The following is a 56806-nucleotide window of genomic DNA, read 5'->3' as shown; positions in this document are numbered from 1 at the left end:
AAGGTAAGAAGTTTTTATTCTATTTTCCAAAATTATTTTTGAAAATTTTTTGACTTATTTTTTGACGCGAACTTGCAAGATAACATACCCGGCTTTTGTTGTCAATACTCCCTTTCACTTTGCCTGTTATTATGTGTCGATAAACGAGCTAAATCCCTTATCAACCGTGCCTTTCAGATGAACCGTTGTTCTCAAAAGCGGGTGCAAAATAAGGGAGTTTTTTCCGCATCTCCAAATGTAAAATCACATTTTTTCAAAAGAATCTTTCCCGGTCGGCGCTTAAGAGTTGATTTGATGGTGATTATCGGGGGAATATTTTTTTAAGAAATTTGAGGGTGCTTGATGGAGCCTTCTTCAGTCAGCTTATCAATGCTGTTTTTAAGAGCTAGTCGCCTGTTAGTTCTTTCCAATTAAACTCAAATTAAACTCAGACCAAACTCAGACTAAACTCAGACTAAATTCGACTCAGGCTGAATTTAATCTGTATTTGGTATGTGTTTATTGTGTGTTTAAACTGGGTTTAGTATCAAAGTGTATTGGAAGTGATAAATAGTGGGTATAAAAAAAGGGCGCCTTGCGGAGCCCTTGTGATACATATATTATTAAGTAGTGTTGATACTATTTACTGCATCCACTACAGCATTTCTTCTTTGCGCTTGCGCACTCCCCTTCCTTTTGTTCCTCCACTTCAAAATCTAACTTTTGGAAAGCTTTAACCAGGTTTTCTTTATTTGTTTTATCCTCGCGATATTTTACTGTCACTGTTTGCCCTTCGAAATCTACGTTTAAATCTTTTACTCCTTTTTCGAAAGGAATATTCTTGGTAATTTTATTTACACAGCTTTGGCAATCCATTTCAACCTTGTATGTTACTTCGCTTACTTTCTTCTTTTTTTCAGCATAAGTGTTACCAACAAACAATGCCATTACCATTAATACTATTAGCTTCTTCATGATTTAAATATTTAATTACTGATTATTACTCTCTGTCAATTGAAAAACGTATTCCCATATAAATTCGACGCCCCATTACTGGTCCCCATATTAATGAGCTATCGAAGTTATCGCCGAAAGGATCATCTCCGGCTATTATCGGATCATTTTGTTTAAAGTCTCCTAAATTCTCAACGCCCACATAAACATTCCACTTTCTGAAATATTTAGTAATTTGAGAATTAACTATCTGATAAGCATCAAAAGAATCTGGTCGCTGATATTCTGGAGGGTTTGACGCTGTTGATGGAACACGCCCTTCTCCGTTAAACTGTGTTGTAAAATCAAACTGCCATTTTTTAAGTGGTGTTGAATATGACAAGTTAAACAGACCTTTAGTGCGACTTATTAAAGGTCGCGTCATTAAATCGCCGTTGTAAGTTGCTTTAACATCATTCAAACGCCATGCTGCGACGACATCAAGACCACGAAACAATTCGTATTTTCCTTCAATCTGGAAGTTATTGGCATATGAATCGCCATTTAAATTATAAAAATATACGGCATCTGTGCTCTGATCAGCATCAACGATCAACTGATTTTTGAAATCTGTCCGATAATATTCTGCATTTAAAGTCAACTCCCTTCCTGCGATATTTATATACTGTGTGATGTTAGCTCCATAATTCCATGCTTCTTCCTGATCTAAATTATCTGCAATAATAATTTGCCTTGAGCTTGCCAATAAGTAGCTATTTTCAGCCAACACATTCGGCGTTCTATATCCTTTACCGGCAGAAGCACGCAGAATGGTATTGGGAGTAATATTGTACTTTGCATGGAGGCGAGGCGTGAACAGGGTTCCAAAATCATTATGGAAGTCAACGCGTCCTCCTGCTATTATGGTTAATCGATCTGGTATATTGTATGTATATTGGAAGAAAGCACCAGGAACAATTTCCTCTCTTTTTAAGATTTGTACCTCATCGGGTGATTGAAAATCCATCAGCAACACCTCATCAAATTCATCGGACTGAAAACTTAAACCTGTACTATACTTACTATTCTCATCTCCTATAATTGATTGAAAAATAAGGTTTGCGTAGAACGAACGCTGTTCTGCATCGTATTGCTTTCGCCCATAGAAAGAATTTTGCTCATGAAAAGAATAGTTGGCTACAAGCGCAACACTGGTGTACTCATCATCAAAAAGATATCCGGCTTTATAAAATCCTTCATAGCGTCTCGTATCAATGTTGATACCATATAGCGTATCATTACTGTTACCATGGAGCTGATCAGAAGGCTTACTTCCGTTAAAACCCATTTGTCCACCCAGTCGGTTCTCATCCAAAACCTTAATGCCTATCTGAGATGTAAAACCATTTTTATTATTGAAGTCCCAACGGTTCATAAAGTTTAATTGCTTCAACAATGGCTCGTCCCTGAAACCGTCATCATTATCATCAGTCGACTTCTGGTCCTCTGAATAATGAGCCAGGATAGCAGTCGTCCATTTATCATTTAAATGAATAGAACCATTGACATTACTTTCCCAGCGCCCTGTATTATTAGCATACATGTTCAAGAAGAACTTCTCCGAGTTAACCGGCTTTTTGTACTCCACATTTATTTGCCCGGTCAATGCTTCGTATCCGTTAATAACGGTTGCTGTTCCTTTGGATATCTGAATAGACTCCATCCATGCTCCGGGTATATAGTTTAAACCGTACAAAGTAGCTAAACCTCTGAAGTTGGGAATATTCTCAGTCATCATTTGCACATAATTGCCCGACAATCCTAACAACTGAATTTGTTTGGCGCCTGTTGCCGCATCTGAATAAGACACATCAACAGAGGCATTGGTTTCAAAACTTTCACTCAGGTTACAGCAAGCGGCTTTACAAAGCTCAGCCCCCGTAATATTAACTTTTGTCATCGGATCGAGGCGCGACATATGTGATCCTGCTTTTTTACCGGCCACCAGCACTTCATCCAACTGATCACTCTGCAGAATCACTTCAAAATGTTGTTGATTCCTTACTTTTATAGTGTCTGGTTTATAACCAATGTAACTTACAACGAGTAACACACTCCCTTTGGGTTGGTCAATTGCAAACTGTCCGTTGTAATCAGTAACTGTTCCCGCTTGAGTATTGGCCCAATATACGTTAGCCCCAACTAACTCTGTAACCTTGTTTTTATCGTTGGCTTTAACAACTCCGGTTATTTCCTTGTTTGCCTGTGCAAATAATGAAATACCAGCACAAAACACTAGTATTGTAACTATAATAAATCGATTCATTCTTGTGAGATTAGCGACATTAGAAGCATTAAGTAATGCTCCAATATCAACTTTAGGTTATTATTGAAGTCAGGTTCTTTGGTTAATTATCTTACAATCACCTTTTGAATAAGCAATTGCAACAAGAAAGAATCATAAAAGAAATACGCAATTCATTTCTGGCGAAGGCTCGTCAGGTATATTTTGAATCACGTCAAATTGAAGTTGTTTTGGTGTTTTAATATCAGAAACAAGCTCTGCAACGATTGTTGATTGAAGAAACAAATCGATAGAAGCAGCCTTTATCTTGAATTTACCGGAAGTAATCTTCGCTTCAAGGGAAGCCTTTTTGAACTCATGCTTACAGGCCCCATCAGTTTCTTGATGATGACTATGATTATCGTTAGCCTCACTGCACGAATGGCAAGCTTTCTCGCATGAACAGTCAGCGCAGGCGTGATGATGATCGTGCGAGGTTGTTATAATCCTGGTGATTGTTTCATCCTCATCACAACCATAGCAATGATGTTGAAATATATGTACACCAAGAATGGATGGCAAAACTGCCATTATCAGCGCAAAGCTTATTGCTCTATATTTCAACTTAAAAGACTTCATCACTTGCAAAAGAAATAAATCTCTTGCAACCTGGCAAAATTTTAACAACTGATTTACATCACTCCTTATTCGGTATATTCTCCATCCCAGCCACTTAACCGGGCTAAGATCCACCACATAGCATAGGCTTTTCGATTAGAAGTGATATATTGAGTTGTATGTGATCCTAATTTAACCTCACCACCCGGCTTGTTTTTACTTTCAAAGTAGGCTATACCCAATTCATTTTCACTTTGCCAATCTTCATAGAAATTCCCCCCATAATTGCCCGAATCACCATTATCTCCTGCATCCTCCCAATAATTATCGTTCATGCAATGGGTGTCGATGCTATAATAATCGAGACACAACAAGCCGTTGGCATTACAATAATCATTGATAAGACGAGCTTGTTCTTTTGGATTACCCACACCTGTATTGGTACTTCTGTTAGCATGACCCGTCATAAAAATAAATGCCACAGCATTTTTACGCTGCCCTTTTTCATTGCCAAGCTTAGAACCACCAACTCCATATTCATCAATTAATATTTTCATTCCCGGCAGATAATTACCGCTAACATCATGCCCCGCTATGTTGCACCATGACCACATCACAACGTTAATATCAGCATTGTCTTCGTCATCGAGATAATTGCGCGTTGCTTGTATAAAAGCTGTTTCATCTCTACTCAAATCAACCCCATTTCTTCCTGGTTCAGCATACTCCTGCAATGCATAATCTCTAAAATCCAATTTCCCTTCCTGCGGGTTATGGTTAGTTATGCCGAATAAAACATCGTCGCCCTCTTTGTAATCCTGCAAGCCATACAAGCCCCGACTAACATGCGTTCCGTGTGAGGTATGCTGATAGGCTACATGAAGATTCTGACGTGCCAGATCAATATACTTTTTAGGAATAGAACGAAGGACGCCTTCTTTTGCTACGGTATAATCAGCAATAAACTGATCTCCGCTAAGTTCACCAATAGAGAAAACCTTAGCTGCAGATTCTTCCTTTTGCTGACTTTCGGTTTCTTCCTTATTATCGCTAGTGCAAGCACTTAATAACACAGCTATGTTTATAAGTACAACTCCAAACATTATTACCTTCATAACTTAACTTGTTTTGATGGAATATATTTAAGAATCGCATAATAGTCAAGTGGGCTAAAAACATTCATTAATTCCAGTTACATTTGCGCTCATGGCAAATTTGTTCATATATAATCCCACATGCGATATGGCAGTAGAAAATGGCACCAATAGCTTTATGCCATCCAAACTATTATCCACATTTGAGAATGACATCAGTCCACTCATGGCATTTCTTGGTAACGCATCTGATTATATTCTTTATGAAAAGCCCATTTCTGAAAGCTTTCATTCATTCTGGCATAAAGCAGGAACAACTCTTCCCGCCTTTATTAAGGGAAGTCAACTAAAAAATCTTACAGTGGATAATGTCATACCATGGGGATGGAGCCAGATTATTAATGCTAAATATGCTGATACCGGTCATCAACCTCCCATTTTTTCGTCCAAGGGTGATTATCGACGTTTCTTTAGTCGTGAAACAAGTCTTCATCTTTGTCATGAATTAAAAAAACGAAGTCTACACCCATTTGCTGCAATACCCGCTTTACCCGTGAATGTTTGCGATATTTCAGATATTTCATTATTACTTGATAAATATACCAATGGTGTCTTATTAAAAACCCTCTGGAGCTCTTCAGGGCGAGGATTGCAGTTTATCAGAAACATTAAGCAACTTCAGAATGCCGGCAACTGGATCAATGCCCAAATAAAAAAACATGGTTCTTTGATCGCTGAACCCATTTACAACAAACTCCAGGATGCCTCTTTACAATTTATGGTAACACCCTCTGGTGATTATGAATTTTTAGGCCTTAATTATTTTGATGCAGATGATCAGGGACATTTCAACAAAGAGTATTTTCATACTCCCGAGAATTTAATCACCAGGATACCTTCAGATAAAGCCTGGGTCAAACATACTGCCGATGTTATAACAGAAAGCATGAAATCCTTAAAGCTTCATGAAAAGTATTATGGCCCAATCGGTATTGATGCCATGTTTATAGCAGATGAGCATGGAGATATTAAATTCTACCCCCTGGTTGAAGCCAACTTACGATGTAATATGGGCTTAATTAATTTACATCTCAAAAAAAGAATCTTATCTGATGCCTCCGGCACTTGGCAGATCAGCCAGTTCAATAAAGGAGAAGCCCCCTTGTTTTATCAGGAAAACATTAAAATGCACCCAATAATCATTGAGAACGGACACATTGCCAAAGGTTTTTTCCCTTTAACACCATTTGAAAATGACACACGATTTGCAGCCTGGGGCATGGTTTATTAATCAGGGCTTAACACTAACTTTGCATAGGGCATCTACATTTGTCTCATGTTTAAACGTGAGCAATTTGGCGATAATTTCAAATGGGGTGTAACGATAAGTGCTTTTCAGAATGAAGGCGCCCCCAAATCAGATGGTAAAGGCCCTTCAATTTGGGATACTTTTACCGCAAACACCAATAATATCAATAATGGTGATGCCATTGGTGATGCCTGTGATTTTTACAACAGGTATGAAGAGGACATAGCCCTGGTCAGAACTCTGGGCCTGGACGTTTTTCGGTTTTCAATAAGCTGGGCACGCATACTGCCTTATGGCAGAGGGAAAGTGAACCAGGCAGGTATCGATTTCTACAAACGGGTTATTGACTGCTGCATAAGTAATGACTTAACTCCCTATGTCACAATCTATCATTGGGATCTACCGCAGGCCCTTGATGATAAAGGCGGCTGGACCAATCGGGAAATAGTTGACTGGTTTATCGCGTACCTTGAAATTTGTGTAAAAGCCTTTGGTGATAAAGTAAGCAACTGGGTAGTAATGAACGAGCCCATGAGTTTTACCGGACTCGGCTACTTTATGGGCTATCATGCTCCTTCACGCAAAGGGATCAATCATTTTTTAAAGGCAGCCCATCATACCGTTTTATGTATGGCACAAGGTGGTGCTAAAATAAGGGAGTTGCAACCGCATGCAAACATTGGCGTAGCATTATCGTGCTCCTATATTAAACCTGTGAATCAATTGCCCAAACACCGTCGGGCAGCCAAAAGAATGCAAGCCATGCTTAATCGTTTTTACCTTGAACCTCTGCTTGGTTTAGGTTACCCCACCGATGTCATGCCTGCACTAAAGATCATTAAGACCTTCTTTAGAAAAGGAGATGAAGAGCGAATGGTATTTGATTTTGATTTCATTGGCATCCAGTATTATTTCAGGGTAGTTGCCAGGCACAGCTATACGCCTCCCGTTCTTTTCGCTGACGAAATACCACCCAGGGCCCGAAAAGCCAATCTGAACACCATGAATCTGGATGTTTACCCTAAAGGCATTTATAAGTTACTGAAGTTTTACAGTTCTTATCCTCAAATAAAAGAGCTTATTGTTACTGAGAGTGGGGTGTGCTATCCCGATTTTCTTGTCAAAGATCATGTTTACGATGTTCGACGCATGAAGTACCATCAAAAAATGCTTAAATACATTCGTAAAGCCCAACAAAAAGGCATTAATGCAGGCGGCTATTTTGTTTGGACACTTGTTGACAATTTTGAGTGGAAAGAAGGATTCGAACCTCGCTTTGGATTAGTGCATGTTGACTTTGAAACCCAACAACGCACCATTAAATACTCTGGCAAATGGTTTCAGAGCTTTTTAAGCAAAACGGCCTCCACTAATTAATGGAGGCCGCTATCTCTAGATTTATTCTATTTAGTTTTTATACAGCAGAAGGGCTGAATATGTTGCCACTCCCTGATCTGAATGACCACTGAATTTGACATCGATTAAATTCTCAGAAGTGATGCCTTCCTTATCAATGAATTGGTTTATCTGATCATCTAACGACTGGTCAAAATCATCAGTCCCTGTATATTGAAAATGCTTTGTTAAAATTTTACTCATAACACCTAGTTTTAAATTCTACATCAATTTCCTTCTCCTACGTCATAGTGCTATTTAAGATACAAAAACATTTCCATTTTTTGACGAAAGGCCAAAATACTTACTGCTGTATCTCCATCCAGTTTATAAAAGCATTAAATCTACCCTGATGATCCCCTACCCACAACAATACATCAGGACTGTATTTTGCACTGCATATGTAATAGGCAAATGCTTCGGTATGACCAGCCTGGTTGAGTTGTGTGAAAAAATCCACATAGTTGATATCAAAGAAATCCATTTCACCGGTTTGTTCTTCGCTTAACATGGCAAACAATGCCAGGGTTTGATTGACCAGCCTGTTTGGTTCCTCAGGGTTATTGACTGAAGCTTCACGTGCAATGGCATTTAACTTAGACTCTGCCACCTGTAGTCCCGATACGATAGAATGCTTACTAACAGGTTTTGGTTGCTTGGCTTTCTGAACAAGTGCAACATGCCATCTTACCTGCAAATCTTCCAGTAACTCTTCTTTTTTCAATTCATCCGGTTCGATTAACAGACAATAATACAGGGGTAACATACTTTTAAGCACCTCATCCTGCTTCTTTTTAATGGATGACAACATCAGGTGACTTGGAATATGGTTTCTGTTCATACGAAGACACTTCACCAATGCGTCTTCAGCCAGTTCGTTCTCCTTTATAAGCAAATAGCTTTCAGCCAGGTTATAGTACAACAAGTACTCATCCGGATATTTCTTTAAAGCCTTTTTATATTCGCGAATAGCCTGTTTCGTATTCCCTTTTTCATTTAATACTGCGCCATAGATCAGTAATGCATCCAGCCAAAAATCATTTTCTTCAGCAAGAACATTTCGACTGTAATGCAATGCTTCATCATAATCTTTAATGGCCAGGTAGGTATAAGCCAATTCATAATGCGCTTCCATACATTTCTTATCAAACGCGATAGCTTGCTTGAATTTACTAATCGCATCTTTGTACAAGTCATGACTATACAAGGTTTGCCCTTGTTTAATTAACTTCTCAACTTCTGTTCTTTCCTGGGCCTTAATACTAAAAAAGCCCACCATTAACAACACTGCTAAATATCTCATGCTGTAATGATAGACTTTTATTATTTATCCGTCAAACATTTTCAATAAGCGGCTAAGGTTTAACGGTTATTAACACTATGAACTCGATAAATCATCGGGAAACAACTTTCGATTCACTTTCTTTCAACAATTGTTGAACCGCCTTATCAATAATATTTTCTGTTTCTATTAACGTGTAACCTGGAATGATATTGCTTATCATTTTGTACTTATTTAGGATAATAAACGTTGGAAGCAGTTGTATGTTAAACGCCCTGAAAGCATCTGGTTTTACAGTGACAGTTTGAAAATCATAAACATTAGTATAACTTTTATTCTCCAAGCATTTATCTTCTTTACAGTTATATATGGCTATAAACTTCACATTTCTATTCAGATATTTTTTTTGCAATGTATCTAAAGTTGCCCTGGAGTTTATACAGGGGCCACAAAAATGACTTGTAAATTGTAAAACGATCACTTCACCACCGAACTGATATAAATCGCTATAACTATTTTCTCCTTTAAAAAACTCTATATTGGCAGCTTTAGACTGGAGCAAATTGACAGAGCTGTTACTGTGTTTTATCTGTAACGAAAAATCATTCGGCAAGTAATTTACTATTATAAACTGATCTTGCTTTTGCTGATTGATTCTAACTTCAGCTATTTCTTCAACAATAGTATTAGAGCTGAGTGTTCGACTGATCTTAAAAGGTAAAAATGTATTCGAATCAACCCATAACTCATAAACTGAACTATTATCAGAAGACTCTTTGCTAATGTCATCACTTATTTTACCAACAAACTCAATCTCTTTGTTTAAAATAGTAATCAAATACTTCAAGGCACTTCCTTCGGTGCTTATTTCAAGTACCACTTCATTATCAGGATGCAAAGCATAATTAACGATTGCCAGAGACCGGGTAAAGAATGGAGCCATTAGTGCTCGTTTATTCCAGGGTTCTCCTCTATAGTCAAACATATTATAAATCTGCCGATCCCAATTGAGCTTCACCTTCATATCGCCATCATAAGCAAAAAGCAATTCATCCTTTCTTTTTATATTGAAATGAAAGAACCGGGCTCCAATAATTGTATCCGTAACATTAATTTGCTCCCTGATAAAAATTCGGTTGACGTCACCATCATCAGGTGTCAATTGCCCGGGAAAAAGAAAATAATCAGAATAGCTGTATTCAGCCGTTGACACTTCTTCAAGCGCATTTTTAATCAATTCCAAGCCCTGTATTTTATTGATTACACTTTGAGAAACAATATTAACACAGAATAACAAATAAGAAATACAAAGAAGTACATGTTTCATATCTGCATGTTCACTAATTTAGTTCCAGGGTTTTCAGCACAGCCTCTACCTCGCGCATATAGATAGCCTTATTAGGTTTAGCAGGAGCGTATACATAGCCACTGACCATCAGTAAACGATTATTCTCCTTATCCTGATAAAAGTAATCAACAAAAGGTCCTCCCATAAAGTCACCTTGTACTTTCCAAAGGCCACGTAATTCGGTCCATTGCCTGTTGGCAAATTTTGCTTTTCTAACAGAAACAGGAAACTGCTCTTCTGTTGCCATAAACGATCCCTTAGCTTCTCCGGGCACTTGCTGACGAAGCAAATTATTTCGAAACATCATCAAGGTTTGTGTATTGATATCTCCCAGTGAATCAAGCGGACATTGATAAACAAATATTCCCAACTGACTACCTGAGCGCTGAAAATCCAACCATGAGAACTGCCCTTTGAATTTCTTCAAATGGTATCCTTTAGGAAAATACATTTTAAATGGATAGTTAGCTTCAACATGCCTGACAGCCTCAGGCTCATATACAACATGATAAGACTCAGCCATGGCATTAATGTCGCCATTATGAAAAAAACCTTTAATGGTCGACCATTTTTGTTCGAGCAAGCCATTTAATTCATCGGGAGAGCGGGCTATCACCTTCGCGACATACTGATCCCGTGCCCACTCCTGCTTACGGTATTCAACCCTGTTTGAACTCTCATTTTCCCTAATAGAGATCATTAAAACATTGCGATAGGTTCTGAAGTGGCGTTCAAACTGCTCGTAAGCAATTCTTGTTTTCTTAAACAATGTTTCCGCTTGTGGCAAAGAAGGAAATTCATCATCCAACAGAACTTTAAGCACTTTACCGGTGGCCGCATTCCAATACTGGTCTTCAATTACTACCAGCAATTCCCCCGGAGAGCCAATGGCACGGGGTTTAAAGTTGGTAGGTTTATCAGCACATGCCGCCAGGGCTATGACTATTAAAACTACTGCAATGGCTAATAACCACATTCGGTTGCTAATGGTATTTATATAATTTTTCATCTCTTTAAAGTTTAAGTTTTGAAGGTATTCAATGGGTACAATAGCTATTGTGTTCGCTATTTTGGTTCAACGGTCTAAGAAGCTCTTGCTCTTTTTTTTTATGAGAACATTATTGAGCCTTAAAAATCAACAGGTAAAACGACACCGGATGTAGCTCTTATAATCGCTTGATCTTTAGGCACGGATGAAACAATACATTACGAGCACATCCGATGTCGATTCTATATATAGATTGGTTTGAAGAGTTACTGCAACACAAAGTTGACTGGTATTGTATAAGCTACCCTTACCGCTTTGTCTCTTTGAAAACCGGGTGTCCATTTAGGCATATTATTGACTACCCTTAAAGCTTCGGCCGATAATTTTTTATCGGGGCTTCTAACCACTTTGGCTTCCACTACATCACCTTGTTCATTAATTACAAATGATATATATACCCTTCCTGTAATGCCTGATTCTGCGCAAATAACCGGATACTTTACATTACCGGCGATATACTTCAATAAGGCAGCTTGTCCGCCGGGAAATTCAGGCATATGCTCAACGTGTATAAACGTTACCGGAGCTTCATCTTCTTCCACTGGCATATCAGGTATCTCATAGACGTGATCTTCAATATCGCTGCTGAAATTATCAAGATCGACTGGCGTGTCTTCGGTATTATCAACAACCTCTATCTGTTCAATTGCGATTGGTTTCGGCAATTCCTTCTTTGGTTCTTCTGGTTGGGTGATCGGCATCATATCCTCTATTTCCACAAACTGATCATCTATAACTACCTGCTTCATTCCTTTGGCCGGCGATCCCCATTCAAAAGCTGCCAATGAAGCTCCCAGTGCAACTATTAAACCTATCTGAAAAAAGATGCTTCTTTTACGTTCTAAATCGGCGTGTCTGTATTTTTTAGCTTTCATGACGATATATTTTATGAGGTTATTAATGTTAGTTGCCTTGTATATCCCAAGCGACGTTCCACAATTCATATTTTGTAATAAAAAATTCACCAAAACACACGCATCTATCTGATATTCTACACCTTATAATTACTAATTATTTTCCTTTACTATTTTCCAGTCAGTCAGGACACAGATATTATTAGCCCACCTGGGCGAAAATGCGCCGGTAATTCAGATAAAAACGCACAACAAAGCCGATGTTCCAGCTGCTTGTTTTAGTTCGAAGTTTTGCAGGGTCATGCTGGACGCATCGGCTTTTATTCTGAAAAAATTCAGAGAACGTTTTCTCTGTTTAAAGGACTTTTAAACTATTTTATTATCATACGCTAATACTTAAATTAAACATGGCTGCTACTGCAGCTTAAACCTAACAGGGACAACAAAGGACACTTTAACAGGCCTGCCTCTTTGTTTTCCTGGTTTCCATTTGGGTAATGTTTTAACCACCCGAACAGCTTCACGTTCAAGATTTGGGTCAGTTCCCTGGTACGCTTTTACATTGATCACTTCTCCTTTCTCATTAATTACAAACGAAACATTTACCCTCCCCTCAATGCCATTTTCCTGACAGATAACCGGATACTTCACATTTTTATTGATATAGTTCAGTAAAGCTGCAGTTCCGCCTGGGAATTCAGGCATATCCTCAACAACCATAAAAATCTGATCTTCTGAGTCTTCTTCTTGCATTTCAAAATCAGACAAATCAATATCCATGTCTACATCCATATCGACATCTTCTATTTCCAGTTCCTCATCCAGGTCCACATCATCGTCAACAATTGTCAGGATATCTGCTGCCCTGGGTGGAGGCGGAGGCGGAGGTGGTTGAATTTCTTCCTGCCTGGTGATCGGTGGAGCTTCTTCTTCAAGCACCTCCTCATCAACCATAGCAAGAGTATCGTATCGAGCTTCCTTATTAGTCCATTCAAAAGCAACTAATACAACACCCAGCGTAACGATCATTCCTATTTGGAAAAACATACCACGCTTACGTTCCAAATCGGCTTTTTTGCTCTTCTTTACTTCCATAGGCTTTAATTTTGAGGTTTAAAGAATTAATTGTTTCCCATCTAATCCCAATGAGCGTACCAGAATGCCAAATCTTTGCATTCCTCATTTTAATTTTCCTCACAAACAACTACAACAGTGCCTGTTAAGCCACGACAAAACCTTGTCAAGTCATAATTTACCTTTCATACAACACAGATTTATTCGCGCCCAACTGGGCGAAAACAGCAATATATTCACTACATCTATTCTCCTTAAAAAGATTAATTTTGTACACGGATAATTCATACGACAATCAGAATGCAAACAAACATCCTACATACTGCACATGGTCTTGCTTTGACAAATGCATTGAGTCAATTTGTCAAAAACATGGATAGTGCCTGCTTTAAACTGATCGTAGTTGATGAACGAGGACTTATCACTCATTTATATGGCAATCTGGATTTTTCGAAGAAGTTTCGTTTAAAAATAGCTCAGAACTGGCAACCTGTGGCCGAACGGATAGAGTGGGAAAAACACAATTTGCGTGGTATGATTACCTTGGGTACTTCTGTTTATAACCTTGTTAAATACCATAACAGAAGCAAGGAACAGGCGTATCAGATCTTCCTTATTTCTTCTATTGATATTGATTATCCCTGGTTACAGATGGCAGTTGCGGCTATCGATACCAGTATCAATGCCGAGATCAAGGATGTAAGCATGCAAAAGCAAATGGATGACACGCATCAGTTTACTTTTGCCATGATGAATGCCTTGAAAGTAGGGGTTATTTCTGTTAGCACGGCCGGAGAAATAAAGTACGCCAATAACCAGGCCTGCCAGTGGATAAACATTAGAAGGCGGGAGCTTTTAAAAATACCGGTCAAGAACCTGATCCCAAACTGGAACAATATATACCAACTGGTAAGCTCCGGCGAAAAATTTCTGAATGAAGAGATTGCCATTAACACTTCAGACCGTAAATCTAAATTTAACGTTACCGTTACCCCTATACTTGATCAGGAAAATGTAAAACTGATCGGACTAGTAATAGCAATTCGTGAATTGGAGAATGTCTACCACCTTGTTAATAAATATACAGGTATGCAGGCTCGCTTTACGTTTAAAGATATTATAGCCAAGAGTCAGCAAATGCGCAAGCTTGTTGATTATGCGAAAAACATTTCAGACAGCCCATCTACCATTTTAATTGAAGCTGAAAGTGGTACGGGCAAAGAAGTGTTTGCACAAAGTATTCATAATGCCAGTAGCCGATCTGACAAGGGTTTTGTCGCTATTAACTGCGCTGCCATAAGTGACAACCTGATAGAAAGTGAGCTTTTTGGGTACGATGATGGCGCTTTTACCGGCGCAAAAAAAGGAGGTCATCCCGGCAAATTTGAATTGGCGAATGGTGGCACTCTCTTCCTTGATGAAGTGGGTGACATGAAACCGGAAGTACAGGTTAAACTACTCAGAGCCATCCAGGAAAGTGCAATAACAAGGGTTGGTGGTGAAAAAACCATTCCTGTTGATGTAAGAATTATTGCTGCGACCAACAAAAACTTAAAAACCGAAGTCGACAATGGCAGTTTCAGACTAGACTTATATTATCGCTTAAGTGTTATTCCACTGAAAATTCCGGCTTTGCGCGAGCGGATGGAAGATTTACCATCGCTAATCCGTTTCTTTTTAAATAAAAAATCACTCCGACTGCAAAAAGAAGTACCGCAAATCCGCTACTCAACTCTTCAGCAGTTTCTGGATTACGATTGGCCGGGAAATATAAGGGAACTGGAAAATGCCATTGAACAATACGTTATACTGGATGGGGAAATATCTTTTGAAAGCCTAAAAAAAGAAGCCAGAACCATTTCTACAGAACACGATAAGGTCATTGACGGCGTAACTGATGGTACAAATGATACACTATGCTCTGTTAAAGAAATGGAACGCGATTTAATCATCAGAACACTTCGCCATTATAATAACAATATGACCCATACTGCACAATCTTTAGGCCTGAGCAGAAACACACTTTACTTAAAGCTCAAAAAATACAATATTGAAGTAATAAACTAAGTAAAACATCAGGTATTCGACCATTGGCATTACTCATGTCATGCGTCCTACTATAGGACAGTGTATTATTTTATGACACTCAAACGACTGTAGTGTACTAATTTATGACACCGGCATTTTCACTCCGTTTTTTCATTAAAGAAATAAATCCTTAAATAGTAGAATCACAGCACTTAAGCATTTTTGGCAAGCCCCTTGACATGCATCAGTCAAAATGCGTAAGTATGAAATCAACAAACAATCATAAAATACTTATCTGCCTGGGCAGTTCTTGTCATTCCAGGGGTAATGCTGAAAACCTGAAAGCAATTCAGGAATTTCTTAAAGAACAAAAGATTGATTCTCAAATTGATTTCAGGGGCCATTTATGCAATGAAATGTGTAAAAGAGGACCGGTGATTGAAATTGATGATATAGAATACGAGGGCGTGACACAAAGCAACCTTCCTTCTATTTTAACCAATCATTTCAATTAATATCTATGCCACTTAAGCCGATATATACAGAAACGAACGATTGCAAAGATTGCTATAAGTGCATTCGAGAATGCCCTACAAAAGCGATAAAAGTCAGTGACAACCGGGCATCTGTCGTTGATGAGCTTTGCATTTACTGCGGACACTGCGTGGCCATTTGTCCATCCGGAGCAAAAAAGGTTCGTGATGGTATTTCAAGGGCCAGACAGCTAATTAAGGATAAAAAAGAGGTTTATGTTTCGTTAGCCCCTTCTTTCGTTGCTGAATATGGAACTGATGCAGCGCCACTTTTAAGTGCACTAAAGCAACTTGGTTTTAAAGGAACGTCAGAAACAGCCATTGGCGCGCAGGAGGTATCCAAGCAAATCAGCCAATACCTGAAAGTCCGACAAAACGGCACCTACATCTCATCAGCCTGCCCCGTGGTGGTTGAATTGATTCGCAAGTATTACCCAGAGCATACCATGGCCATAACCCCCTATATGTCGCCAATGCTGACACATGCACGGATGCTGAAACATTGGTTTGGTGATGATATCGGCGTTGTATTTATCGGTCCGTGCATTGGCAAAAAATCTGAAGCTGACGATTCAGAACTGGTTGATGTTTCTTTAACATTTAAGGAGTTGAGTGACTGGCTCAAAACAGAAAATATACACATTAAAAATACACAAACAGGTAGCGAACCAGCTTTTGTGCCCTACCAGGCTCGTGAAGGTGTTATTTATCCGCTTGATGGTGGCATGGTAGAAACCATTAAGCGAGAGAATAATAGCGGAGAAAGCACTTTCATGAGTTTCACAGGGCAAAAGATGGTTCGTAATGTTCTGGACAACCTGAATGAATACGGTAAAGACTCACCACTTTTTCTCGAGTTGCTGGCCTGTGAAACCGGCTGTCTGAATGGTCCCGGAATGAGCTGCCAGGAAAATATAGCCGGAAAACACTTAAACATCCGCAATAGCTATGTATGCAGAACCCAGACTACAGACAGTTGTATAAAAGAAGAACAAGTCTTTAACATTGAACGTGACTTCTTTAATATAGACACTGTTGAATCGGCGCACTTTAAGGGTGAAGATATAAAAGAAGCTCTCCATAGCATTGGTAAGACAAATGTTGCCGACGAGCTAAACTGCAGTGGATGTGGTTATGATACCTGTCGTGATTTTGCGCAGGCACTGTTGACCGGTAACGCTGAAACAGCCATGTGTGTCTCATACATGCGAATGGTTGCTCATCACAAAGCCACCATATTACTACAGAAAATACCATCGGGTGTTGTTATCATTGATGACGCTTATAAGGTTGTTGAAATGAATGCCAGCTTTGCACGCCTGATGGGCTCTGAAACAGAGTTGTGTTTTGAAGCCAACCCGGGCATGCGAGGTGCCGAACTTGACAAATTAGGCTCGTTTGCAAAACTATTTAAAACCGCCCTTATAACAGGCAAGGAGTATTACGACCTACCTTTTACTGAAAATGAACAAAGCCTGCAGCTATCCATCTTCAATATTCAGAAACATAAGCTGGTAACCGGCATTATTCAAAGCGCACAACAACCTGAATTCAGAAAGGATATTGTGGAGAAACGCACACGAGAGGTGATCAAGAAGAACATGGAAACAGTTCAGAAAATTGCCTTCTTACTTGGCGAAAATGCCTCTTACACCGATTCATTGTTGAATTCTATTCTTGACGCTCAAAACCAGGAGAATGCATAACAGGCGTTTTTACATAGAAGCAGAACTATGCCAGGAGCGTAAGGCACTGGAAAATGTATGTGGTGACTCTTGCGAATCGCGCAAGCTAAAGGAAGAAGATCGCTTAATCACCGTACTATCAGATGGTTTAGGCTCTGGCGTTAAGGCTAATATACTGGCTACAATGACTACCAGTATGGCTTTGCAGTTTACAGCTAAAAACGATCCGCTTGAACATACATCTGACTTTATTATGAAGACTTTGCCGGTCGATTCAAAGCGTCAGATAAGCTACTCGACTTTTAGTATTTTAGATATTAATTGCGAGGGTGATGCCTGCATTGTAGAGTTTGACAATCCGCCGGTTTTAATATACAGAAATGGTCAATTTATTGATCTGCATGCAGAAGTTAAATCAATAAAACGCTCGGACAGCATAGCTGCCGAAGTCAACTATACTCATATAAAGCTACAAAAAGAAGACCGCATCATCATGGTTTCTGATGGCATCACCCAGTCAGGCATGGGAACCTGCAAGATGCCTTTTGGCTGGGGAACTGATGGTTTAAAAGCATTTGTTAATGAAAACATTAGCCAAAACCCTCATATCTCTGCTCGTCAACTGGCCCGTAAAATCATGCAACGTGCCAGAGCCAATGATGCTGACCGGTTCAGGGACGATGCCACCTGCCAGGTTATTTATTGTCGGGAACCACGAAAAATGGTATTGGCCTCAGGGCCTCCGTATTACAAAAACTATGATGCCATACTGGCCGAACGCCTTGATAATTTCAAGGGCAAGAAAATTATATGCGGAGGTACCACCTCGAAAATAATTTCCAGGGAGTTGGATCGCCAGATCCATATTGAGCTTAATAATTACAATCCTGAACTACCCCCGGTTGCTCAAATGGAGGGCATTGACCTGATAACGGAAGGCATACTTACTCTTGGCAAGGTATCATCCTTACTTGAACAATTAAGCAGTAATACAATTAAAGGCGATGGTCCTGCAGAGCAGATGGTTAAACTTTTGCTTAACAGCGATTCCATTTTGATTTTAGCCGGAACACAGATCAATAATGCGCATCAGGATCCTAATTTGCCTGTAGAGCTGGAGATCAGACGAAATATAGTTAAAAAAATAGCCAGCTTGCTGGAGGATAAATTCTTAAAAACCATTGAAATAGAATATTTATAGTCCTGACAACATGCAAACATCAGTTAAATATAAAGTTCAGATATGCTGCGGCACCATGTGTTACATCATGGGAGGTGCAGAACTACACCTGCTAAATGAATGCCTGCCTATCCAATTAAAAGATAAGGTGAGCATTGAAGGAATTCCCTGCTTTGGCAAATGCGATTCAAATGAAAAACTTCATCCTTGTGTGCTGATCAATGATGAAGAACTAGACAATGCAACAACACAGAAAATCATAAAGAAACTACTAACACTAGAAGATAATGACCTATTATAACAATGCTGTTATAACAAAACGTGAATTACTTGTACGATTAATTCAATTACTTGACAATGATACTTTGTTGGACAAGATCGATCGCATACCGGTTGAAATGCGTCCTCGCACCAATTCTCCGATTCGATGTTGCGTTCACAAAGACAGGGCTGTAATTAAGTACAAGATCATGGCCTTGCTCGGCTTTAACATTGCCGATGAAGAGGATGAGTTAACACCATTGAAAGAGTACGCCGTTCAGGCACTGGAAGGATATACACAAAATGGCAACTTCCTGACCGTCGTTGATGAGGCCTGTAGTTCGTGTGTACAGGTAAATTATACTGTCAGCAACCTTTGCCAGGGGTGCGAAGGCCGCCCTTGCCAGGTCAACTGCCCCAAGGATGCCATCATGGTTATAAATGGCAAAGCCAATATTGATCATCAGAAGTGCGTCAATTGCGGAATCTGTCAAAAGGCATGTCCGTTCCATGCAATTGCATATTTGCCTGTTCCATGTGAAGAATCATGTCCTGTAAAAGCCATACGTAAGAACACCAACGGAATTGAAGAGATTGATTTCGACAAATGCATTCATTGTGGAAAATGCATGACTGCCTGTCCTTTTGGAGCAATTTCCGAGAAGTCACAGATTCTAAACCTGTTCTACAATATTAAACATCAGAAAGAAAAAACAGTTGCCATGGTGGCTCCTGCTATATTAAGTCAGTTCAAAGCCAGCGCATCACAAATATTGAGTAGTATCAGAGCAATTGGTTTTGATGAAGTAATTGAAGTGGCCGAAGGGGCCAACATGACCACTGACCATGAAACAAATGAATTACTCGAACGACTGGATGGGGGCGCGGCATTTATGACAACCTCATGTTGCCCTTCGTACATGGAGTTTTCGGAGAAACATGCACCCGAGTTAAAACCATTTATAAGTGATACACCGTCACCTATGGCCTATACTGCGCAGCTGGCTAAAACACGTTATCCGGATCATAAGGCTGTTTTTATAGGACCCTGCCTGGCCAAACGCACCGAAGCGTTTAAGAATGCCAACGTGGACTATGTGATCACAACAGAAGAGTTAGGGGCTTTATTTGCAGCATTAAAAATAGACCTTGCCGCCAACACTGATCAATCAATAGTAGCTGATATAGTAAGACCTGAAAGTCGTGGCTATGCTTCATCCGGAGGTGTTACCAATGCCATTAAAACCGTTTTATCAACAGAACACAACATTAAAACCGAGCTTATTGACGGTATTGACAAGCGAAACATTCGTTTACTAAAATCCCTACCTAAAAAGAAAGCAGGTGAAGCTTCATTTTACGAAGTAATGGCTTGTGAAAACGGCTGCATTAATGGTCCTGTGAATGTTTCGCCAATTAAGGTAAGCCAGGCAAACCTGAAAAAGGCTATGCAAGAAATTGTACAGGACGAAGTTTGTGAAAGCACAAATGCATAAGCGAAGAACATTTGCTAACGAGCAAAAACAAGTTCATTCGATTATTTTTATACATTCCTTTTGGTTATTAAACCCACCCGGACTCCACATGCCGGGTGGGTTTAACTTTTTAATCAGGGTATTTTTTTCATGAGTCATAATATTTGAAGAAGGTGATAAGAAGCAATGCCGTAACAATACCTTAATCGCAATAGCTATCCGGGCGTGGTTCATTTATTGAAAGAAAGATAAACAGATGTGTAGAACCAGAAGTTGGTTTTGATCTGTAATGATTTCAAACAGCCATTTAACGATGATTGATTGTTTATGTTTAAATCCTTTACCAGTGCAACTGTGTGTTGGTACTTCTATATAAAAAAACTGCACCTTCTGAACTTCAGGTGCAGTTGTATCTCAAGCATAAAGGCATTTATAAACGATGTGCGCTCACAGAATAAGCAATACCCTTAATCAATGAATCCTTTAGTTATTTCAACACCAAATTTTTTAATTTTACGTTTCAGGGCATCGCGACTAATACCTAAAAGAGCAGCTGCGCGTGTTTGGTTGAAATCGGTTTCTTTTAAAGCAGCTTCTATTAACTGTATCTCATTATCATCAAGGTTCAGATTGCCATTATTAGAGGGTACAGAATTACCGGAATCCTCTCCCCTTAAAGGAAAGTCTTCAGGCAGTAGGCTATCATTATCTGACAGGATCATAGCACGCTCAACCATATTTCTTAATTCACGCACATTGCCGGGAAAATGATACTTTTGCAGCTTATTGACCAGAGCCCCTGAGATCGACGGCACTTTTTTACCTTTCTTCTTTGCTATATTAGTCACAAAATGCTCCAACAGTGGACGAAGATCTTCGGGGCGTTCGCGCAATGGCGGTATATTAATCTCAATGGTATTAATTCGGTGGAACAGATCAATGCGAAACTGCTTCTCCCCAATAAGCTCTTCAATATCTTTATTGGTAGCTGAAATAATACGAACATCCACCGGAATTTCTTTATTACTGCCAACCCGTTTTATACGGTTCTCTTCTATAGCACGTAATAACTTGGCCTGTAGGGCATATGGCATATCCGCAATTTCATCCAGGAATAAGGTGCCTTTACTGGCCAGTTCGAAGTACCCCTTTTTTTCATCACGGGCGTCGGTAAACGCACCCTTTACATGACCAAAGAATTCACTTTCCAGCAACGACTCGGGAATAGCTGAACTGTTAACAGGGGCAAACACCTGTTTTTTTCGTGGACTACCAAAATGGATAATACGGGAAATGATTTCTTTTCCAGTTCCGTTTTCACCAGTTACCAATACATTGACGTCACCATCTTCAGCCGCCTTAAGTGCCATTTTAAGCACCTTTTTAATCTGCTCACTCTCACCAACAAAATCCTTTTCAATCATACCTTCCAATTCCTTGGATACCAAAACACCCCTGTTTTCTGCCGCCTCCAGTTTCGATTGCATCATTAGAAATTTCTCAGTGCGTTCAATGGCCAATTGAATATCCATTATTTGAAAAGGCTTACGAATAAAATCAGAAGCACCCTGACGCATGGCCTGTATCACCATGTCCATATCTCCATAGCCACTTATCATGATAATTTCAAGATTGGGATATTCAGCCTTTACTTTCTGAAGAATATCAAGACCATTCATCCCCGGAAGCATAACATCTAATATCAATACGCCAGGCCGTTCTTTCTCTAAAACAGCAAAGCCATCATTGGGCGTGTTGGCGGTAAATACCTTGAACTTTCTCTTTTCAAGATGGTACTTCAACTTCTCCGTAATTCTGGATTCATCATCCAGTATAAGCACTTTTAAATCGTTCATTTCTTGGATTCTATATATTTTCAGCTAGTGGCAATATTACCAACATTGACGTTCCTTTCCCGGACTCACTCTCTACCTCTATATGCCCACGCATTTCTTTTATCAGGCTATATGATATTGACAGTCCCAGTCCGGTACCCTTTCCCAACTGTTTGCTCGTTACAAAGGGTAAAAAGATATCTGTTTTACGATTTTGCGAGATACCAACTCCATTATCCTTTATTTTCAGGCAAACATTTTCCTTTTGATAATAGGTCTCGATTTCAACCTCCATTTTCAAATCCGGTTCATTCAGCTTGCGCTCTTCAACCGCATCTTTTGCATTGGACAGTAAATTGTGAATCACCTGCTCTAACTTATGTGGATTACCCAATACACAAGGCAAATTATCAGATAACACCATTGATAATTTGATGTGGTGGTTGGCATACTGACTTCCAATCATTGATGAGGCGGCCCGAACACAATCACTAACATCAAATTCCTCCTCAACCTCATCTTTTTGACCGCTGCTAAAAATACGTATATGGTCAACGATCTGGCGTACACGAACAATATCTTCAAATATCTCATTTACCGACTTATTTAGAAAGGCGGCATCAACGTTTTCTTCTTCCAACTCATACTTTATGCTTTCTGCTGACAATGAAATATTTTGAACCGGTTGGTTGATTTCATGCGCAATCCCAGCAGCCAACTCTCCCAATGACGTCAAACTACTTTGATGCATAATGATCTGCTGCTGCTCTTCCTGTTTTTTCAAAGCTTCGGCAATGCGTTGCTCCAGGTTTTTGTTCTCTTGCCCTTTCAGGTAATAGCGGTAATAGGTTACAAACACCAGGATGGAAATAATAAGAATGGTAAATCCAAAAGACAAGCGCCATCGAATCAGGTTTTCCTTTTCAAGCTCGAGCAGGTAGTTTTTATTTTTGGTTTGCAATATTTCGTTTTCCTGCTGTTTTTCTTCTAAAGCCTGAAGTGCCATAGCGTCAACAAAGTTGGTAATATTTTCTTCCATCACCATGGTTTCAGACAAATCAGAATGTTGTATACGATATTCGTATGCCTTTCTGAAATTCCCAAGTGCCTCATAGGCTTCAGAAAGCACCAGGTAATTGTCGCGAAGTAACTCATTGGCTTGCGCCAGTTTAGCCAGGCGTACACTTTTATTATAACTTTTAATGGCTGAATGATACCTGTTTTGTTTTGCTTCTATCATCCCAATACGCATCAGGCTCATTGCTGCTTCCCAATGTCCGTTTTGCTCAATTTGCATTGTCAGGGCATCCTCATAGTAGGCTTGCGCTTCCTCAAGCTCACCCATAGAATAATAAGTGTTGGCAATATTGCTAAGCACTATTGAGATATTTCGCTCATCACCTCTCTCCTCGAGGATCTGTTTCATTCGGGTAAAGTAAATGAGCGCAGTATCAAACTCTTTCTGAAAGAAATAGATTTGGCCTATCTGATCCAATAATCGAATAACTTCGCCTTTAGAATTATCCCCTTCTCCTTCTTCCACAATTTTCAGTGCTTCTTCGTAATAATGCAAAGCCTTTGAGTAGTCGGTAATATTCTTATAAACATCCGCCATGTTCTTGCAGGTCTCGGCAACTTTGTTCCAATTCTTTTCTTTGATATAAAGGTTTAAGGAGCGTTTGTAATTCTTCAGGGCTTTTTCTGACTGGTTTAACCTGAAATAAGTTGATGATAAAGTAGACATACTTTGGTTGTCGCCTATGGAGCGATAGGCCGATAATGATTTTCGGTAAGAGTCTTTCAGGCGCTCATAGTCATTGGTAAAATAATAGCCCATACCAAGGTTGGTATATGCTTCTGCCATGCCACGCTTATCATCGATTCGAATAGCGATTTGCAGGGCCTGCCCGGCATATTTAATGGCTTTTTGCGGATCATCATACATTTTAAGCTTAGAGAGCTTATTGTTGATCTGTACCTTTTCTTTATTGGATGCGTTCTTAAGTTTCTCAAGCATATCCAGCTCTGATTCTTCCTGACACCAGGCCTGAAATGGTAAGGCCAGACAGAACAGCATCACAATTATCTGATGAAAACGCCGCTTTAAATTATTCATGTGGTCACTGAAAGGTTATTGTATGTCGTTTAAAAGTAGAAAAGATTTTGCAATAAGCCAGTTTATGCAATTAAAAGTTTATGCGTTACCAGGCGTTTTCGATTACCTGCCATAAACAAGTAGCTCAATTTTACCAGGTGTATCTATTTTATAAATCGTAACATATTTATTAACTCTCAATCTGTATCATCGCAATCATTTACGATTAGCATCTTTAAGAGGTATATTAAAAATATATTCTGAAAGCTTAAGAAAACAGGGCTTATAATGCTTAACTCATTGGCGGTTTATAATGCTCTTGCTTAAAAAGCTGCTTAGTTCCTGTTTTACAATTATTAACACAGCGATTTTTATCATGTTTTTTTCCTGATATTGTCATTGTTTCCAAATGAATGTGCATTTATTTTTGCCGCGATTTTATCAAGTACATTATTAAAGGGAACAGAATGAAAAGAATTGTGTTAGTAGCTTTAGCGGCTATTATGGTTGCACAGTTAGGTGCACAAAACACGCTTAGCGTTGATTGGGGTAATACGACCAATTATCTGGCTCATGGCCGTACGCTTAGTGCCAATCAGGCATGTTTTCAACCTGGTGTTTATTATTCGATCAATAAGGGACCAACAATTATGGCTTGGTTTAGCCTGCCTTACGATCGCGAGTTTTCAGCATTGGATGAATGGGATATCATTGTTGACCATAAAGTCAATTTGCTCGATCCGGAGAAAAAATGGAATATCAACGTTCATGGTTATGTGAATTACTGGTATCTTCCTGTAAATAACGAGTCTGACATTCAAGACTATTACCAGGGCATGAAATACAATGCGGGCATTCACTTTCCATTTTTAGTCTCTGAAAACTCTGCTTTAAAAATAACCACCGGTTACGACTTCTATTACTACCACCAGTTAGGCCGTGACATGGGGATCAGAGCGGCTGGCATTCATGAATTTTTAATAAAATTTAACAAAAAATACAAAAAGGTAAATTTAGAAGCTAAATCGGTGATTAGCAACAACCAAGGCGCCGTCAGTACAGCAATTGACCCGGGTTGGGGCTTCTTTTCACAACATTTGTCATGTTCATTTGACGTGAAGCTGGTAACTTTGTCGACCAGTGTAAACTACCAAAGGACATTAGATGCATTACTACCAACAGGGATGGATAAGAATCTGATGTGGGTATCACTGAATATCAGTAAGAGTTTTAAATTGTAATTTCTTTTCATACCTAGCAAAGGTTAGGTTAATAATGGTGATAAAGGTGTAGAGTTGGTTCTGGCGAGCCAACTCTATTTTTTTTCCCATACCTGGGCAACCAGTTTTTGCAGAAAATCACGGGAATGGTAATCATCATCTACGATCACATCATCATAAACAATTATATCAAGGTCTATCTCCCGTGGACCGAATTTAGGGCGACTTCTGTCGCGCCCCAGTTTGTCTTCAATTTGCTTGAGCCTTATGGTTAAATCTGATTCTGAAAGGGGCACTTTCATTAAAACGACACTATTAGAAAAGTCGTTCTGCTCTTTTATTCCGATAGGTTTAGTTACAAGTACTTCCGACTCCTTTAATACGTTACCCAACACATTAAGTTCATTAAGTGCCCTTGGAATATTAACACCTGCATTAATATTAGAACCTAATCCGATTACGACTTGTTTTTCCATATTTAAACCGTTTATTAATGTTTTGAGTCGTGGAACAACTCCGGACTATTTTAAGACCTGTTTTAGCAGTCTTGTGTTTTAATAAGTCATCGAATATCCTAGTTGTTATTACCTGGAATCTGACAGTGTAATAGAAACACTTTCAGAGAATCGTAAGGCATGTAGCTTGTCAATTTCAACTTCTGCTGCCTTTACGCGTTCATAGTTCATTATTGTATCAAGGACCATACGTGCCATGGCTTCAAGTAAATTAAATTTGCTGTGCTCTACCTTATCAATAATTTGCTTTGTGATGGTACGATAATCTAATGCGTCTTCAGGCTTATCTGACTTTTCTTCATTCCCTGAAAGATAGTTGATGGTAATATTCAGCATCAGATCCTGTCGTTTGCCAATTTCATGCGGGTTAAAACCGACATAGCTTCGTAAGAGCAGATTCTTTATCCTTAGAGTTCCCATAGTGTTTAACAATTTCTAAGGATAAAACGAATTACTATAACAAATGTTGACCGGAATCACAGTAGATTACCTGACCAGTCATGTTTTTATTCTGTAAAATAAAATCAACGGAGTCGGAAATACTCGATAATTGCACCTGAGACTGAAGTGGAGTATTTTTTACAACCTCATTAAAATAGGCGGCATCTTTTTCTTCAGGAGGCAAAACAGGTCCGGGGGCGATGCCGTTAACCCTTATAGTTGGCGCCCATTCCCTGGCAATCATTTGGGTATAATCGGCCAGTGACTTTTTAGATAAGAGGTACATGCCATGCGAGGTCTGATTTGTTTGAATCGCTGTATCAAGAATGGAGATAATATTTCCTTTTCCACCCCGCTTATAAAAGGCTTTATTAATCACCATTGGTGAAAACAAATGAATACCCATCATTTGTTCCATATCATCTTCCTGGGTATCTGCAAGGGATTTATTCAAATAATAACTTGCATTATGGATGATGACATCAGGTAAACCTATATTATCAAAGGTCTCCTTAAACACCTTAGCAACCTTTTTCCATTCATTAAGGTCACATTGAATCAGTTTAAAATTCTGGTCTTTATACTTATTTTTGAGTTCAGATAACAGGGCTTCACCTTCTGATATGCTACGATTAACATGCAAAATCACATCGTAACCTTTGACTGCAAAATGCTTAGCAAGGTAATTCCCGATTCGTTTGGCTCCGCCCGTTATCAATACCTTCATTACGCGTAAATTAGTGTCACAATCTTTTCCAACTCCCGCTTATCTGCCTCATCAAAAGTATTGAACTCCTTACTATCAATATCCAATACAGCGACGACTTCGTTTTCCTTATTAAACACAGGTACGACAATTTCTGAATTGGTCGCAGATGAACAGGCAATATGTCCCGGAAACTCATGAACATTTGGTACCACAACTGTTTCCTTACGATTTATTCCTGCCCAACATACACCAGTATCTTTCTTTAGTTTTAGACAAGCAACCGGCCCCTGGTAAGCACTCACCAATAAATCGCCCTTTACCAATTCATAAAAACCAGTCCAATAAAAGTCAGTGAACTTGTGATGCAATACTGCATTGATTGTAGCCATCCGGGAAGCAGGATTATCAGTCGCTTCAATTAACTGCTTTATTTGCTCATAAATGCGTTGATAGCGCTTTATTTTGCTTTGTTCTTTCATATCTATTTGAAGACTATATTATACTACAATTTAAACTATTAAAATGAGGTTTCAGACAATTAGATTATGGACTTTTAAATCTAATAACCTATAAAATAAAAACCGATGCAATTTACTAAAAATTACATCGGCTAATATTCTATTTCGATCTATCACTATTTATCTTTTAGCATTTCCTGCAATTTCTTACGTGTAAAGAAAATTCGGCTTTTAACTGTACCAATTGGTAAATCCATCTTTTCAGCAATCTCTTTGTATTTAAATCCCTGCGTATGCATTTTAAAAGGAATTCTGAATTCATCATCCAGCTTTTCAACCTTAGAATTCATTTCCATAACAGCATATACATTTTCTGGGGTTTCAGATGCGTAATTCTTTTTATAAGCCACACGAATAGCATCATCTGTGCTGTCAAATGTATTTCTCGTTTTCTGGTCACGACGGTAGTTATTAATAAATGTGTTCTTCATAATGGTGAACACCCAGGCTTTAAAGTTGGTATTATTAACAAACTGTTCGCGATACGTCAAAGCTTTCAACGTGGTTTCCTGAAGCAAATCACGAGCATCGTCATCATTTGCTGTTAAGCTCAATGCAAAATAAAGCAGCTTATCTTGCATGCTTAATAATTTTTGGTCAAACTGAACTGCGGTCATATCGTTGTGTTTTATTTCGTTGCAAAATTGTTGAACAAATATACACTAAAAGATACTTCCTTCCAATAGTTTCGGATGTTTTTATCTTTTATTAACAAATGATTCTAAATAAGCCTTTGGATAATACACTGATTAACTGCTTATATAATAAATTTTTAAAGTTCAATATAAATAACAGTTCCGGATAATCTTACTTAAACAAAAAAGAGGTGCAAAAGCACCTCTTTTAAACGAATATGTTGAATGTCACTATCGACAAACAATTTTCTTCTTATAAACATTACCATTGACACTGATTGCAATGATCATTGTACCTGAGTATCTCTGGTCAAGATCTATTGTTTGAGACCAGCTATCTGAATCTTTATAATAATCTCTTATTATAACAGCTTTACCTGACATATCATAGATAACAACATTAACATCACCCCTATCTTCAGAGCCAAGCTTTAATTGTAAATAATCTGTAGCTGGATTAGGTCCAACGGCAAATGTGAATTCAGCGTCAGTTTCGCTTTCAACTGCCGTACCTGTTTCCTGTATAATTAAATTATCTATAATCCAACCATAACCCGTAGCATTCGCATCTGAATATAAACGGAAGCGAATCAGGATAACATCACCAGTAGTAAAATCACCGGTAGCATGCAAATTAATGGAGTGTTCCTCAAAGAGATCAACAGAAGTTGGCTCATCATCAATTGTATTATAATCGCTATCGGCTCCGGCGGCATCTTTCCATTTTTCGGAGTAATTAACATCATAACCATCTGCCAACGGTACCCAATTTATACCATCTTTGGTCGCTTCAACAATCACATAATCCCAATATTCGGAATCTCCAAACTTAGTACCCGGTTCTCCCGGTTCAACCATGGCTATATCACTGTATGAAAGAAATGCTTCATTTTCTCCAAGCACCTCTATTGGATAACTTAATACATAAGTCATATCGGCATTTTCTTCGTAAGGATGGTTTGAATGTATAGCCCATTCATCAAATAACTCTTTTGATATTCTGAATGAATTGCCAATAAAATCATACCTGGCCGTAGCAAACGAATTCATATACCTCTGAACGGTCTCTTTCCATTGATAATTTTTAACAACAAGGTATTCTGATAAGGCAGACTGTTCACCAACAATACCTTTCACTTGTACACTAACTGACGACATTGAGCTTAAGTAAGCTATCTCATCTGAAATTGTGCCACTTGTCACATTCTCATAAGTCTTATGTAGAACATCGTCTACATAAAGTTCAAGAATATCATAATTTTGTTTCAGCACAAATTCAAGAGCCAGATTACCTGTGGGGTTCTTTCCTGCTTTTATTTCCGGTTGCAGGATATCAGTTGGTATTTCAGGAATATCTACCGTCCAAACACCTCGTCCATGCGTACCGACAACAACCTGCTGTCCTACTATTTTCATATCCCATATACAAACAGCAGGCAAGCCGTTATTAGCGTATAACCACGACTCTCCACCATCAGTTGATTCAAATAATCCTATTTCAGTACCCGCCCAGATTATATCTGTATTATGAGGCATGACGATCAAAGAATAAACAGCAACGTTAGGGAAACCGTTTGAGCTTCTAATAGAAGTGCCAAAACCTGATAGCTCCGTCCAGGTTTCTCCAAGATCATCTGTTTTAAAAATCTTTGGTTTACTGAATTGCGAGAATAGTACAAAAGCTGCATTCTCATCGGTAGGGTGTGCCACAATTCTTGAAATATTTGAAGAATGAGTCGTAAATGGAGTCGTTGCCAGTCCAAATGTTTTACCACCGTTCTTTGACAATGCAATTGGCTGACCTCCAGAAACAGTTGTTCCTGCCCAAACATAACGAGGGTTAACTGGACTAATGGCAATCTGCGGATTATAATCCCCGGCACTCCAGGCTGAAGCAGGCACTGATACCAAATCCCAGCTTAAACCAAAATCTTCAGAAGTAGAAATTCCGTCTTTACTTCCGACCAATAATAAGTCAGGATTACTCTTTGAATTGGTAATACGAGTAATAAATGGAGACAATTCACTATTGTTGTAGCCATGAACACCGCTTAGCAGACTCCAGGTCTGACCTCCATCGTATGTACCAAAAAGGGTATTGTAGTAATAACAGCCAACAATTTTGTCAGGGTCTTCCTGATTCCATACTGTTGAAAATCCATCGCCACCAGCAATTTCTCCCCATGCTGTCAACTTAGCAGGGTTTTCTCCCGACATCCATGTTCCATTATCCTGCAATCCTCCTGCATAACGATCAAGGTTGGGATGACGAGTAACACCATAAAACTGTGAAGTATTATATCCGTCATTGGGACTAGACCAACTTGTTCCTCCATCCTCAGAGAAAGCTACACCTCCATCGTTACAACTAATCAATCTAAATGGCGTTCCATTACCTGTATCAACAATCAAATTATGATGATCAGCATGAACATAGTCTGTTTCATTGGTATTGGCATTCCACCTGCTGATTTTTTCAAAGGTCATTAACTGACTCTTTAGCTCAATATTGTTTAAATGAAGTACAGCATTAACAAAACTACCTGGATCCCAGCTAACATTTGTGGCCATTCTAGGATAAACACCAGCGACCTGATTACTACCTACTCCACCGTCAATACCAATAGTTTCAGAAGCAGACTCACTGTATTGATCACTATGAATATATAATTGCTCAACACTCGTACCTGTCAGGTTGAAGCTTCCGTTACTGTCAGCATCTCTAAACGAAACCATTAACTGCATGTCGTTTTGTGTATCCCAAACCTCGAAAGGAACATCAACATAGTCTATATAGACATGGTCAGCATTATCAACAAGTGCTGAAGAATTATCGACAGTAAAGCGATGAGCCTTTTGAGAGTTAGCCGCACCAAATCGAATCTCGACAGTACCTATACCGGTTGCATTTTCATGTGTTATTTTAACACCTCCTCCAAGGTACTGGCCTTCAATATCTCCATAAACGAAATATGCCCCCGTGTTATCAATAATATCAAAGGCAGGTGTTCCATTTGAGGCACCATCAATAGTTGTGACACTATATAAATCAACTCCACCGATAAACAGTTTATTTTCATCGCTTGGGTGCGCAACCATTGTGTTGTTGTACCAACCCTGCCCTGATAAGTAGGCTACTTCGGTACCTGAGAAAGAAACTTTAACCCAATTGTCACCACCATCCGTAGACATTGACAGGTTGGATTGAGAAGTAAGAGCAAAGATGACATCATTATCTAAATCAGATATGCAAATCTCAACACGTCCCTCAGTTAAGCTGTGAACTAACTTCCATGTCTCTCCTCCATCAAACGACTGAATTACTCCATAATTATCAACTCCGGCAATTAATATATCAGAATCAGATGGAGACATTCTCAAATCCTGTACTCGTCTCACATAGTTGTCATTGTTATATAACGCCTGGTACGCAGTATTCCAACTTGAGCCTCCATCCTCTGATTTGTATATACCACGATTAGTTGCGGCATATACTATATTTTCATTGTCTTTATCTACTGCAATTCTATTAACAAAACGGAATGCACTATTGTCTTCTGTGGCGTTTAGTAAGTTCCATGTTTCACCACCATCAATACTTTTAAATATTCCATTACCCATTATGGCATCCAGATTGTAAAACCCCTCACCTGTACCTGCGTATATAACCTGAGAATTTGACGGGGCAATAGTTAAACAGCTAACTGCCATATTAGGCCAGTCATCTGAAACAGGCACCCAGTTTTGACCGGCGTCGGTAGTTTTCCAAATACCTCCACCAACGGAACCAGCAAACCATGTATTACCACTGATATCGTTAGGGTCAACTTGAAAGCCTCTTGTTCGCCCCCCAACATTACCAGGCCCTCTCTCTACCCAATCGAGTAAAGCTTTACTCCCTTTTAATTGTGCCGATTTTAATTTAGCACTTTTCAACTCTTTTAGCTGATGATTGTGCGGATATTCGTTTGAGGCATCATTACCTGTTTTTAGGTAATATAAGTATTTTTGATATTCATCTGGCTTATCGGGTTTGGCATAACCTGCATTTCGTCGCTCTGCTTTTGCTTTAATTTCTTTCTGTTTAATTTCCTGCGGAGTTAATGCCACTTCTCCCTTAACAGGATTAAGCCTCTTTTGTGGTAGATACAGATAACCTACAACTGACAAGGAGATTACAATTAATGTGAAGTAAAGTTTCTTCATTAAACTTTGATTAAAGGTTTATAAATGGATTTAGACAACTTCTGAATAAATACCAATCTAATGTGCTTTACTGGCATTTCTGTATATAATAAACTGCCAATAACTTAATCTGTTCACTTTCGTTAGCTGTAACTCAGTTTAAGATTAGAGTCATTTTTTTGCCAGGATCAGATTTATGACAGGTCTTTGGCTTTTCTATTAAAAGGTTTAATCTAAATCTGAATATTTGCATCATGAAACAAATATGAAATTCACACATTTCATTGCTAAAATTTCAGGAACTAAAATCCTTAATAAGAATGGCGTCTACTAACAATAATAAATATCCAACACACACAAATCACTAACTGGTAGTGATAAAGATAAGATAAACTAACAAAATGTAGTGTAATAAATATTAGGTCTGGACATAGGAAATTCCGAAATCCTTTTATAATGCAAGTTTTCCATTGGATTAAAAAATAAAAAAAATGACTTCCAAGCCTATTTATGCTTCATTCAACAAAAAAAGAGGTGCCAAAAGCACCTCTTTTCCTGCATCAGCAAGGTCGTTCTAACGACAAATAATTTTCTTTTTATAAACTTTTCCATTAATCGTTACCGTAACAATTTTAGCGCCTGAATCACAATGACCCAATTCAATTGTCTGTTCCCACATATCAGCTTCTTTATAGAAGTCTTTAACAACAACGGTCCTTCCGGTCATGTCATAAATAACCACACTTACATCACCTCTCTCTTTTGAATTAAGATTTAATTCAATGAACGTTGAAGCAGGATTTGGACCTACTTCGAATTTAGCAAGGGTTGTATGATCATCATCAATGGCGGTACCTGTTTCCTGAATCATAAGATTATCAATTACCCAACCATAGCCTTTGTCTGAATTGCCGGAAAACAATCGAAAGCGAATTAGTACAATATCACCTGTATTGAAGTTATCAAGAAGATCAACTGTATGTTCTTCATAAAGATCTTTGGAATTTGGTATGGAGCTTATATCATTATCATTAACAAATGTGCTCCACTTTGCTGATTTTTCAACATTATATCCTTCCTCCAAAGCCGTCCATTCGATACCATCTTTGGTTGCTTCAACAACAACATAGGCATTTGTTTCAGCCTCAACTAATGCAATATCACTATAGGTAATGTATGCTTTTCCACTTTCCATTACTTCAATCGGATAGGTCAGCAAGTATGAAATATTATCATTGGCAGAGTAAGTATGTTGTGAATGGATGGCCCAATTATCAAATAGCTCTTTAGAAATTGTAAATGCCGAACCTATAAAATCAGTTTGATTAGTTGCGAAGGAGGTCATATACCTCTGAATAGGATTTTTCAGTGCATAGTTATCAACACTTAAATAATCTGTCACAACAGTTACCCCATTCATTATTCCTTTTACGTGTACACTAATCATAGCTTTCGACGAGCTTTGTGTGATTTCTTCGCTTATTGTTCCTGCACTCACGCTATTATATGATTCATAAAGCTCATCATCAACGTATAATTCAACTAGGTCATAATCTTGCTTCAAATCAAGCCTGATACCAATTTTTCCTTGCGGATTTATACCTCCGAAAAGGGATAGGTTTTGTGTTTCAGTTGATGCTTCCTGAATATTCAAATCATCAATTACCCAACCATAACCTGTTGTATTATCATCAGAGTATAACCTGAAACGAATTAGGATGACATCCCCGGCATTAAAGGTATTTTGAAGATTGATAGAATGCGTTTCCAATAAAGCTGATGAATTTGGAGTCGAGTTGATTCCTGATTTAGCAAATTCTTTCCAACTATCAAATGCATTAACATCATATCCATCTTTTAATGGCTTCCATGTTATACCATCAGTGGTTCCTTCAACAACAACATAATCATAAAAAGCCTCATCTCCATAATTTGATCCGGGCTGACTTGCTTCAACCAAGGCAATATCACGATATGACAATATTGATTTTTCGGAATTCTCCATTACCTCAATCGGATAATTTAGCATATAAACAACATCCTCATTTTTAGCATAAGGGTGATCGGAATGAATGGCCCAGTTATCAAATAATTGATCTGATATTGAGAATGATGAACCTGTAAAATCGTATTGATTTGTTGTAAAAGGATTCACATATTTCTGAACCGGTGCATACAAATTATAGTTTTCCACATTGACACCTACCGATGTAGCTGATTTATCTCCAACTATTCCCTTCACTTTTACATTCATATATTGATTAGCTGTTGAATGCTCAATAACATCGCTTATGACACCTATGCTCGTATTCTCAAAGGTTTTCTTCAACTCATCATCAACATACACTTCAACAGTTTCATATGCCGACTCTAATTCTAATTCCACAGAAATTTGTCCCAATGGATTTTTACCCGCCTTAACTACAGGCTTTTTAAGAACATTAAGTATTTCGGGAATATCAACTGTCCATACTCCTAAACCATGAGTGGCAACAACAACCTGCTGACCTACAATTTTAATATCCCAGATACATACTGCAGGCAGACCGTTGTTGGCAAAATGCCAGCTTTGTCCTCCATCTGTTGATTCGAAGATCCCAATCTCAGTTCCAGCCCATAAAATATCATTATCATGAGGCATTACCGCCAATGAATAAACTGCAACATTTGGGAAGCCATTGGTACTTGTTCCGTCTTCAAACTGACTTAAATCGGTCCAGTTTTCTCCTTGATCCTCGGTATACAGAATTTTAGGATGACCATTTTGAGCAAATAAGACATAAATACCATTTTCATTGGTAGGGTGAGCAATCAATTCAGACATATATGCTCCTGCACCAACCGGAGTAGGCATACTATTAAAACTCAACCCTCCATCAGTGGAGTATGCCAGTGCATTAGACGCAGAGATAGCATTACCGGCCCAAACATATTTGCTATCTACAGGACTTATCGCTATATGAGGAAAATCACTACCATAATTCCATGTACCTGCAGGCATTGTGATCAGTTTCCAGTTAATTCCAAAATCATCAGAGCGCCAAACACCTGATGCACCACCAACAAATAACAAATCTGGTTCAGATACCTCGTTGGTTATTCTTGTCACAAAAGGAGCATCATTACCTGTGTCACCGATATTGGCTGTAAACCATGACTGACCTCCATTATTTGTAATCTTTATCTCATTGTTATAAATAGACATGGCCATTTTATCGGGATCATTGGCATTCCAGGCTGTCTCGAAACCATCACCTCCCCATTTATCTTCCCATTTACTCGACGCATTGGGATTTTCGGGAGATTGCCATGTACCATTATCCTGAAGTCCGCCAATATACATATCCTTTGTAGGGTGTTTTGAAACACCATAGAATTGCGATGTCACATAGCCGGCGGTACGTTCCTCCCAGCTTACTCCTCCATCATCAGAAATAAATACTCCACCATCATTACAGTCCACAATTCGGAATGGATTACCAACTCCCTCAACAATAGTCAGGTTATGGTGGTCAGCATGAGAGTAATTACTTTGTCCATACCCATACCAAAGAGTTAGTTGTGATGATGAAATATTCTTACTCTTTAATTCATAGGCCTCAAAATTAATAGTCGCTGCAGGAAGGTTAGCGGCGTCCCATACATAGTCATTTGCTACAATTGGATTGAGCACAACAATTCTGTTATATTCAGCTCCGCTATCAGTTGAAATATCAGCTGAAGCATTTGTTTCATCGTAATTTTGAACATGAATATAAACCTGCTCTTTAGTAGCGGTTCCCGGCTCAAACACGCCGTCATTGTTACTATCCAGGAAGGAAACCATCAATTGTTGTCCACTTGTTTTGTTAACAACCTTAAATGGTACTTCAACATAATCAACATATGTCAGTTCAGAAGCATCTGGTACCGATGCTGAAGAGTTAGTTGTAAAACGATGTGCCTTTTGAGTAATTCCTGAACCAAAAGTAATTTCAACATCTGTGTACATTGAAGCATTAGCTGATTCCATTTTAACTCCACCGGCTAAATACTCTCCTCCAATATCCAACCATGATAAAAATGATACGTTATTTACCTGAACATCGAACACATTAGCACCGGAAGTGGCTACATCTCCATCAACTGAAACGCTATAATTTTCAAGTCCGCCAACATATAATTTTGATGGATCGTCAGGGTTAACGACCAAGGTGTTATTATACCATCCCTGTCCACTCAGGAATGTTACTTTTGGTTCAGCGGTAGTCTCTTTCCAGTTATCGCCGCCATCGGTTGATAAATATAAATCTGAAGTACTTGCCAGTGCATAAATATATTCAGGGTTATTATCAGACACTGCTAATTCAATTCGACCTTTATTGATTTCTTTTACCAGTTTCCATGATATTCCTCCATCAATAGACATTAAAATCCCAATGTTATTATCTGTGGCATAAAGTGTGTTAAAATCTCCTGATTTTGATTTCAAGTCCTGAATCCTGCCTTCAGCAACATATACATTTGTCCATGATGTACCACCATTGATACTTCGGTAAATACCAGTATTAGTAGCCGCCATAACAATGTCTTCATTGGCAGGATCAATGGCTAAACGACTCACATAGGTGAAATTGGCATCATCTTTGGTTGATGCCATATGTGTCCATGACTGCCCCCTGTCAATTGATTTAAAGATACCATTACCTTTAATAGCATCAAGGTTTCCAAAGCCTTCACCGGTACCGGCATACAGTACGTCATGGTTTGAATCAGCCATTACTAATGAAGCAACAGATAAGTTTGGCCAATCCATTGTCAATGCAGACCAGCTTAATCCGCCATCAGTTGTTTTCCAAACTCCACCTCCAACAGGTCCGGTAAACCAGGTATTACCGGATGCATCGTCAGGGTCAACTATTAAACCACGGGTGCGACCACCAACATTACCAGGTCCACGCTGTTTCCAATCCAAAGCCTTGATTCCTTTTAACTGTGCGGAATTCAGTTTTGCACTTTTAAGTTCGTTCAGCGCATTATTGAACTTATAATCAACGTCAGGATTTCCACCTGTTTTAAGCATGTATATATGTTCCAAAAACTTATCGGGCTTATCCTGTTTGGCATAGCCATTTGCACGACGTTTAATTTTCGCATCTATCTGATCCTGAATAAGGCAATCAGATGATTTAAGCTCATCGTTTTCATTAAATTTATTTACGGAATGGGCCAAAAAAAGCCCTATCCCTAAAACAGTCAGGGAAATAATAATTAGGTAATTCTTTCTCATTCTAAAGGTTTAAATATTAATTGGGTAATTGTGTAAATCTTTCTAATGTCTTGGCATTGATGTAATATTGCCTCATTGAATTATCAACCTCAGGATCTGTCGATTTAACACCTGGTTGAGATTTAATCAGGATGTACTCCTCATTAAACCAACTTGCATGTGCATTGTATTTCTCCTCTATGTAAACAAGCTTTTCTTTCTTAACATCATATATGCCAAACTTAAGTGCATTCCCCGGTAATTTCATACTTGTTTCATTGGTTTGTGTAACAATAATGAATGTTCCGGAGGTATTAGAAAGCTTTTTAACTTTGCCATCAAAGTGCTCGGCAATTGCTTTATCAAAGGCACTGGCGTCTGCTGTTTTTTTGACCGACTGACAGCTTACAACAAGGGTCAGCATAATAATCAGGTTAAGCGTCTTCATTTATATAGGTTTAGAATAACGTAAGATGTGTAAAGGTATAAAAATAGTATTTACTAACAATGATTTAAGTAATCACAATAAAGGTCGAAATAATGAAATATCGCAATAAAATCCGGGCTAAATAACTCGAGTCTCCATTTACTATAAAAAAGAAAAAAGTTGATCAAAAAAAAGAAAGAGGATGCTGTAATTAACATCCTCTTCCAATTAAATATGATTGGTTAATTAGAACACAATCGGAGTTGCATTCTGTTTAACAGGTCTTGAATCAATTTTACTTTCAACTTTGAAGTTAAATCCTGCATCAGCAGCATTCTTCAATGGTGAAATTTGTGGATATGCTTTCATAGAGTCGAAACCATAAGCCACGGAAGCTTCAGCAGGAGCTTCTGTAGGCGTAAGTACGATATCATAATATCCAGAAACCCATCCACCGACAGCTTTAGAATACAATAGATATCCATCCATTTCGCTTGTATGTGAAACTGTAATAGTATTCTGTACACTAAACGATAAGTCAATTGTTGCCACACCGCTAGGAACTTCCTCTACACTGTTAAATGTATACAATGCAATATCATATATACCATAATCGGCTAAAGCCTGAGGAGCAATACTCATTGTCGATGTTGCAGGATTATATGTTGCAACAACCTCTTCAGCATATTGCATACCTGTTATGATCAATGTATTTGCCTCTGTGCCTTCTGCTATTTCAATTGCCATAGCAGCGTCAGGTTTATCGAATACACTTGGTCCACTTAATACAAAATGTCCAATGAAATCACTTATTTCAAACGTATACTTCGTCTTACCATAATAGAACTTCTCAGCAAATTCACCAACTTTTGTTCCATCCTCATAATGGAATAACATACCGAGGGTGTAAACCGTATAACCTTGTCCATTCACCTCAACAGAAGATTCAACATCTGCACTTTGAGATACGTATACTTCCTGACCGAACACTTCCAAACCTGTTGCCTGATCTGCAGGTATTTTTACTTTACCACCTTCTTCATAATAGAAAGCTAAACCTTTACCATTGGCATACAAATCGGCAAGATAATATAGATTTTTATAATCACTTTCGTCATTTTCAGGATCTGCGTCTATTGCTTTAGCAATTGTCTGAGCCCAGTCTTTACTGATTGCTGCCGACCAATACTCACTTACTTCACCTTCAATGGTTTTATAATCAACATCATTAAAATCAGTAATTTTAAGGTTAGCCTTAATAAATGCCTCTTTATTGGTGTAAATAACAGTTGGTACTGAAGCTGCATAAGCTGCACCATCATTATATTCCGACTCACTTATATACAAAGCACCATCGCCAAAAGTTATCGCATCGGCGGTAACAACGCCGTATTTATCAGGTACCGAACCTATTGATATATCACCGTAGCCCCAATTCACGCCAATCTCATGCCTTGGCATAACCGCATTTCCAGACTTACCTGATGGATTATCAATTTCTATAACTGTATAATAATCTTTTGATTCATCAAAGTGACCTTCTTCATTATTTGGATATCCGTCGTAAATTCCATCTGCGTCAGGGCCTCCGGTTGGAACATCGTAAGCATTCTTAAAACGGTAACGTACAGCATCACTCAATTGTGCTTTTTCGACGTCAACATACATTGGCAAAGAACTTACTTTATATCCGGCCGTAAATACGCCATCTACATAAATCCATGGATCTGCTAACACTTCCCACTTAACACGAGATGCTGAAGTAACAACATAAGGAGTTGTTGAAGCATAAGGATCTACAAACTGGTCACCTTCTACAGCAACTTTTAAGTTGTAAGCAGTTCCTTCTCCTGCATCAGGAAAGGTAACTTTAAATTCCACTTCGGTTTCTCCATCAGCGAAACTAACTGTAGCCGGAACATCAAAAATGTCATCCGTATTAATCTCTACTTTTAAAGGAACTTCAGCAGTACCTGATTCCATTTTACGAGCAATTGTTAAGGTTAATTCCCTAGCATCTGCAGGCTCTAACTCAAACAACGCTTTGTTTGATGTTGGAAAATAAACGCCCTGACATCCTTCTGGAGTTAAAGGACTTGGCTCAACTGTATCTTCAAAGTCACTACAACCCACAAATAAAGCTGTCATAGCGAACAGAAGCACTATATATAATTTATTAAATTTCATATAATCTAAATTAAAAGTGAAACAAATTACTCGGTATCTGGTACTGGTTCCGGAGCAGGTGCTGCCGGGTTATTATCACCGTGGCTAATCTGTGGGTTAGCTTCGATCTCAGGCTCTGAAATTCGCCATAACATGATATCACTCTTTGGAGCAATATTAAATACCATAGAGGCATTGATATAACCAGCTCCACGACGGTCAACACCCTTATTTAACCGCATGATGTCAAACCAATTCATTCCTTCACCCCATAATTCAATACGACGCTGGTGGAATATTTCTTCCTGAATACCTTCCGGACTGGAAGCTGAGCATGTATATGCCGGATCACGGTATGTTTGTACAAATGTTTCCAGCGCACCTTTACCATCTCCTCCGCTCATCGCAAGACCTTCAGCTTTAATTAAATACATCTCTTCAATACGCATCAATGGCACGTCATTCGCATTGGTTGTTGTTGCAATCTCATTGTTATAAGGAGCAAACTTAACATGCGTATAAGGACGGTAACCAACTGATACCATTTGCGCTTGTTGCTCAGGTGTCAGATTAGCTGATTCTCCATTGGCATCAAGGAACCACCCCTTACGAATATCTGTATCAGGAATAGTGTTATATAATTTCTTACTTATCTGACGTCCACCGTTATAGTTGCAGTATCCCCAGTTAAGAGAACCCAGGTGAGAAATCCAGTTAATAATACCTGAAGTTACAACACCATCCGTTTCATTAATGATAATACCCCACATCCAGTTATTCTCAGTAACAGTCATAAATGTAGGTTTTCCTACATCAGCAACCGAACCTGGAGATGCCTCACTTGCATCAATTGCACTTTGTGCATCGGCAGCAGCTTCAGCATAGTTGTGCATTGTTAAATTGATACGGGCACGTAAACCGTAAGCAACAGCAAGGCTGATATAGCGCTTATCATCACGAACAACAGCATCATCTGCTTCAGCAGCAGCATTTAACAATGTAACTGCCGTATTAACATCAGCTAACATCAGGTCATATACTTGTTGTACAGTTGCTCTTGGCGCACCGTTCAATGCAACATCATTGGCATTTTCATCGGTAACAATAGGAACACAAGGAGCAGTTTCATTACCCTTATAGTTAAATTGATATAACTGTGCCAAATTCCAGTAACTAAATGCACGGGCGGCAAGACCCTGTGCTAAATAAAATTGTGAAGGCGTCTCTGTTGTTTCAGGATCGATTGATGAAATAACATTGTTACAGTTGTAAATAATGGAATACAAATCGTTCCAAACAATCTGTGCTTCATTAGAATCAAACTCTCGATCAGAAAAGTCAAGACTACTGTTGGCCCAGTTATAACCAATAACCTCCATTACCATATCCTCACCATTGGCATCAGTAAACATCATTACAGACGGATAACCAAAGTCATTGTGACGTGTTACGTCACCTAATGCTGTGTAGTTAGGCGCATACTGTGTAAACTGAGCAAAAATGGAGTTTACACTCGCTTTTGCCTTGGCAGGATCTTTGCTATAAACATCTTCCTTGATACCCTGAGTTACCGTATCCCCTTCAGGTGCAGTATCCAGGTTATCTTCACACCCGAAGAAAGTCATCAAAACAGGTGCTAATAATATATATAAATATTTCCTTTTCATATCAATCATTTAAATTGTTAAAACGATAGGTTAAGACCTCCAGAAATTGTACGAATAGGCGTATAACGCGCTGTAGTGGCCTGAATAAAGCTCTGACGTGGATCCAGTCCTTTTCTTTTTGTCCACAAGGCAACGTTTTCAGCTGCTACATAAACACGAACTCTTGAAATATTCAAGCTACTCAAAAGGTGCTTAGGCAAAGTATAACCAACTGTTATGTTATTCAAACTGAAATAATCTGAACTTGTCAGGAAACGTGTAGAAGTTGAATTGGTATATCTGTCGTTAGCATTTAAACGAGGAACATTTGAAGTTGGATTCTCAGGAGTCCAGGCATTGTAAATATCCTTGTGCCAGTTTTGACCTGCAAAGCTCGAATAACCACCATGCATCAAACGACGGTATCCTGCATCATAAATTTCACCACCTAACTGGTAAGAAGCCTGTACAGAAGCGTCAAAACCAAAGGCTTCAATTGTAGTACCAACACCACCATAAACTGTAGGAAGCAGGTCATCGGTTGCTTTCTTATTTGTACTTGCCAGCGCGTAGTCAGCTGTAGCAAATTCAGTACCATCCTCATTAAGTGCCATATACATAGCCTCACCAGTTTCTTCGTTAACACCGGCATACTCTACCAGGTACATGCGATACATTGACTCATCTTTGGCATAGATTCTTGTACCATCAACAAAACTACCACCTAGATCGGGGTGCAGTTCGTTAATTTTATTCTTGATAAACGTACCGTTAGCATTCACATTCCAAGTCAGGTTTGAATTTTTAATAACAGTATAAGACAAGTCAACTTCCAAACCAGAGTTGGTCATAGAACCAATATTCATTGGAATTTCTGGGAAACCGGCACTTGGGTTAACCGGCTTATAATATAGCATGTCAGACGACTTGCGACCGAAATACTCTATTGTACCTGATAACCTGTTGGTAAATAAGGCAAAGTCAACACCGATATTATAAGTTGTAGATGTCTCCCAAGTCAAATCAGGGTTACCCTTATATTCTAAAGCACCATCAGAGAAAACACCGTCGGCACCACCCACTTCAAACTGGTCCATATAAGCATAGTAGTTACCAATGGCATCGTTACCCTGCTCACCATAAGAAGCTTTCAGTTTTAACATATTAACCCATGAAACGCCGTCCATGAATGGCTCGTTACTGATTAACCATGCACCACTGGCAGAATAGAAGTTACCCCAGCGATTATCAGGATGGAAACGAGATGAAGCATCGCGACGATAAGCTACATTGAAGAAATAGGTATCTCTTAAAGAGTAGTTAAGACGTACGAACAAACCTTCTGTGGCATATTCATCCTTGTCACCACCACCGCGCAGTTGATCAATTGCATTACTTACGTAATAAGACTCAGGATTATACAAGTTCTGACCAGAAGCGAAATTATACTCATAAGTATATTTGTAACCGTCATAACCGGCAGTGATATCGAATTGATGCTGATCCTGTATTGCAAACTGGTAGTTAGCTACATATTGCTGGTTGAAACCAACAGTTCTGTATGCCTGTTGCCAGGCTGTACCGCCATAAGCAGCACTTTGACCCATGTAGGCATTTCCTAAATCGTTATAACGTGTATTGTCAACATTCAGACCATAGCGGGCATTAATTTTTAATCCCTGGATAGGTGAAATTTCAGCAAACCAGCTGGAGTTCACAACATCCATGATGTAGTCTCTCTTATTGTATTTCAAGTCACCGGCAGGGTTGGCAATCGACATAAACGGACGGTCAAAGTTTGTACTTACACCATCACCGTAATCATATGTTTTACGGCCATTATTCTCAATGATCTGCATATCCTCGGCACTACGCACATATAAAGGATAAATCGGGGCAATATAGTTCGATACGAAGAAAGCATTACCACTTGAGCTTGTTTCAGTTTGCTCAGACGGATAATTACTTTCGATGCTGTTAATATTAACATTCGCACCCACTTTTAACCAATCAGTTACTTTCTGGTCACCTTTTAGACGACCCGACCAACGTGAGAATCCAGAACCATCTACAACACCCTGATCATCCAGGTAACCGAATGACATATAAAAAGAGTTCTTTTCTGATCCAGCAGAAATAGACAGGTTATACTCCTGACGTGGGTTGGACTTAAATGTCTCATCGGCCCAATCATCAGGCGTATAATAATACTGACCATCGCTGTAACCTAATGTTGCATTAGGATTTAATTTACCATTTGCACCAATTAGATTCTCCCCATTTGGAACAGTGTAAACCTGATATCCAAGACCACCATCACCATTTGAAGTAATCGTATTGTTGGCATACTGGTTAGCCTGCACAGGCGTTAGTCCTAATTGGTTAACACCAGCACTGTAAAGTGCCTTGTAAGTAGTCTCGTAATAGTTTTGAGGACTGGTTAAAACATCGTAGTTTTCCAGTGCACGAGAGTTCATACCATATCGGGCATCAAAATTTACAACAACTTTACCTGATTTACCTTTTTTAGTGGTAATCATGATAATACCGTTAGCTCCACGTGATCCATACAAAGCTGTAGAAGCAGCATCCTTAAGTACAGTCATCGACTCAATATCAGCAGAATTGATTGACGATAATTCACCATCAAATGGTACGCCATCCACTACGTATAATGGATCAGAATCTGCATTAATAGAACCAACACCACGAATACGGATAGTGGCATCAGCACCAGGCTGACCATTGTTACTTAACACCTGTACCCCGGCAACTGAACCAGATAATGCCTGAGAGATGTTGGAAACCTGACGCTTCTCAATAGTTTCTGAACTTACCACTGCAGCAGATCCTGTATAAGAACCTTTTGTTGATGTACCATAAGCAACAACAATAACTTCATCGACATCCACAGCATCACTTTGCATTACAGCATCAATCGTGCTCTGACCTGTAAAGGCAACTTCCTGAGTTGTCATACCAACAAAAGAGAATACAATTGCTGGTGCATCATTAGGAACTGCTAATGTATAAGTACCATCAGGAGTAGTAACAGTACCAATAGTAGTTCCTTTTACAAACACTGAAACGCCGGGTATAGGACTACCATCGGTCGCATCAGTCACAGTACCGGTTACATTTGTAGTTTGCGCTAAAACTTGCAAACCAACCATAACCATAAACGAAAGTGCGAAAAGTACTTTCTTCATAGACTAAAGGTTTAAATTAATAAATAGGACAATTTTTATTTAACACGAGCAAAAGTAACAATACTTCGGTAGTTTTAAAATTTTTTAACAATAATATTTTCTGATGCAAACCATGTTTAGCTTTTGGAGTGTCTTTTCGTAATTGTATTAGGCTATTTTATTGGGTTTACGAAGCTTTTTGAATCATTTACTTACATATTCTAATTAACATTTTAGCATCTAAAATCATCAGGTGAGCCGTATATTAGCGTTTTTTAACACTAACATAATTCTTATTTTTATGCTAGCACTCTGTAAACTAACAGCTTTACTGTACTAGTACAAATAGGTTATTTCACATTATAAAACACTTAACAGTGAACTTTTTCCAACTTATTTATTGATTTTATTGATTTATCAGACGCTCAGACACAAAAAAGTCGCATATTTTCAAAAAATATGCGACATTGGAAAAATAACTAATACTTATCCTATTTAAGCATTAGCATCATAACATTTACTTTATTCGTTAATAAAGAAAGGTTATAAGTTCAGTATCATAAAATCCATCGCGGATACAATAAGCTCTTATGCATTGTTTTTCAATACTTTTGAGCTCCCCGCAATTAACCTACATTATTTTTTATTCAATACGATAGTCTGCAAATCTACAATATAATCATTACAAAACATAACTATTTTTCATTCTTACTAACAATAAGAATGAAAAATATCCACCAAAAAACATGCCACAACACTGAATTACAAACTCTTAAATAAGGCAGTTTTCCCATTTATAAACTATTAATTATTCATCTTAACATTAAACAAAGATCTTTCCCGATTCGCTTTCTCAAATCAGTAAATTTAAGCAGGGACCTGGAAGTGATTACCTTGCATGTATATTTTTTACATGACAAAAAAAGATCATAGATTCATAAGCACACTAAGCAGATATAGAGCGAAAAGCTTAAGTTACTATCAAATCAAGGCGTCGAATATCAACATATAGCAAGGTAATCCTGGAATAAGCTGCTGCATGAAAGTTTATTAAGCGAAAGCATTCAGAAGTAATCAAGGTCTGCTGCACCGAAGTACATGCCCTGTTAAACAAGGGGACATTTATTGGTGAAATCAGATACCACGAAGGGAGATATGTACTAATAAAAAGTTATCATGAACTTAACCAGCCTTTTGTCCAAATTGCTATTGTTAATAACTGATAGAATGACCACAGGACAAGAGAAAAAGACTTAAAACACCCACCCTAAAAAAACGACTACAACCAGCAACATCGGCGAAAAACGGGGTACAGGCTATCAAAAGCATGCCAGTTATCGAAGATAAGCCATTTTAATGTACAAAAAGAGGGTGCCCAATTTTGGGCACCCTCCATTTTATTATATTCCTAAATAGTTCTTTTTATATCATAACAAACTATTATCTAAAAGCACTGTTTTGATCTTGATCTGTAAGTGCCTCATTAGAATCGATTTCATCTTGTGGTATAGGCAAACAGAATCTTTGACTTACACTGTTCTTAGGAACGATATTAGGATCTGCCAAACCGATATCTGTAAAGTCTGACCAGTGATCGTCTGCCGAAGCTGTACGATCTAAATCCATATCAAGACGTTTAAGGTCAAAGAATCGGTGTCCTTCAAGGAACAATTCTTTTCTACGCTCAAGCAAAATTTTATCAATTAAAGCCTGACCTGTTTCCGGAACTGAAGTAACAGTAGCATCAGCTCGTTGCTGAATAGTCAACAAAGCAGCTTGTGCAGGACCATCATTACCCAAACGAGCCTCAGCCTCAGCCTCAATAAGATACATTTCACTAGCGCGAATTCTTGAGAAATCACCTGTACCCAAATCTGTTCTACTCTTCCACTTGGTAGTTAAGTGACCATCAGCAGTTGTATATCGGGCATGACTAACAATACCATTTGCCGGGTCTAACATAATTGGATTTCCAGCAGGATCAAGATTTATTGGGAACATCTTCTTTCTGAAATCTGTATCCTCAAATAAGTCTATTAATTCACGAGTTACTCGAATTGAGTTATAGCCGAAAACAAATTCAGCACCTCTTTTTCCGATATACACATCGTAATAATCAATTACTCCATCAGGCTCACCATCAGGACCATTCCAATCCTCATCGTAAGTAATATCATCAGATGTATAAGTAAACGAAGGAATACTCAAATAAATATTAGTATCAGAGTCATCAAACTTTTGCGACCAAATATCTTCAGAGCTTACATCGCTGAATCCACTTAAATAAGTTGCTTCATCAATTAATGTGAAACCTTCGTATGCCTTCTTGGCATATTTCGAAGCATTGGCCCAGTCACCCATTGTTAAATAAACACGAGCCTGAATTGCTGCAACACCACTGGCATCAACAAATCCTTTATAGTCTGAACCTACAGCTCCTTGCTCAGCAGCATTCAGGTCAGCAATAATTTGAGCATACACTTCACCTACTGTAGATCTTGGTAAATTATAACCATCCAAATTATTAACAGTATTATTGATGATAATACCACGACCATTAGGATCATCTGTATAAGCAGTTTCACCAAACCAACGAACAAGATTGAAATATGAGAATGCTCTCAAAGCATATGCCTGCGCCATCAGGTCACTTTTAACAGCTTCATCTCCTTCAATATTCTGGATTTGCTCAAGGAATAAATTACAGTTTGAAATAGTTCTGTAGCTGTAACGCCAGAAGTTCCATGGACGACTTGAGTTAACAGTAAAACTGTAGTTATAAAAGTAGATATATCTACTATAGTTACGACTTGATACAACCAATGCATCATCACCCATCACATCAGGAGCAATGATACCTCTGGTGCCTTCTCCGTAATAATAATTCTGCAGACTATAGATTCCGATCAAGTGAATCTTAGCTCCTTCTAAACTCGCGAACAGAACATCTTCAGAAGGACGATCTGATGGCGTTTGCTCAAGAAAATCTTCACTACAAGATGATGTGAAAACTACCATGAGCATTAATATAATGATTCCTAGTAAATTCTTCATATTCAAAAAATTTAATTAATGCTTTAATTATAAGCCAATTTTAACACCAAATACCATAGTTGTTGGGTTAGGAGTAACATAGTTTGTTAAACCGTTCAAACCAACCTCAGGATCAAATCCTTCGAAGTCACTGTCTTTTGTCCATACCCATAAGTTATTACCTGAAGCGTAAACAGATAAGTTATTTATACGAAGTTTGTCAGTAATACTTCTTGGGAATTGATATGACAATGTAACAGTTTTAAGCTTCATGAATGTTGCGTCGTACATGTATCGTGTAGACAGTCCGTTAGAGTTAGATAAAACACCAGGTTGAAATACTGGTACATCTGTCTGATCACCGGCCTGCTTCCATGAATTCAATTGCTTATTACTTAACTGGAAACCTTTATCGTTACCATCATTTACTAAGTCAGCCTCAACAACATCAAGGATTTCACCTCCGTGTGAGAAGAACAAGTTGGCACTCAACGAAAGTCCTTTATAAGTAAACACATTGTTTAAACCTCCATATCCATCAGGCTGTGAGGTACCAACAACATAACGTGTCGCTGTATTGTAATCATCTGTCAGTTCTCTTTCTCCTGTAGGATTACCTTCTTCATCTTCGATATCCTTGTAATACAATGCACTACCAGTTGTCTCATCAACACCGGCATATTCTCTCAAGTAGAAATCATAAATACTTCCACCTTCTCTCCAGATTTTAGTACCATTGATCTGCTCTTCAGTTGGCAAATAAGTAATCTCGTTGGTATTAGCAGTATAATTAAGACCAATATTCCAAGTGAAATTAGTATTCTGAATAGCCGTATAGTTAATATTAAACTCAACACCGCTATTCTTAATCTCAGCAGAGTTCTTAATTACATTCTCAAAACCTGACACCATTGAAATAGGCACCTCATATAGCAGATCAGAAGTTACACGGTTATACCACTCAATACTACCATCTAAACGTCCATTAAGAACAGTATAATCTATACCAATAGTTGTTGACTTACTACTTTCCCATGACAAATCAGGATTACCTGGCTTAAATAATGCATTACCGGCCATACCATCATAATTCCATGAAGAGAAGTTAGTTGTATAGTCATACAATCCGATTTGATCATTACCTGAAGTACCATAACTCGCTCTTAATTTCAAGTTATCAATCCAATTAACATCAGACATGAAGTTTTCCTGAGTAATTCTCCAAGAACCACCAAGAGAGTAGAATGAACCATTACGCTTGTTTGCACCGAATCTACTTGAAGCATCATTCCTGAATGAAGCTGATAAATAATATTTATCATTAAAGTCATAATTCACACGCGCAATCCACGAATACATTGACCACTTATCCTCATAGGAGCTTGCTCCCTGATAATTAGCAGCGTTAGCCAGAGCAGGAAGAACCACATCACCATAAACAGCATAACCTGTTGCGTGAGCCATATTTCCTCTGGTTGTATTTTCAGAAGCTTCAAAACCAGCTAACACATCAAATGTGTGTGCGCCCATTGACTTATTGTATAACAACTTATTTGAAGAAGACCACAAAGAGTTCCAAGTACCATAGCTATAACCACGACCTTTAAGGTCACCGGCAGCATTACCGTGGAATGGGTTGTAGAACTGGAAATCTTCTACAGTATAAAAGTCAATTGAATTATCAGTTCTGAACTTTAATCCTTCAACAAATTGACTGAAGTCAATAATACCGTAAGCTGAAGATAAAACACGGTAGTTTTTGGTATTATAAATATCGTTATCAACAGTAAATAATGGGTTAAAATCCATACTTACCGGGTTAACAAAGTTGTAAACAGGATTACCTGAACCATCAACAATTACATTTCCATCAGCATCTTTTTCATAAACAGAAACTGCATTTGGATAAAGCAATGCGTTACGGGTAGCAGCTGCACCAGCACCAGCACCAACTGTACGAGTTTGATCAGTAAAAGAAAGTGATGTATTTGTACCAACAGTTACCCAATCAGTCAATTCACTTTCCAGGTTGATACGTGTACTGTAGCGAGAAAATTCAGAACCAGTTACAATACCTTCAGTATCAGAATAACCAAATGACAAGAAATAAGTAGTTTTTTCACTACCACCACGTGCACTTAAGTTATATTCTTGTACAGAACCGTTACGGAATACTTCATCAACCCAATCAGTATCAGTTATAATCCTAGCTCCTGAAACAGGATTTCCGTCAGCTCCAAGTGGCGCTGCAACATTATATGGGTTATTGTTAGCAAGCGCTGAGATTGTTTCGGCATTTGCTTCAGCAGCTGTTAAGCCACTCGCCATATAGGCATCAAAGTAAGTTTTGTAATGATCAGCAGAACTCATTAAGTCGTAACCACGTCCCGGAGGTAATTGTGTAACACCCCACTTGGCATCGAAAGTAATTTGAGCACGCTGCCCCTTTTTACCTTTCTTTGTTGTGATTAAGATTACACCATTAGCAGCACGAGCACCATAGATGGCAGTTGCAGATGCATCTTTTAAGACAGTCATTGACTCAATGTCATTCGGGTTGATGGTTGATAACACATCAGTTGGTGCCAAATCATCACCACCATCAGAAAGCTCTGATACGTTACCAGCATTAACAGCTACTCCGTCAATTACGTATAGGGGATCACTGGCTGCATTAAGAGAACCAATACCACGAATACGAACTGTACTACCAGAACCTGGATCACCACTTGAACTATTAATCTGAAGTCCGGTAGATTTACCCTGTAATGCGTCGGTAACAGTAGCAACCGGAAGCTGCTCCAGCTCTTCTGCTTTCATTTGTACCGCACTACCAGTAAACGTTGATTTTTTAGCTGTACCATAAGCAACAACCAAAACCTCATCTACATCCATTGCTTCACTTTGCATTACGGCATCAATAGTAGTTTGCCCTGTATAGGCAACTTCTTGTGTAGTCATACCTACAAATGAAAAAACGATGGCTGCAGCATCATTAGGAACAGATAATGTATAAGTACCGTCCGGAGTGGTAACAGTACCAATAGTTGTTCCTTTAACAAAAACAGATACACCAGGAATAGGAAATCCATCAGCTGCATCTGTAACAGTTCCGGTAACATTAGTTGTTTGTGCTAATGCTTGTAAACCTACCAGAACCATAAACGAAAGTGCAAATAGTACTTTCTTCATAGACAAAAGGTTTAAATTAATAAATAGGATAATTATTAGTTATTTTTTCCGCCTCAAATATAACACTATTTGCTTTGTTTTAAAATTTTTTAACTATTTATACCCTTGTCATCATATTTTATATCATACATAATGTTATTTTATAGAACTAACCGTCGAGTACTATGACTCACATTACACTTGCTTACAGTGACTAACTCACTTATACACCCATAAATGTTAAGAATGATAATAATACATATAGACAAACTACCAGGTACTGTATATTTAACAATGAAATGCAAAAAACTGTAATTATTGGTCCCAAACCGACTATAAAGACATTATTAAACACAAAAAAGGCAGCCGGAGGGCTGCCTTTATCTGTTCGATTCAGTTGAATCTTAATTCTGGTCTGTTTCTGCAATATTTGGATTTGCATTAATTTCAGCTTGTGGAATCTTGTAAATCCAATCATTGTTTTCAGATGGTTTATCCTGTTTAAATCCTTTCTGATACAATGTTTTCATCGGCACCACTGTTCGTCAGATCCAATGCTTCGTCATAACGCTTCATATCAACCCAACGATGACCTTCACCCCATAGCTCGATACGGCGCTGTACTTTAATCTCTTCAATTAAAGATAATCCTCTCGCTGTTACATCATATGCTACTGACTCATCTTTCCTTCTTGCATTAGCCAATTCGCTTATTACTGCAATGGCTTCATCATCTTTACCACCCTGCATAGCTAAAGCTTCAGCTTCAATCAGGTACATTTCTGATACACGCATATACAATACATCGTCCGGATCAATTGTTCCTCCATTCTCATTTAAGAACTTAACCGACATATATGGGTAGGTATAAAACGAACCGGTCATATCGTACTCATCAATAACCACTTCCCATGCATCCCAAAATTCGCCTCTGGTTGCATAATTATCGTCACCAGCTATCACAGGATCATCATCGCTTGGCTCATCACCAATCTGCTCAAACTCAACATCAACAACATTTGGCGCTGTTTCCAACCACATATCCTGACGATAATCATTATCATCAATCAAATTGTATAGTTCATGATTGATAAACTTAGGATTACCACGATTTTGTGAACCATTGAAGTTTGTTCCTATGTAATAGAACCAGGCACGGTAATATGTTGTTTGATCCGGAATTATGTCACCAGCCCAAAGAACTTCTGTATCTTCAAAATTATTGAAACCTGACTTATATTCCTTTTCACTCATTAGTGAGTAGCCCTGACGAGCTGCATTTGCATAGATAGCTGCATTTTCATAATCCCCTTTGGTAAGAGCTATACGAGCTGCGATACCATTAGCAGTATTTAAAGAAATATGCGAATTATCTTCTGGTTTTGATGCCTCTGCGAAGTATTCTATTGATTTCTTGATATCAGCCTCACATTGAGTATAAACATCTTCAACAGTACCTCTTGATAAACCTTCATATGGAGAAGCTGTTTTTGTCATAACAGGCACACCCTTATCGCTTGATGGAGTTCCGTAAGTATAACTTTTAGCATATAATGTAACCAGTCGATGATGTGCCCATGCTCTGTATGCATAACACTGACCTAATACATTTGCTAACTCAGGCGTAACAGTCATTCCCTCTGCAGCATTAATTATATTATTAACACTTCCGATGATATTGTAATGATGATACCACACATACTCCATATCACTATCATTCGGGTCTGTATGTACTAACCATCGTAAATTCCATCTGAACCAACCATTACCGGAAGTTGAATGCAAAGCATCGCTTGCCCCATATTCCATCATTGGTAATATATAGCCCTCTGCCGCCAAAGAATAATCCTCAAAAGTGGATTGTCCATACATTGCTCTATGTACACCATTTAAGGCTGCCATCATATTTTTTGGCGATGACAATGCCTCAGCTGTCGATACACTATCCGTCGGATATGTCTCAAGGAAACTCTCAGAACACCCAAAGGTTGAAACGGCCAATAACAAAATAGCGGCCTTTTTTATATGTTTAATCATGATATTTGTTTTTCAATTATTAAAACGAAACATTAACACCAAACGATACCACTCTAGAAGGAAGGTAAACGTTACTTGTTGTTCCTGAGAATGCCTCCTGCGGGTTCATTCCTTTTCGCTCAGTTAACATGAAAAGGTTTTCAGCAGCTGCAAACACTTTTAAATGTGAGATACCAAAATCTTTTATCGCCTGCTGTCTGAATGTATAGCTAAGGTTGATATTCTTAAGAGCCAGATATGAAGCATCAGTTAACCAACGATCAGTTGTTGGGTTAATGTTCGAGTTACCATTTTCTAAACGCGGAATACTGGTAACATCACCTTCATTCCTCCATCCATCTTTTTGATCAACGTGTAAAGCTCTACCATAAGTACCACCATGCATTAAAGAAGCATAGTTATAATCTAAAATCTTACCGCCAATTGAATATGTCATTAAAACATTAAGATCAAAGCCCTTATAGCTAAATGCATTACTAAACGAACCGAATACATCAGGAATAGAAGAGTCTCCAGTATAACGCTTTCCTGCTTTTGAGTAGCTGTTAGTAGTTATCGCATTTCCATCTTCATCGAATTGCTGAACCATTTTTCCATCTACTTCTTCCCAAACATTATAAAGCGGCGCACCTGTAGTCCTGTCTACACCTGCATAGTCATACAACCAGTAATCATACACTGAGTGTCCTTCGGACCAACGTTTTGAGCCATTGATAAATGGATCCGGGATTTCTGTAATTTCATTTTTAACTGTTGATGCCTGAATATCCATATCCCAGTTAAATGCCCGGTTCGATACAATTGCAGCGCTTAAACCAAGCTCGAAACCCTGGTTGTACATCGTTGCAATGTTACGAGGCTGTGAGTTTAATCCCATTGACAACGGTAACGGCATATCATACAACAAGTCCTCAGATGTCTTCTTATAGAATTCCAATGAACCGGATAAGCGGTTATCAAGAACAGTAAATTCAACAGCTGCATCAAATGAGTTATTTGATTCCCATGTCAGGATATCGTTACCAACTGTTGACCAATAAAGACCTGAAGCACCTGCATTTGGTCTAAAGCCATAAAGAGCCTGGTAAGCATAATTATCGGCCACATTTGTTCCCAATCTGTCATTACCTACCTGACCGTATGAAGCACGTACTTTTAACTGGTCAATCCAGCTAATATTCTGAATAAATGCTTCCTGGTCCATACGCCATGTTGCTCCTAAAGAATAGAAACCACCCCAACGCTCTTCTTCATGGAAAACTGAAGAACCATCACGTCGGTATGAACCCTCGAAATAATATTTATTCATGTAGTTATACTTGAAGCGTCCAAGGTAACCTTCATTCTTTTTGTCATAAGAATAACCTGACAAAGAAGTTGGAGTAACGAAGTTGTCAAACTCATACGTATTGGTAACAGTCTGATTAGACTTCATACCATAAATATTAGTATAGTGACGATCATATGATTCATGACCCAGTAACACTTCAAAATTATGAACATCGTTAATAGAAGTGCTATAGTTAATTAACTGGTTCCAGTTAATTACTGTTCTGGTATAGCGTGTTTCGTTATAACGTCCTGAAGGAGCTCCATCACCAACAACATCATTTTCATAATCTTTATCAGTGTAGTTTTGAATATCCAAACCAATATTGGTAGAAACTTTCAAGCCTTCAATGATAGTGAATTCTGCAAACGAACGATTACTAATATTGTTACGTTTTGTTTCATTGAAGTTATAATCCAATTCTGCTATAATATGACGACCATTATTAGCACCAGAAGGACGTGCATTAATACCATACTGGCTATAACCACCACCTAAATCATATTGCTTCTCACCCGTTACTTCATCTAAAATATAATCACCTGTTGAAGGATCAACAATATATACCGGATAAATAGGACCCATGTAACGAGCAAAGTTAAACGGGTTAGCATAACTGGTATTTCCATCAGTAGCCGAAGCCAATCCCTGCTTAGAAACAGATGCTGACAAATTCGTTCCAAGCTTTAACCATTTCTTTGGTGTAACAGTTGCATTCATCCGCGTATTAAAACGCTCAAAATCAGAATCAACAACATAGCCCTCTTCTTCAAGATAACCCAAAGAGAAATAATAGTTATGGTGATCTCCACCACCCGAAGCTGAAATATTATAGTTCTGACGGTGTCCGGTTTGTTCCAATGGCTCGTACCAATCTAAACTTTTAGCAATTACATTTGCATCAGGATTGATTTTGCCATCAAGTCCTACAATCTGATCATCAGCTACATCAAAAGGATTATACTTTAACTTTGAATAGATTCCCGAAGATGCGATAGCCGCGGCCTCATCTTCTGTCTTACCATTACTGTGAATCAATGAGTTTTTGTAACCCTCGTACATTAACTCATAATAATCCTTAGCACCTACTGTTTCGTAATATGGAATAGCCTGAGTAACTACACCTCCAACAGCTCTAACATCAATTTTAACTTTCCCTGCGCTTTTCTTACCCTGCTTTGTAGTAATCATCACAACACCATTGGCAGCCCTTGCTCCATATAAGGCTGTAGAAGAAGCATCTTTAAGGATAGTCATAGAAGCAATATCATCCGGAGAAATATCTGCCAGGTTACCATCAAATGGCGAACCATCCACTACATAAAGAGGAGATGCATCACCGTTCAATGTACCGTACCCACGAATACGAATATTTGGTGACTCACCAGGCTGCCCGGTAGCTCCTGCAACCTGAACGCCAGTTGTAGAACCCTCAAACGCCTGTCCAACAGAAGTTATCGTTCTTTTCTCAAGCTTTTCAGCACCAACAACGCCTGCCGAACCTGTAAAAGATTCCTTTTTTGCAGTACCGTATGCCACTACCATAACTTCGCCAACATCAATGGCATCGTTTTGCATAGTTGCATTAACTGTCGTTTGACCTGTATAAGCAATTTCCTGTGTTGTCATTCCAACGAATGAGAAGACAAGTGTGGTTGCATCTGAAGGAACTTCTAAAGTATACTTACCATCAGGCATAGTGATGGTACCAACTGTTGTTCCTTTGACAAAAACTGACACCCCGGGAATAGGACTTCCATCCGCGGCATCAGTCACAATACCGGTTACGCTTGTGGTTTGGGCATAAATAGCCTGCAAACCCACCATAACCATAAACGAAAGTGCAAATAGTACTTTCTTCATAGACTAAAGGTTTTAAATTAATAATACTAGTTGTTTGAAATTTTAGGGCTGCTAAAGTAATATTCAGTATTACATTTGATCAGTTGTGGATACATGATTTATATCATACACTTATAGCGTTTATTATCGGGGAATATTCCCTATGGCATCTTACGCTTTTATTT

Annotated in this window: 36 protein-coding genes; 9 read left to right on the top strand and 27 right to left on the bottom strand. The window is 38.6% G+C overall.

Going from position 1 to position 56806, the window contains the following annotated elements; translation table 11 throughout:
- Nucleotides 1-618 precede the first annotated feature (618 nt).
- The 4 genes from ACRD69_RS13980 to ACRD69_RS13965 all read right to left on the bottom strand — a co-directional run bounded on the left by ACRD69_RS13980 (nucleotide 619) and on the right by ACRD69_RS13965 (nucleotide 4929).
- On the bottom strand, nucleotides 619-954 hold the full coding sequence (locus ACRD69_RS13980) for a heavy-metal-associated domain-containing protein (protein ID WP_430815719.1): 336 nt from the start codon (nucleotides 952-954) through the stop codon (nucleotides 619-621).
- Between the two features lie 25 nt (nucleotides 955-979).
- Entirely contained in the window at nucleotides 980-3238 is a 2259-nt protein-coding gene (locus ACRD69_RS13975) for a TonB-dependent receptor (RefSeq protein WP_430815718.1), read from the bottom strand.
- Nucleotides 3239-3370: 132 nt separating this feature from the next.
- Nucleotides 3371-3820, bottom strand: coding sequence for a hypothetical protein (locus ACRD69_RS13970; protein WP_430815717.1), 450 nt, complete (start codon nucleotides 3818-3820; stop codon nucleotides 3371-3373).
- Nucleotides 3821-3900: 80 nt separating this feature from the next.
- A complete protein-coding gene (locus ACRD69_RS13965; RefSeq protein WP_430815716.1) occupies nucleotides 3901-4929 on the bottom strand; it encodes a hypothetical protein in 1029 nt (342 codons plus the stop codon).
- Between the two features lie 127 nt (nucleotides 4930-5056).
- On the opposite strand from ACRD69_RS13965, the gene ACRD69_RS13960 reads away from it, so the two are divergent.
- Both ACRD69_RS13960 and ACRD69_RS13955 read left to right on the top strand, forming a co-directional pair.
- Nucleotides 5057-6199, top strand: coding sequence for a hypothetical protein (locus ACRD69_RS13960; RefSeq protein WP_430815715.1), 1143 nt, complete (start codon nucleotides 5057-5059; stop codon nucleotides 6197-6199).
- A gap of 45 nt (nucleotides 6200-6244) precedes the next feature.
- Nucleotides 6245-7594 carry a GH1 family beta-glucosidase gene (locus ACRD69_RS13955; protein ID WP_430815714.1) on the top strand — a complete coding sequence of 450 codons (1350 nt, stop codon included), beginning with the start codon at nucleotides 6245-6247 and terminating at the stop codon, nucleotides 7592-7594.
- 30 nt (nucleotides 7595-7624) lie between these two features.
- On the opposite strand, the gene ACRD69_RS13950 is transcribed toward ACRD69_RS13955, so the two are convergent.
- The 6 genes from ACRD69_RS13950 to ACRD69_RS13925 form a co-directional block, all read right to left on the bottom strand.
- Nucleotides 7625-7816, bottom strand: coding sequence for a hypothetical protein (locus tag ACRD69_RS13950; protein ID WP_430815713.1), 192 nt, complete (start codon nucleotides 7814-7816; stop codon nucleotides 7625-7627).
- 100 nt (nucleotides 7817-7916) lie between these two features.
- Nucleotides 7917-8915, bottom strand: coding sequence for a tetratricopeptide repeat protein (locus tag ACRD69_RS13945; protein ID WP_430815712.1), 999 nt, complete (start codon nucleotides 8913-8915; stop codon nucleotides 7917-7919).
- Nucleotides 8916-9006: 91 nt separating this feature from the next.
- Nucleotides 9007-10221, bottom strand: coding sequence for a TlpA family protein disulfide reductase (locus ACRD69_RS13940; RefSeq protein ID WP_430815711.1), 1215 nt, complete (start codon nucleotides 10219-10221; stop codon nucleotides 9007-9009).
- A 13-nt stretch (nucleotides 10222-10234) separates the two neighbouring features.
- Nucleotides 10235-11251, bottom strand: coding sequence for a DUF4837 family protein (locus ACRD69_RS13935; protein WP_430815710.1), 1017 nt, complete (start codon nucleotides 11249-11251; stop codon nucleotides 10235-10237).
- Nucleotides 11252-11496: 245 nt separating this feature from the next.
- The gene (locus ACRD69_RS13930; protein WP_430815709.1) at nucleotides 11497-12165 is read right to left on the bottom strand and encodes an energy transducer TonB; all 669 of its coding nucleotides are present in this window, start codon (nucleotides 12163-12165) and stop codon (nucleotides 11497-11499) included.
- A gap of 393 nt (nucleotides 12166-12558) precedes the next feature.
- Complete coding sequence (locus ACRD69_RS13925; RefSeq protein WP_430815708.1) at nucleotides 12559-13239, bottom strand: energy transducer TonB; 681 nt, start codon at nucleotides 13237-13239, stop codon at nucleotides 12559-12561.
- A 279-nt stretch (nucleotides 13240-13518) separates the two neighbouring features.
- On the opposite strand from ACRD69_RS13925, the gene ACRD69_RS13920 reads away from it, so the two are divergent.
- From ACRD69_RS13920 to ACRD69_RS13895, 6 genes are all read left to right on the top strand, one after another.
- Entirely contained in the window at nucleotides 13519-15285 is a 1767-nt protein-coding gene (locus ACRD69_RS13920; protein WP_430815707.1) for a sigma-54 interaction domain-containing protein, read from the top strand.
- Nucleotides 15286-15509: 224 nt separating this feature from the next.
- Complete coding sequence (locus tag ACRD69_RS13915) at nucleotides 15510-15761, top strand: (2Fe-2S) ferredoxin domain-containing protein (RefSeq protein WP_430815706.1); 252 nt, start codon at nucleotides 15510-15512, stop codon at nucleotides 15759-15761.
- 5 nt (nucleotides 15762-15766) lie between these two features.
- The gene (locus tag ACRD69_RS13910) at nucleotides 15767-17485 is read left to right on the top strand and encodes a [Fe-Fe] hydrogenase large subunit C-terminal domain-containing protein (protein WP_430815705.1); all 1719 of its coding nucleotides are present in this window, start codon (nucleotides 15767-15769) and stop codon (nucleotides 17483-17485) included.
- Nucleotides 17478-18665, top strand: a complete 1188-nt coding sequence (locus ACRD69_RS13905) for a SpoIIE family protein phosphatase (RefSeq protein ID WP_430815704.1) — start codon at nucleotides 17478-17480, stop codon at nucleotides 18663-18665. Before ACRD69_RS13910 ends, ACRD69_RS13905 begins: the two co-directional genes overlap by 8 nt.
- Nucleotides 18666-18675: 10 nt before the next feature.
- Entirely contained in the window at nucleotides 18676-18945 is a 270-nt protein-coding gene (locus ACRD69_RS13900) for an NAD(P)H-dependent oxidoreductase subunit E (RefSeq protein ID WP_430815703.1), read from the top strand.
- Nucleotides 18932-20401, top strand: coding sequence for a monomeric [FeFe] hydrogenase (locus tag ACRD69_RS13895; protein WP_430815702.1), 1470 nt, complete (start codon nucleotides 18932-18934; stop codon nucleotides 20399-20401). The genes ACRD69_RS13900 and ACRD69_RS13895 overlap by 14 nt, the downstream gene beginning before the upstream one ends.
- Nucleotides 20402-20847: 446 nt before the next feature.
- On the opposite strand, the gene ACRD69_RS13890 is transcribed toward ACRD69_RS13895, so the two are convergent.
- Together ACRD69_RS13890 and ACRD69_RS13885 are read right to left on the bottom strand one after the other, a co-directional pair.
- Nucleotides 20848-22236, bottom strand: coding sequence for a sigma-54-dependent transcriptional regulator (locus ACRD69_RS13890; RefSeq protein WP_430815701.1), 1389 nt, complete (start codon nucleotides 22234-22236; stop codon nucleotides 20848-20850).
- Between the two features lie 10 nt (nucleotides 22237-22246).
- Nucleotides 22247-24331, bottom strand: coding sequence for a tetratricopeptide repeat protein (locus ACRD69_RS13885; RefSeq protein WP_430815700.1), 2085 nt, complete (start codon nucleotides 24329-24331; stop codon nucleotides 22247-22249).
- Between the two features lie 446 nt (nucleotides 24332-24777).
- On the opposite strand from ACRD69_RS13885, the gene ACRD69_RS13880 reads away from it, so the two are divergent.
- Nucleotides 24778-25551 (top strand): hypothetical protein, encoded by a 774-nt coding sequence (locus ACRD69_RS13880; RefSeq protein WP_430815698.1) that lies wholly within the window; start codon nucleotides 24778-24780, stop codon nucleotides 25549-25551.
- 74 nt (nucleotides 25552-25625) lie between these two features.
- On the opposite strand, the gene folK is transcribed toward ACRD69_RS13880, so the two are convergent.
- The 15 genes from folK to ACRD69_RS13805 form a co-directional block, all read right to left on the bottom strand.
- Entirely contained in the window at nucleotides 25626-26006 is a 381-nt protein-coding gene (gene folK / locus ACRD69_RS13875; RefSeq protein ID WP_430815697.1) for a 2-amino-4-hydroxy-6-hydroxymethyldihydropteridine diphosphokinase, read from the bottom strand.
- Nucleotides 26007-26114: 108 nt separating this feature from the next.
- A complete protein-coding gene (locus ACRD69_RS13870) occupies nucleotides 26115-26465 on the bottom strand; it encodes a dihydroneopterin aldolase (protein ID WP_430815696.1) in 351 nt (116 codons plus the stop codon).
- Nucleotides 26466-26499: 34 nt separating this feature from the next.
- Nucleotides 26500-27213 carry an SDR family oxidoreductase gene (locus tag ACRD69_RS13865; RefSeq protein WP_430815695.1) on the bottom strand — a complete coding sequence of 238 codons (714 nt, stop codon included), beginning with the start codon at nucleotides 27211-27213 and terminating at the stop codon, nucleotides 26500-26502.
- On the bottom strand, nucleotides 27213-27674 hold the full coding sequence (locus tag ACRD69_RS13860; RefSeq protein ID WP_430815694.1) for a GAF domain-containing protein: 462 nt from the start codon (nucleotides 27672-27674) through the stop codon (nucleotides 27213-27215). The genes ACRD69_RS13865 and ACRD69_RS13860 overlap by 1 nt, the downstream gene beginning before the upstream one ends.
- A 155-nt stretch (nucleotides 27675-27829) precedes the next feature.
- Complete coding sequence (locus ACRD69_RS13855; protein WP_430815693.1) at nucleotides 27830-28330, bottom strand: RNA polymerase sigma factor; 501 nt, start codon at nucleotides 28328-28330, stop codon at nucleotides 27830-27832.
- 249 nt (nucleotides 28331-28579) lie between these two features.
- Entirely contained in the window at nucleotides 28580-32554 is a 3975-nt protein-coding gene (locus tag ACRD69_RS13850) for a T9SS type A sorting domain-containing protein (protein WP_430815692.1), read from the bottom strand.
- 553 nt (nucleotides 32555-33107) lie between these two features.
- Entirely contained in the window at nucleotides 33108-37802 is a 4695-nt protein-coding gene (locus ACRD69_RS13845; RefSeq protein ID WP_430815691.1) for a T9SS type A sorting domain-containing protein, read from the bottom strand.
- 16 nt (nucleotides 37803-37818) lie between these two features.
- Nucleotides 37819-38229 carry a hypothetical protein gene (locus ACRD69_RS13840; protein WP_430815690.1) on the bottom strand — a complete coding sequence of 137 codons (411 nt, stop codon included), beginning with the start codon at nucleotides 38227-38229 and terminating at the stop codon, nucleotides 37819-37821.
- 225 nt (nucleotides 38230-38454) lie between these two features.
- Nucleotides 38455-40395, bottom strand: coding sequence for a hypothetical protein (locus tag ACRD69_RS13835; RefSeq protein ID WP_430815689.1), 1941 nt, complete (start codon nucleotides 40393-40395; stop codon nucleotides 38455-38457).
- Nucleotides 40396-40421: 26 nt separating this feature from the next.
- The gene (locus ACRD69_RS13830) at nucleotides 40422-42041 is read right to left on the bottom strand and encodes a RagB/SusD family nutrient uptake outer membrane protein (RefSeq protein WP_430815688.1); all 1620 of its coding nucleotides are present in this window, start codon (nucleotides 42039-42041) and stop codon (nucleotides 40422-40424) included.
- Between the two features lie 17 nt (nucleotides 42042-42058).
- Nucleotides 42059-45229, bottom strand: coding sequence for a SusC/RagA family TonB-linked outer membrane protein (locus ACRD69_RS13825; protein WP_430815687.1), 3171 nt, complete (start codon nucleotides 45227-45229; stop codon nucleotides 42059-42061).
- A 1419-nt stretch (nucleotides 45230-46648) separates the two neighbouring features.
- Nucleotides 46649-48262 (bottom strand): RagB/SusD family nutrient uptake outer membrane protein, encoded by a 1614-nt coding sequence (locus ACRD69_RS13820; protein WP_430815686.1) that lies wholly within the window; start codon nucleotides 48260-48262, stop codon nucleotides 46649-46651.
- 27 nt (nucleotides 48263-48289) lie between these two features.
- Nucleotides 48290-51433 carry a SusC/RagA family TonB-linked outer membrane protein gene (locus ACRD69_RS13815; protein ID WP_430815685.1) on the bottom strand — a complete coding sequence of 1048 codons (3144 nt, stop codon included), beginning with the start codon at nucleotides 51431-51433 and terminating at the stop codon, nucleotides 48290-48292.
- Nucleotides 51434-51913: 480 nt separating this feature from the next.
- Nucleotides 51914-53449, bottom strand: coding sequence for a RagB/SusD family nutrient uptake outer membrane protein (locus ACRD69_RS13810; RefSeq protein WP_430815684.1), 1536 nt, complete (start codon nucleotides 53447-53449; stop codon nucleotides 51914-51916).
- A gap of 19 nt (nucleotides 53450-53468) precedes the next feature.
- Complete coding sequence (locus tag ACRD69_RS13805) at nucleotides 53469-56642, bottom strand: SusC/RagA family TonB-linked outer membrane protein (protein WP_430815683.1); 3174 nt, start codon at nucleotides 56640-56642, stop codon at nucleotides 53469-53471.
- Between the last annotated feature and the right edge of the window lie 164 nt (nucleotides 56643-56806).

This window comes from Carboxylicivirga agarovorans, from assembly GCF_050589845.1.
Lineage (GTDB): Bacteria > Bacteroidota > Bacteroidia > Bacteroidales > Marinilabiliaceae > Carboxylicivirga > Carboxylicivirga agarovorans.
Note: the sequence above shows the minus strand (reverse complement) of the source record. Positions and strands in the feature narration are given on the sequence as shown.

Coding starts and splice junctions, on each gene's coding strand:
- ACRD69_RS13980 (WP_430815719.1), bottom strand. CDS start 954: ATGAAGAAGCTAATAGTATTAATGGTAATGGCATTGTTTGTTGGTAAC.
- ACRD69_RS13975 (WP_430815718.1), bottom strand. CDS start 3,238: ATGAATCGATTTATTATAGTTACAATACTAGTGTTTTGTGCTGGTATT.
- ACRD69_RS13965 (WP_430815716.1), bottom strand. CDS start 4,929: ATGAAGGTAATAATGTTTGGAGTTGTACTTATAAACATAGCTGTGTTA.
- ACRD69_RS13960 (WP_430815715.1), top strand. CDS start 5,057: ATGGCAGTAGAAAATGGCACCAATAGCTTTATGCCATCCAAACTATTA.
- ACRD69_RS13955 (WP_430815714.1), top strand. CDS start 6,245: ATGTTTAAACGTGAGCAATTTGGCGATAATTTCAAATGGGGTGTAACG.
- ACRD69_RS13950 (WP_430815713.1), bottom strand. CDS start 7,816: ATGAGTAAAATTTTAACAAAGCATTTTCAATATACAGGGACTGATGAT.
- ACRD69_RS13945 (WP_430815712.1), bottom strand. CDS start 8,915: ATGAGATATTTAGCAGTGTTGTTAATGGTGGGCTTTTTTAGTATTAAG.
- ACRD69_RS13940 (WP_430815711.1), bottom strand. CDS start 10,221: ATGAAACATGTACTTCTTTGTATTTCTTATTTGTTATTCTGTGTTAAT.
- ACRD69_RS13935 (WP_430815710.1), bottom strand. CDS start 11,251: ATGAAAAATTATATAAATACCATTAGCAACCGAATGTGGTTATTAGCC.
- ACRD69_RS13930 (WP_430815709.1), bottom strand. CDS start 12,165: ATGAAAGCTAAAAAATACAGACACGCCGATTTAGAACGTAAAAGAAGC.
- ACRD69_RS13925 (WP_430815708.1), bottom strand. CDS start 13,239: ATGGAAGTAAAGAAGAGCAAAAAAGCCGATTTGGAACGTAAGCGTGGT.
- ACRD69_RS13920 (WP_430815707.1), top strand. CDS start 13,519: ATGCAAACAAACATCCTACATACTGCACATGGTCTTGCTTTGACAAAT.
- ACRD69_RS13915 (WP_430815706.1), top strand. CDS start 15,510: ATGAAATCAACAAACAATCATAAAATACTTATCTGCCTGGGCAGTTCT.
- ACRD69_RS13910 (WP_430815705.1), top strand. CDS start 15,767: ATGCCACTTAAGCCGATATATACAGAAACGAACGATTGCAAAGATTGC.
- ACRD69_RS13905 (WP_430815704.1), top strand. CDS start 17,478: ATGCATAACAGGCGTTTTTACATAGAAGCAGAACTATGCCAGGAGCGT.
- ACRD69_RS13900 (WP_430815703.1), top strand. CDS start 18,676: ATGCAAACATCAGTTAAATATAAAGTTCAGATATGCTGCGGCACCATG.
- ACRD69_RS13895 (WP_430815702.1), top strand. CDS start 18,932: ATGACCTATTATAACAATGCTGTTATAACAAAACGTGAATTACTTGTA.
- ACRD69_RS13890 (WP_430815701.1), bottom strand. CDS start 22,236: ATGAACGATTTAAAAGTGCTTATACTGGATGATGAATCCAGAATTACG.
- ACRD69_RS13885 (WP_430815700.1), bottom strand. CDS start 24,331: ATGAATAATTTAAAGCGGCGTTTTCATCAGATAATTGTGATGCTGTTC.
- ACRD69_RS13880 (WP_430815698.1), top strand. CDS start 24,778: ATGAAAAGAATTGTGTTAGTAGCTTTAGCGGCTATTATGGTTGCACAG.
- folK (WP_430815697.1), bottom strand. CDS start 26,006: ATGGAAAAACAAGTCGTAATCGGATTAGGTTCTAATATTAATGCAGGT.
- ACRD69_RS13870 (WP_430815696.1), bottom strand. CDS start 26,465: ATGGGAACTCTAAGGATAAAGAATCTGCTCTTACGAAGCTATGTCGGT.
- ACRD69_RS13865 (WP_430815695.1), bottom strand. CDS start 27,213: ATGAAGGTATTGATAACGGGCGGAGCCAAACGAATCGGGAATTACCTT.
- ACRD69_RS13860 (WP_430815694.1), bottom strand. CDS start 27,674: ATGAAAGAACAAAGCAAAATAAAGCGCTATCAACGCATTTATGAGCAA.
- ACRD69_RS13855 (WP_430815693.1), bottom strand. CDS start 28,330: ATGACCGCAGTTCAGTTTGACCAAAAATTATTAAGCATGCAAGATAAG.
- ACRD69_RS13850 (WP_430815692.1), bottom strand. CDS start 32,554: ATGAAGAAACTTTACTTCACATTAATTGTAATCTCCTTGTCAGTTGTA.
- ACRD69_RS13845 (WP_430815691.1), bottom strand. CDS start 37,802: ATGAGAAAGAATTACCTAATTATTATTTCCCTGACTGTTTTAGGGATA.
- ACRD69_RS13840 (WP_430815690.1), bottom strand. CDS start 38,229: ATGAAGACGCTTAACCTGATTATTATGCTGACCCTTGTTGTAAGCTGT.
- ACRD69_RS13835 (WP_430815689.1), bottom strand. CDS start 40,395: ATGAAATTTAATAAATTATATATAGTGCTTCTGTTCGCTATGACAGCT.
- ACRD69_RS13830 (WP_430815688.1), bottom strand. CDS start 42,041: ATGAAAAGGAAATATTTATATATATTATTAGCACCTGTTTTGATGACT.
- ACRD69_RS13825 (WP_430815687.1), bottom strand. CDS start 45,229: ATGAAGAAAGTACTTTTCGCACTTTCGTTTATGGTTATGGTTGGTTTG.
- ACRD69_RS13820 (WP_430815686.1), bottom strand. CDS start 48,262: ATGAAGAATTTACTAGGAATCATTATATTAATGCTCATGGTAGTTTTC.
- ACRD69_RS13815 (WP_430815685.1), bottom strand. CDS start 51,433: ATGAAGAAAGTACTATTTGCACTTTCGTTTATGGTTCTGGTAGGTTTA.
- ACRD69_RS13810 (WP_430815684.1), bottom strand. CDS start 53,449: ATGATTAAACATATAAAAAAGGCCGCTATTTTGTTATTGGCCGTTTCA.
- ACRD69_RS13805 (WP_430815683.1), bottom strand. CDS start 56,642: ATGAAGAAAGTACTATTTGCACTTTCGTTTATGGTTATGGTGGGTTTG.